This is a genomic window from Alteromonas sp. LOR, assembly GCF_000753865.1.
In the GTDB taxonomy this organism is placed as follows: Bacteria; Pseudomonadota; Gammaproteobacteria; order Enterobacterales; family Alteromonadaceae; genus Alteromonas.
In genome coordinates this window covers 115,344-173,014 of record NZ_JQFW01000050.1, presented here as the reverse complement: position 1 = coordinate 173,014, position 57,671 = coordinate 115,344, and the positions used below count along the sequence as shown (strand labels likewise).

Genomic DNA, 57,671 nt, shown 5'->3' with positions numbered 1-57,671 from the left:
AATGCCCTTTGTGAAAATGTCTGAGTTGCTCACCCGCGGATTTAAAGAAGACAGCCCGTTAAGAGGGTTAAGTCGTAGCGAGCTTCACGCTATGGCCGAGCTATCAGGGCAGGAAGGGCAACTTGCTAACCACGAAGCCTCGTTTTTGCAAAGTCTGCTTAGCCTTCACGAGCTTAAGGTGAAAGACGCAATAACCCATAGAACGGCCTTATTTTCTGTTTCTGAATCGATGACGGTAGAGGCCTTTTTCCACAAGCATTCTAATATCGAGTTCTCGCGTATTCCTGTGTATGAAGATAACGATTCTGAAAACATAACCGGCTATGTGATGCGTTCAGACTTGTTAGTTGCTCAGGCTAGAGGCAACACCGATAAACCCCTGTCTGAATACGCTAAGAATTTAATTACCATTTTAAATATTATGCCATTATCGGTGACGTTTGAGCACTTCATCGATAAGCACGTGCATATGCTGCTGGTGGTTGACGAATATGGCGGTTTAGAAGGGGTTATTACCCTTGAAGATTTGCTAGAACGTTTACTGGGAGTGGACATTGTTGATGAAAAGGATAAAACCGTCAGTATGCGCCGCTTAGCAAAAATGATGTCGCGCAGAAAAGAAACTATGATGATTAAAAATGTGCCAGATGCTTCTCTTGAAAAGGCGAAAAGCAAGCGCTGAGGTTAAGATTGCTTTAATACGCCTTAGACTGGAATTAATAGCTCTAACGCAAGGCTCCAATGAATAACGACATGGCTAGCGCTTACAAGTAGCCTTTATGCATAGCTTTCATAAATAGCCCTCTTCAATTAAGGATGATCAGATGAACACTCACTTTATTCGCTCAGCAAACCCTATAGCTGCTTCAGGTTATACTAATAAGGCGAGCTCTCGCCGTTTAATACCTTCACTGGCTGTTGCCGGTACGCTCTTTATATGCCCTGCTGTTTTACATGCGCAAGAGCTTTCCTTACCTTGTGATGAGAAAGAAGCACAAGTATTGGCAGAAAAGCGAGATAACGAAGTTAAGAGAATTACCGCATTTCAGCCTGCAAAACCAAAACGCCGAGTTGACCCTCAATATCCCATATCAGCTGCCAGACAAGGAAAAGAAGGCTGGGTAAAGATGAGTTTTATCATCGATGAGGAAGGTAATGTAAACGACCCTGTTGTAAACGATTTTGGCGGTCATAAAGATTTTAAGTTTAAAGCTTTGAGAGCGATAAAGCGTTGGAAGTTTGAGCCTGCAATGAAAGACGGCAAACCAACTCAACAGTGTGAACATGCTGTCCAATTTGACTTTATCCTGGGTGGTAAAAGCGGTGCTTCTAGAGAGTTTATTAAAGCCTATCAAGAGGTAGATACATTGTTTAAAGCAGGTAACGTAGCAGATGCTGATGCGCTACTTATGGACTTGCGTAACGAAAGTGCTCTTAATCATTATGAAAACGCATGGGCTGCCAATATGGACGCCAACATCGCTAGTGATCTCAAGGACTGGCGCAGAGAGCTTTCAAGCTTAAAGCGAGTAAAAGCCAGTAATGGAAGTACTTTTGGTAAAAACAGTGTGTTTAGCGAAGATCACATAGCTTATACATTACAGCGCAGTGTAATACTCGCTGCTGAGTTGGGATATTACGCTGACGCAGTTGACGCCTTTGAAGAGCTGCAGTCATTTGAAGAGCAACAAGAAAAAATACAAGCCGTGCAGCCAATTATCGAAACTATAGAAGAGCAAATTGCATCAAATAAGCACATTAGAATTGATATGGAAATAGATGACAGAGAGCTGCTCTTTCATACCTTAGTGAGAAATCAGTTTGCTTTTGACAGCATAAAAGGCGACTTGGGCTCGGTTGAAGTGCGTTGCCAGTCGCATCGCGAGAAGTTTACGGTTGCCGAAGACCATATCTGGACAATTCCCGAAAGCTGGGGCGAATGTAGGGTAATGGTAAAAGGTGCCGAAGGTACTTCCTTCGAGTTAATTGAAGTTGGGTCTACAGAAGTGGCTAGCCTTAACTAGCCCCTTGATAAAAGCCTCTTGTTGAAATCCCTATAACAAAAGCTATACGGCGGAAAATTGTCTAATGAGGTTATGGTAAACGTGGTGCAGTTGATCAAGCTGCTCTCGATTTGCGCTCTCGCTAGCAATAAGTGACTGTATAGCTTGGTCTAACTCAAAAAGAGTTTGGCGAATTTGCGGGTCAACCACCATACTCTGCATCCACGTAATCGCTGCCACACGTTCTCCCTGTGTAACGGGAGTGACTTTATGCAGGCTGGATGAGGGATATAAAATAGCACTCCCCGCATCACATTTAATGCTTTGCTCACCAAACCCAGTTTGAATAACAAGCTCTCCCCCCTCGTACTCATTAGCTTCACTTAAAAATACGGTCATCGACATATCGCTGCGCAGCACATCGGGTGTATTAGGAATACGCATGATGGCGGCATCGACGTGATAACCGTAATTCTGTGACTCACTGTAACGATTAAAGCAGGGAGGGAATATACGCTGAGGTAACGCAGCAGAAACCACCCTAGGGTGGTTTCCTAGCTTGGCAAGCAACACATTGGCTAACTGTTGCGTGCGTTCGTGCTGCGGATCGGCCTGACCGTTATTTTTAACTCCTGCCGCCATTCCCATAGCCGTTTCTCTACCGTCGTTAAACGGCACGTCATCCAAGGCTGAGCGAAATTGTTTCACTTCGTCAGCATTCAGTAGGTTATCAATAACGATCATAGCTCAGTAATATTCCTTCTATTAGACTTAAAACTGGTAATTCACTGTCGCAGTAACGTTTCGTCCGTCACCAAGATACATGAACGAGCCAGAGCGATATGCAGCAGTCCAGTATTCCTCATCAAGCGCATTACCAACGTTCAGTCGAAAAGTGGTTGAATCAGAATGATAGTAGTTGGCAAATAAGTTAACTACCTGATAGCTAGGTACGCGTATAGAATACTCGCCTGCATCAGCATCAAAGCCTGCCGCGGTATCAGGCTGACCGCCATACATTTCAGACTGGTAGCTATAGTCACCGCCAAACGCGAACTTTTCATTTGGCTGATAGCGCATCTGTATGTAAACACTCTTATCGGCAAAGTTACTCAGCGCAAGGCCGATGTTATCAGCATCATATGACGCGAGTACTTCTGAATCCATTATTGCTGCAGAAGCCTGCATGCTCAGTTTATCAGTAATGTCGCCACTAACTCCAAACTCCACCCCGTCAACTCTGTTCTCACCGGTATTAAGAGAGCCTAGCGTAGTGTAAGCATCTCCAACGCTTTCATGTACATCACTTTTAGTAATGCGGAAAACGGCAGCATTTGCACTTAACTTTTCATCAAACAATAACCATTTTATTCCCAGCTCAATATTCTCAACTTGCTCTGGGTCAGCTTGCGCCGCTTGTTCTGGTGTGCCGCATAAACCGCCGTAACCACAGTTTGCGCCTAAGTCTGATTCGCCGCCATTGATATTGGTTGCGGTACTGTAAGAGGCATAAACATTTCCATTTTCCGATACTTCATATACTAGCCCTAAGTGACCATTATAAAGCTCGTCTGAAAACTCGAAAAATTCAGTCGACGTCTCGTTGGTATAGTCGTAGCTATCTAAGCGAACGCCAAAGAACACGTTAAGTGCATCGGTGAGTTCGAAGGTATCCATGGCGTAAAGGGAATAGGTTTCAATATCAAAAAGAGCGTCTGCGTCGCCGCGGGTGATTTCTTTGCCCATAATACTGTTGATGTCATCGGCTAAGTTGCCATTAGCATCGGTAATACAAAAGCTGTCTGATACACCACGTCGTCCATCAGTTAAGCAATTCGTGTCGTTGTTATAATCAACGGCAAAAACACCATTGTCTACCGACTCATCGGTGTACTCAAAACCGAATACAAAACGATGCTCTGCACCAGCAAATGAGGTATCCCAAAATAAGTTGAACTGTGTGGTGACATAATCAACGTCTTGCCAACCCTGGTGATTACTTAAGGTGAGCGTAGATTCGCCTGGTGCTGTCGGGTCTGTGTCTGCGCGCGTAGAGCCACTTAAACCTGTAGTAACGTACTCGTTCTCTGTTTTACCAAAGCGGGTGGCGTTGTAAAAACGAACGTTATCACTGATATCGTATTCGGTGCGCAGCGTGAAGGTTTTTACTTCAGAATTCATGAAGTCTTCATCTTGTGCATAAACCGGAATATCGCTTAGCGGTTCACCGGCATCACGGTCGAAATAGCTGCCTAAGTCAGGCTTATCTTCTGCATTTAAATAGTAAATATCACCGGTAAACGATAAACGATCGGTAGGTTGATTAACATAAGAAAGCTGCACGCCGTCTCTGCTGCGTTCAATGCCTTCACGACCAGGCATATCTTCTGAAGAGGTCAGGGCGTTTAGTCGAATGGCGCTATCTTCGCTCAGTGTTTTGTTTAAATCAGTAGTGAAGCGTACGTGCTCATCGGTGCCAATCGCGGCATCTACGCGACCAAAATTATAGCTGGTAGACGCTTTTTTAGTAATTGAGTTTACCGCACCGCCGGATGAACCGCGGCCTGCAAAGGTCGAGCTTGGACCTTTTGTTATTTCAACACGCTCGGTAGCAAAGCTTTCGCGAGTTGTCATACCCGGATCGCGTAATCCATCAACAAACACGTCGCTTCGCGCTTCATGACCGCGAATGATGTAGCGATCGCCAAAAGCATTACCATTTTCACCAGTACCGAGGGTTACACCAGCCTGGGCAGAGAGGATATCTGCCAGGTCGGTTTTACCACTTTCTTGAATTTGGTCTTGAGTAAGAACACTGATAGTTTGCGGGGTATCGACTAAATCGGCAACACGTCGAGGATCGCCAGATTTGGCGTAACGATAAATAGACTGTTGAACGCCGTGAATACGGATAAGCTCAATGGCTTTATCGTCGGCGGCTTCACACGTTGCCGTAGTGCTGTCTTGGCACTGCTCGCTGCTTGCTTTGGCGATAGGTCCAGTATTCTGCTCTGTGGTGTCTTGAGCCAGTACTGTCGATGAGCCAAATGCCAAGGCTGCGGCGATAGTTTGCGCGCCCATGGTGAGTGTTGTGTTTTTCATTATGCATCCCTGTGTGTGTGCTAAAGGAGGCAGAAGTATAGGGAATCTCCTCACCCATGTAAACGCTAATGAGAATAATTTACATTTGGCATCGCGTTTTAGCGTCTTAACTCATTATCTCGATTTATAATTTGAGACTTACTCTACGAGGTCACAAGGTCAGCTTCTCCAGTGAATAACCGCAAAAAAATAGAGCTAAGTCGTGCACGAGTTAAATATTTATATAAGATTGCGGTACACTACGCACACAAGTTCAAAGCGTGTAAAAGTGCACTACGCACCTACCGCACAACTCAATCTCTCCTTAGCGGGTTAGCTGTAACACTCACAACATGGGTATTTCATGAAAGCGTTGGACATTAAAGGGTTAACAAAAACCTACAAAGGTGGCGTAAAGGCGCTAAAAGGCGTGGACCTTAGCGTGCAAGAGGGCGATTTTTTTGCGTTGCTTGGGCCTAACGGGGCCGGTAAATCCACCACTATTGGTATTATTAGTTCACTGGTTAATCAAACCGGTGGAACGGTGTCGGTGTTTGGTTATGACCTCACCACACAAAAAGAACAAGCCAAAGCGTGCATTGGCTTAGTGCCTCAGGAATTCAATTTCAATCAGTTTGAAACCGTACTTCAAATTGTACTCAATCAAGCGGGTTACTATGGCGTACCGCGCAGTATTGCCAAAGAGCGAGCGAAAAAATACCTCGCCAAGCTTGATCTGTGGGAAAAGCGCGACGCCCGTGCTCGTGAACTCTCAGGTGGTATGAAACGCAGATTAATGATCGCAAGAGCGCTAATGCACGAGCCAAAGCTATTGATTCTTGATGAGCCCACAGCAGGTGTAGATATCGAGATTCGCCGGGCAATGTGGTTATTCCTTGAGGAAATCAATCGCGCAGGTATTACCATTATTCTTACCACGCATTATCTTGAAGAAGCCGAAATGCTCTGTCGCAATATCGCTATTATCAACAAAGGCACCATTGTTGAGAATACGAGCATGAAGTCGTTGCTCTCGAAGCTTAACGTGGAAACTTTTGTGCTTGATGTGCAGCTGCAAGAGCAAAGCAATATGGACGCACTCACGTTGCATGGTGTTGACCATCGATGGGGAGACAACCATACGCTAGAGGTTGATGTAGAGAAGGCCGAAGGTCTTAACCCGGTATTTACTCAATTGAGTGAGCAGGGCGTTCAAGTGATGAGTATGCGCAATAAATCAAATCGGTTAGAAGAACTGTTTGTTCGCTTAGTCGAGTCAGCGAAGCAGGCGGAGTGAAGTAATGAGTAATGAAACAACACACATGAGTGAAGAGAAAAAAATTAGTTGGGTAAAACAAAACTACGTTGCGCTAACCACAATTTGGATTAAAGAGTGTACCCGATTTTTGCGTATTTGGGTGCAAACCCTTGTTCCACCTGCTATCACTATGAGCCTCTACTTTGTGATTTTCGGTAGCCTTATCGGTAACCGTATTGGTCAAATGGGTGGCTTTAGCTACATGGAGTTTATTGTGCCAGGCTTAATCATGATGTCAGTGATCACAAGCTCCTATTCCAATGTATCTTCTTCGTTTTTTAGCGCTAAATTTCAGCGCAACATTGAAGAGCTATTAGTATCGCCTGTACCAACGTCAGTTATCATTCTAGGCTATGTAGGGGGCGGCGTAGCCAGAGCTATTTTAATTGGCATTATGGTTACTCTCGTGTCGCTATTTTTTGTTGATGTAAAAATCTATAGCTTGGGCATTATCGCCCTTACAGTACTACTTACCTCTACCTTATTTGCAACGGCGGGTCTTATTAATGCGGTTTTCGCAAAGACCTTTGACGACATCAGCGTTGTTCCTACGTTTGTACTTACTCCATTAACCTATTTAGGCGGCGTATTTTATTCTCTTTCGCTGCTGCCTGAGTTTTGGCAATGGGTAAGTAAAGCTAACCCGGTTGTGTATATGGTAAATGGATTCCGCTATGGTTTCTTAGGGGTATCTGACGTAAACATCACCCTGGCGCTCAGCTTGCTGGTGGGGTTCAACGTGTTGTTATTTAGCGTTGCTTACTACTTATTGAAAACCGGTAAAGGAATTCGTAGTTAATGTCAGACGGCAACTCTCGGTCTATTACGACAAATCAAGTTGGTGTGCATGACAAGCTGGATGAATTGGTTTTAAAATATCAGTCTTCGGTTAACAAACGTCCGGTTGGCGAGCATACCCAAGCGGCCTTCGATGAGGTGTCTTTGTGGCTCGGCGGGTTTACTGGCCCTGTTATTTTGGACTCTTGCTGCGGTGTAGGGGAAAGCACGGCGACTATCGCTAAGGCCCACCCTGAGGCGCGTGTGATTGGCGTAGATAAGTCGGCTCAGCGAGTCGAAAAACACAGCCATTATCAAATTGAACAAGATAATTACTGTGTTATTCGCGCCGATGTAAACGATTTTTGGCGGTTAGTTCGTCAGTCTAATTGGCAGGTGGTAAAGCATTACCTCTTGTACCCCAACCCTTACCCAAAGAAGACCCAGGTACAAAAACGATGGCACGGTAGTGCGGCAATGGTGGATTTAATGGCCATTACCACCAACATTGAAGTGCGCAGCAACTGGTTAATTTATCTTATGGAATTTGCTCAGGCGGCAAAGCATTACGGCAGCATTTGCGACCTCAGTGAGGTAAAAGGAGCAAATGCTATGACGCCCTTTGAGCGCAAGTACAGCGGCAGCGGGCAAACGTGCTGGAAGCTCAATTGTCGAAACGAAGAAAGCTAGCGAATTAAATATGCTAGCTACCGCGCTGGCTATTCTTGCTAGCGCGAATCTCAAACTACCTAATGCTGCTGAAGACTTGCTTGAATATTGTGCTGCACGTCGGCAACGGGCGGGCTAAACACATAGCCTTGTGCATATTTAATGGGAAGGCGTTTAACATCGTTTAACAGCTGTTCGTTTTCAATGTGCTCTGCAATAACTGCAATGTGCTGGTGTTCACACAAGGCCAGCACATAGTCGACGTATTCTTTCACCGCGTCTTGCAGCTGATAATGTTTAATCAGTCCGCCCGCAATTTTTATTCCTCGTACTGGTAGGTTCATTAAAGCCCGAATATTCCCCGGACAAGAGCCCACGTTATCAATAAATACTCCTAATCCTGTGTGCATTCCTTTATCAATAAACGACCGAAGCTGCGCCTGATTGGCCAGCGCTGTAGCTGCACTTACTTCAATGCTCGCTCTTTCAGGGTTGGGATAATCGGCAAGTTGCGCAATGAGAGAGTTGATAAGCCCGTCGTTATTCAAGTCGTTGGCAGAAATATTGATGTTCCACGGAATATTCACATTGTGGAAATAACTGGCGCTTTGCAAGAACATACTGGCGGCTAAGGTTTTCACATGCTGTTCCCGTTCTATCAAGTAGAGAAACTCGCTAGGTAAAAACGTTTTGTCGTTTTGGGTTATTAAACGGGCAAGACACTCGTATCGCCATACGCCCTGACTTTCTAAGTCTACGATAGGCTGAAAATACGGAACAATGTCGTCGATTGAAAAATCTTCAGATATTTCACGTATTGGCATAAACAAGTTTCCCCGTTTTTTCGTATTTATTCATAATTAAAATATAGCAGTAAATCTGACATATGCTCCCACTTTGTGGATGGTGGTACGTTGATAGGTATGGCATAAGCATAAATGCCGCTGGTAACCACTTGGCGAAAATTGTAATCTGATGTAAAGTGCGTGCCCCTGAAAGTAATGTGGACGTGATCTGAAAGTCACGTAAAAGTTTTCAGGGTTGGCAACCATTAGACTATGCCAAAGCGATTGGTCAAAGCGAATGCGCAGCTAAAACAACTGTGTATTCGATACGAAGTATTTGAAACGAAGTATTCGATACGACATGTTCGACACAAAGTAGTCGGCGCTTGGCGTGAAGTACTCGGGAAAGAAAGCAGGCAGCAGTGCTCAAATAAAAAGAGTTAGGTCGGTATCTTATAACACCACCTATGACTTTCGTTTTATGCAAAATTCGTCAGAAGCGAAACAATAACATATAGGTTTGATGTAAGGGGTGTGTTTAGTGGGTGAAGCGCAAGTTAGTTTAGAGCACTTGTTTAGGGTCTTTACCAAACCTGAACACAAAGACTCAAAGCTGGCTCAAATTGAGCAGCATTTATCAGACAATATCTTGGACTTTTTGTCTCAACACGTTGTGACGAAAAAGACCTCATTGGAAGAAGTAGAAAAAGACTTTTCAGATTCTAAAGTACCAGAGTCTCCGGAGTTTGTTTCCACTCACGCAGAAAGCTTACTTGATAAGCTTGTGGCGCACTCTGTTAATACCTATTCCCCCACGTTTATTGGGCATATGACCTCTGCTTTGCCTTATTTTCACCTGCCGCTTTCAAAGCTTATGGTGGGGCTTAACCAGAACTTGGTTAAAATAGAGACCTCTAAAGCATTCACTCCTCTTGAGCGCCAAGTTATAGGCATGATGCATAACTTGGTATACGACCAGCCTGAAGCCTTTTACGACGCTCACCTCCACAGTGCAGCCCACTCTCTCGGTGCATTCTGTTCTGGCGGAACCATCGCCAACATTACGGCACTCTGGGTAGCAAGAAACAAGCTTTTGGGCCCGCAAAAAGGTTTTGCAGGCGTTGCCAGAGCCGGGTTGGCAGCGGCATACCGTTTTCACAATATCAACAACATGGGCATTATGTGCAGCAAGCGCGGGCACTATTCGTTGTCTAAGGCTGTTGATGTGTTGGGAATTGGTCGAGAGCAGCTTATTACTTTACCTGCGCCTCAGCAAACACTCGACCCTGAGAAAGCGTTGCGCGCTGGTCAGCGTTATCAAGAAGAGGGCAATAAGTTGCTCGCTATTGTTGGTGTTGGCGGTACCACCGAGACAGGACATGTTGACCCACTCGATGAATTAGCCGATGTTGCCAAAGAGTTAGGCTGTTGGTTCCATGTTGATGCAGCGTGGGGTGGGGCTACGTTATTTTCGCCTCGCTATCGCGACCGTTTAAAAGGCATTGAGCGTGCAGACTCGGTGACAATTGACGCCCATAAACAAATGTATGTGCCCATGGGCGCTGGAATGGCGTTATTTAAAAACCCTGAAGATGCCAATGCGGTTAGACATCACGCGCAATACATATTACGTGCTGGTTCAAAAGATTTAGGCGCCACTACCCTTGAGGGTTCTCGCAACGGTATGGCCATGATGGTCTATTCGGCGCTGCATATTTTTGGTCGTAAAGGCTACGAGCTATTGATAGACAGCAGTATTGATAAAGCCCATGATTTTGCGGGCATGATCAATAAGGCGCAAGATTTTGAATTAACGACTAGTCCAACGCTATCACTGCTTACTTATCGGGTTTGCCCAGTAGAAGTTCAGCAAGCGCTTAAAACGGCCTCCTCAGCCATGCGAAAAGCCATTAATCAGAAGATTGATGCGTTAGTAGTTGCTGTTCAAAAGCAACAGCGTGAAGCGGGTAAGTCGTTTGTGTCTCGAACGCGTCTTGAAGCGCCAGATTATCCTACGCAGTGCATTACCGTCTTTAGAGTTGTACTGGCAAATCCATTGACTAGCCACAACGATTTAGCCGCTATTTTAGCGGAGCAGCATATTATTGCGAAGGGAACGAAAGCGTGGGCATCGCTCATTGAATTTGTTCAAAACAACGACGTGCAAAGTATTGCCTAATAAGTGCTGATAACAGCAATTTTATCAGCCTCTTTACCCATGATTTAACGGCTCATAAGCCTGCCACGCATTTTGATGTATCCTCACTGACTCTTTAAGGGCAATTGCTAGCGGTTGCTCTTATAAAGCAACCTGCAAATTATCAATCAATCGAGTAGTTCCCATAAATAGCGCCACCACGATAACAAGGTGCTTATCGCCAGCGACAGGGCGTTGCAACGTATCAGCATTAACAATGCTGACATAATCGTTTTTGAAACCCTTAGCTTCAAGATTACTCACGATTGAATCGGCAATATCGCTAAATTGAGTGTTGCCTTGCTCAATTAGCGCTTTTGCTCGTGTCATTTCTTGGTAGATAAAGCTAGCGGTTGCCTTTTGTTCATGGCTTAAATAGCCATTGCGAGAACTCATGGCAAGTCCGGATGCTTCGCGCTGGGTAGGTACGCCGTGCACATTAACCGACATGGAAAGGTCGCGTACCATAGTACGAATAACTTGAAGCTGCTGAAAATCCTTTTCACCGAAAAAGGCATCGTCAGGCTGCACCATGTTAAATAGCTTACTGACCACGGTGGCTACACCGCGAAAATGGCCGGGGCGGCTTGCGCCACACAGCACATCTGATATCCCCGGCACTTCCACATAGGTTTGTGCTTTAAGGCCGCACGGGTACATATCGCTCACGCTGGGTAAAAACACCGCATCAACGCCGTCGTTGACCAGCTTGGCTTTGTCCTCTTCTATGGTTCTTGGATAGGCATCTAGGTCTTCATTTTCGCCAAACTGCATGGGGTTAACAAAGATACTCACAATAACAATATCGTTATGTGATTTAGCGCGTTTCACCAATTGAAGGTGTCCATCGTGAAGGTTTCCCATAGTAGGAACAAAACCAACCGAACGGCCTGTGCGTTTGCAATCGCTGACTACTTCGCGAAGCGATGCAATATCACTAATCACCTTCATAAAAACCTCATTATTTAAGCTGTGTTATTTGAGCCTGACTCTCAAATTGAGCGTGACTCTCAAAACTGTATCAATCTAGCGTGCTACTCGAAACTATGTTCAGTAGAGGGAAATTTGCCACGCTCAACGTCGTCAATGTACTGCGCCACGGCTTTACGCATGTCTCCAGTCTCAACGAGGTAGTTTTTAGAGAACTTAGGCATGTAGTTAGCGCTAATGCCAAACATATCGTGCATAACTAAAATTTGACCGTCGGTGTCTTTGCCAGCGCCAATACCGATAACAGGTATGGTGAGGGTCTCGCTAATTAACTTACCGAGCGATGAGGGAACGCATTCAAGCACTAGTAACTGTATACCAGCGGCTTCTAGGGCTTTAGCCTCTTGAACAAGCTTTTGTGCTTGCTCATCGCCGCGACCTTGTACTTTAAAGCCACCGAATACATGCACAGACTGCGGCGTTAAGCCTAAATGACCACACACAGGCACACCTCGAAGGTTAAGCCCCGCAATGGTGTCACACAACCAGCTTCCGCCTTCCATCTTAACCATGCTTGCGCCAGCGGCCATGAGCGTTGCCGCATTGCCGTAGGTTTGCTCAGCCGTGGCGTAAGACATAAACGGCATGTCGGCAATCACGAATGCACGTTGAGTGCCTTTTCGAACGCTTTTGGTGTGATAGGCAATATCGTCTATTGTCACTGGGAGAGTGTCATCTTCGCCTTGTAAAACCATGCCCAGTGAATCGCCAATTAAGAGAGCATCAATGCCTTGCTCATCAAACATTTTGGCAAAGCTGGCATCGTAAGCAGTTAAAGAGGTAATCTTTTCACCGGCTTGCTTCTTTTTGAGCAGGCCAGAAACAGTAACTTTCTTCATAACAAGGTCCAGATGTTTTTATCAAGAGGGGAACTATACGGATTTTGCTATTAATTGGAAGCGCGCAGGCGTCTGAGACCGTCTAGCGAACAGTTAGCTACCCAGTTTGCAATGGGCTTTCCGTCTTTCATCACCATGGTAGGGGCAATTTCAAATAGCGGCACCATAACAAATTCTCTTTCGGCCATTCCATAGTGTGGAATAATTAAGTCAGCGGTATCGATATGCTCACTGCCGTAAAGCAAAATATCTAAATCGAGGGTACGAGGGCCCCATCGATCGCCTTTTCGCTCTCTTCCACATTCAAGCTCTATGCTTTGCAATTGCTTTAATAGGCTGTGAGGTTTAAGGGTGGTTTCTATCAGGCACACGGCATTAATGTAATCGGGCTGATCTTGGGGACCCATTGGCTTACTGGCATACAGCGATGAGGTTTTCAGTAAACGAGTACCTTCAAGATTATCGATAGCGTCAAAGGCATCTGTAGCCTGCTGCTCGCTATCGCCCAAATTACTTCCTATACCAATGTACACATGCTCTTTAAGCATCAGAATCTCTCTTAACCGGACGGCGCTTGCGTTTGCGCGGCGCACCCTTACCTGCGCTATCAGCTCGTTTCAGGGCGTTAAGCATGCCTTTTTGCTTACCACTTTCAGCATGCTGGAAATGTGTCCACCACTGTGCAAGCTCTAACAAATCGCCACCTTCGGTTTGACCTCTTGCGAGTAAGAAATCATAGCCAGCTCTAAACTTAGGATGAGTAAGTAACTGAAAAGCGCGACGACCAAAGCGTTTAGGAAGGCGCTGCTGCAAGATCCAAATGTCTCGCATCACAGTGGAAAAACGCTTAGGGATCATGATGCGCTGGGTTTGCTTAGCAATGACTTCACTTGAGGCAATATTAAAGGCGTCATGGGCATTTAACCCAGATTCCAACTGCAGACGTTGAGATTGCTCTTCAACGGGGTACCATAATAAGGCGGCATACAAGAACGCGGGAGTGACCCGTTGCTCGTTGTTAATTCTCTCATCGGTATTGGCAAGTACGTGACGCACAAACTGCATTTCTTTGCTGTTTTCGTCTTTCAAAAAAGGCGCTAATTGAGGGAATAGTTGGTCGATAAGACCGTATTCGCGCATCATTAAAAACGTTTCTTCGCCCTTACCGGATAAAAACAGTTTCAGCGTTTCTTCAAAGAGGCGCGCAGGTGGAATATTTTGAAGCAAGCTCGCCAAACTTTTAATAGGCGCAGCCGTCGATGTTTCAATACGCATCGACAGCTTAACGGCAAAGCGAACGGCGCGAAGCATACGGACAGGGTCTTCGCGATAGCGAGTTTCTGGGTCGCCCATTAACGCCACTTCACGTTTTTCAATTGCAGCCAGACCGTTGGCAAAGTCTTTTACCGTGAAATCAGCGACGCTATAATACATGGCGTTAAATGTGAAATCTCGGCGCTCTGCATCTTCTTCAATAGAGCCAAACACGTTATCTCTAACAAGCTGCCCTTGCGCGTCTTGTGAGCCTGTGGCTTTATTTGTTGGAACAGCTTCGCTTTCATCCGTTTCTTGATGGTGGCCACGGAAGGTCGCTACTTCAATAATTTCTCTGCCGAACACAATATGGGCAAGGCGAAACCGGCGGCCTATTAAGCGGCAATTCCGAAACAGCCCTTTTATCTGATCAGGTGTAGCATTGGTGACCACATCAAAATCTTTTGGTTCGTAACCCATCAAAATGTCGCGAACACAGCCCCCGACTAAATAAGACTCGAAGCCTGCTCCGTTAAGGCGATACATGACTTTTAACGCATTAGCACTGATATCTTCGCGAGAAATACCATGCTCACCTCGAGTCATTACTCGGGGTTGTAATGCTTTGTCAGACGAGCTCTCTTTTGAGAATGCACGCTTAACAGATTTGAAAACACGATGAATGATGGTGGTATCTCCGCAATATATTAAGGAACGCTATAATAAGTGGATTCATGCTGAGGAACAATAATTTCGGGTGTTTTCACTACTTTTTTCCTGTTCCATAGAGAAATAGCGAATGACAGTAGTGAGTCTATTGAGTTGAAATCTTGACGTTTAACCTCGTCGAAGCCCAAAAAGTGAAGGGCGCGAACTATATTTTCTAATGCTGTAGTGTTGTCGATAGGAGTGGCATGGTTCTGTTTACTCAGCTTTCTCCCTGGCGCTATCGCGGCCACCGGTACATGGCCATATTCCAATGGCTGATAACCAAGCGATTGATGCACGCAGCGATGAAGCGGCGTTACGTCAATCAAATCGCACCCTCTTATGACATGGGTCACACCCTGAAAAACATCGTCTAGCACAACCACTAAGTTATAGGAGAACAGCTGGTCTCTGCGCTTTATTGTTATGTCTTCTACTCTCTGCTTTTCTACTTTATGGCCGGCCAATTTTTGATGAGGTGCTGATACTTCGCCCATGATCAAATCAGTGAAAGGCGCCAATTCAGTATCCAGTTTCAGCCGAATAGCAAGCTGGTCGTTGGAAGGTGTTAAACCTTTATCTCTGCAGTGGCCATTATAAGTGCCGCCCATTGCCTTAATCATTTTGCGAGTGCAGCTGCAGTAGTACGCCTGCTGATGATGTAGTAGTGCGTTCACCACCTCTTGGTAACGGGAATGCTGCTGACTTTGATACATGACTTCACCGTCCCATTGCAAACCGTGGGCTTCAAGGGAATGTAAAATAGCGGTATCAGTGCCTGCAATACAGCGCGGCTCGTCGATATCTTCCATTCGCACCAGCCATCGACCGTGACAATGTTTTGCATCAAGGTAACTGGCTAGGGCGGTAACAAGTGAGCCAAAGTGAAGCTGACCGGAAGGCGAAGGGGCAAAACGGCCTGTGTAATTTGGATTAGGATCTAAGTCGCTTTCTGAATGCTGTTTTGAAGTATTAGGCATTGTTATACGCCCTTACAAAAGCGCTTTTCACGATGGATAAATAAAAAGACAAAGGTAAAAGAATCAGAGAGTGGTAGCAAGCGCGCCGAGAAGCGAGTCTGTTTGGAGGAAAGTAAGAAATGCTAAAAAGCCTCATCAATAAATGATGAGGCTTTTTGAAAAACGATGCTGCCAAAAAATACGTTAACTTTAGTGGTAACATTAGCGTTAACGTTATTATGGGCTTAAATGTAAAAACTAGCATCAAACTAAGCGATTGCACTAACGTCTGTAACAAGACGATGATGACAAATCAGCCTTGAAGCTGTTTTTCTTTAATCTCAGCCATCGTTTTACAGTCAATGCATAAGTCGGCAGTTGGACGGGCTTCTAAACGGCGAATACCAATCTCAATACCACACTGGTCGCAGAAGCCAAAATCGTCTTCTTCAATACGCTTGAGTGTTTTTTCGATTTTCTTGATGAGTTTGCGCTCACGGTCACGGGTACGCAACTCCAAGCTAAACTCTTCTTCTTGCGCTGCACGGTCGACGGGATCAGGAAAGTTCGCTGCCTCGTCCTTCATATGCGTTACAGTACGGTCAACTTCTTCGCGAAGCTGATTACGCCATGCTCTAAGCAGAAGACGAAAGTGTTCCATTTGGGGATCGCCCATGTACTCTTCGTCTGCTTTCGGCTGATAAGGCTGTAAACCTGCCAGCGCTAATAGTCCCAAGGATTTTGTCTCTTTTCCTGTTGGCATGTGCCACATCTCCTACACTACGACATCCATTTTGTCCTGATTGGACCGATATCTATATCAGACTCGATAGCCTCAGGCAATCAATTGTGTCTATGTAATTATTATGCTGGTATCTCTTTTTACGATTAGCCAGCTTGGCTCCCATCAAACGCGTTAGTGCGTTCACCCGCCAAAACAAGGCGCAAATATGAAGCCGAAATGAAAAAAATCAACCTATTTTTTACAAAATAATAGGTAGTGATTGATTTACCTCGATTTTTTGTTCATTAATCGCGCAGGCCATTGCTAAGATATTGACACCTGCACGGGCCGCGGTTGTTACGCTTTCTGCATAACGAGGATCAATGTGCTCTGCAATTCGCACCGAGGTTATTGCAGTATGCTGTACGCAAAAGAGCAAAGTGGTTTTAATACCCTCGTCAGCTAGTCGCGCTAATTCAAGACAATGCTTCGCTCCACGCTGCGTCACTGCGTCGGGAAAGTAACCTTGGTGGCTATCGGCTAGGGTGACAGATTTCACTTCCATGTATTCAACGGTATTGTCTCTTGTCAGTGCAAAATCAAACCGGCTGTTAGCAGTTGGAGGTGTTACTTCTGCTTTCCAGTCTGAAATATCAGAAAATTCCTCAATTACCTTGTTATTCAGTGCTTCTGCCACCAACTTATTAGCATTGTGAGTATTAATACCAATAAAGTGGTCATCGAAGGTTTTAGCCACTTCCCAAGTGTACTTGAGTTTGCGTTTTGGGTTGTTGGACTCACTTAGAAAGACGGTATAACCTGGTTCTGCGCAGCCTGTCATGCCACCGGTATTCGGACAATGGGCCGTTACAACTTGGCCGTCTTCTAGTTCAACGTCGGCAAGAAAACGTTTGTACCGTTTAATGAGTGTGCCGCGTATAAGCGGTGGTGAGAAATTCATGATTCTCCTTAATTGAGAGAACAAATGTTGTTTTACGTACTGCAAGCTATTACTGGCTAAGGCTTTCGACACTCGCCTTAGCAACAGATACGGACAACAAAGCGAACAATAGTATATAAGGATTAAAACATAATGGCAGAATTTACCGTAAGTCTTTCTACTCAATCAGCTAATGCGTCGTGGGGAGATAACGCTAAGCTTTCTTTCGTAGAGTCAGGTGCTGTAATTCACTTGCCCGATGACAGCGCCAATGAGCGCACTATTCAACAAGCTGCCCGAAAGCTTGATTCTCTCAGCTTGCCAGGCGTTACGCTAGCGGGTGAATGGAGCAAAGAGCAGCAGTGGGCCTTTGCATTAAGTTTCACCAGAGCTAGAAACCCCGCGAGTATAACGTGGGCAAATAACAGCGACAAAGCGACGTTAGAGCAAGAATATGCTGCCTTATTATTCACTCGACAGCTTGTCAATGACACGCCAGAAGATTTGAGCCCTGAAACATTAGCCCAGCGCGCCGCTGATTGGCTAAAGTCATTGGGTAAAGACAAGGTTAATTACACCATGACGGTCGGCGAAGAGCTAAAAAACGAAGGTTGGGTAGGCATTTATAATGTGGGTAGAGGGAGCGAGCGTCCGCCGGCTATGCTTGTGCTTGACTACAACCCTACAGGCAACGCCGATGCACCTATAGATGCTGTATTAGTTGGTAAGGGTATTACCTTTGATAGCGGTGGTTACAGCATCAAATCAAGTGAAGGCATGCTTGATATGAAATGCGATATGGGCGGTGCCGCAACGGTAACAGGAGCACTTGGTTTAGCCATTACACAAGGGATTGAAAAGCGTATTCAACTGATATTGTGTTGCGCTGAAAACCTTATCAGTGGTCACGCTTACAAGCTAGGTGATGTACTGACATATAAAAATGGTGTGACGGTAGAAGTAGTGAATACCGATGCTGAAGGACGACTCGTACTGGCTGATGGTCTAATGGCGGCTACAGACACTGGCGCGCCGTTAATTATTGATGCTGCAACACTGACCGGAGCGGCAATGGTTGCGTTAGGTTCAGATTATCACGCTGTATTCTCGATGGATGATAATGCAAAAGAGCAGATGCTCAATGCTGCTAAAGCAGAAAACGAACGTTTTTGGGCATTACCACTAGAGCCTTTCCACGCAGACCGCTGTCCATCGGCGTTTGCTGACACTGCAAACAGTCGTCCTATGAAAGGCGGCGGTGGTGGCGGTGCGTCGAACGCGGCAGGGTTTTTATCGCGCTTTGTGAAGCCTGAGGGCTGGATCCATTTAGACTTGGCCGCAGCGTATCACGGTGGTGCGACTGCTGAAATGCCAGTTGGTGCCACGGCAAAAGGCATTCGCACTATTGCAAGAATGCTTCACGACTTTAAAGCATAGGTCGTTAATGCTTGTGCTGATAGTAAGCACAAGCGAGAAGTACACGTTTTAAATGCCAAAAAGGGAGCTGTAGATGCAGCTCCCTTCTTTATTAAATTCCGCCTAAACGCTCAGCGAGCTTTTTATAACGTTCTACATCGCCACTATCGAAAAGCGGATTACCATCGGTATCCTTTTCTTTCGCAACTAACAGGCTCTCACGCTCTAGACGTTCTACACGTACATCTTGAACACCTAAAAAAGCGGCAACTTCATTCACTGTCATTAAACTCATTGTTTCAATTCCGTATATTGTTTTTGTAATAGAAATAGCAATCGTAGCTTTTATAGTAAAAGCTCATTCCCCTGTTCGTGTTGGCAGTACAACAGCGACAGGTCTCTTACCAGCACTCAGACCTTTGTTAGCTCAGCCACACAATGAGACGAGTAGAATATCTAACGCCCACTCCAGACAGCGCTGCTTACTTGTCATATTGAGCCACCATGTTCATATATCATAGCTAGACAGCTAGCGTGGCTATATGTTGCTCAAAATAAGACGCTCAAGATGTTTCAAAATGAGTGCTGTTGGTCGAGAATAATGAATAATATAGACGAAATTTATCAAGAAAGCCGCAAAAAAGCTGTCCCAAGCAGTTTAGACGTGGACGGCAGGGCTAAATGTAGAAAATGATGGTCAACACGACCTTATTTAAATATATGAATGCGTTAAGTGTTTTTTACCTGGTGGAGTTAGTTTACCATTACGCTTTTATAGCAGCGCAAGCGATTGTTCAACGCCATCAGCGTGTTTTGACACACTTTCTACCGGAGATAAACAACAATGGATACTTGGTCCGCCGCGATTATGCTTTTTTTGATCATGGATCCGCTGGGCAATTTACCCGTGTTTATGTCGGTTCTGAAATCGATAGAGCCTAAACGTCGCCAGTTTATTTTAATAAGAGAGCTGCTGTTTGCACTATTCATCCTATTTCTATTTTTATTTAGCGGTCAGTCGGTACTTAATTTTCTCAATGTTGAACAAGAAACCGTCAGTATTGCGGGTGGTATAATTTTGTTTCTCATTGCATTAAAAATGATTTTTCCATCATCGGGAAATCCAAGTGGTCTTGCAGTGGGAGAAGAACCCTTTCTTGTGCCTCTTGCTATTCCAATGATTGCAGGGCCATCTACGCTGGCCGCATTAATATTATTGGCGAATCAATCTCCCGATCGAATGACTGATTGGTCTATTGCGCTTGCGGCGTCATGGTCAATTAGCGCGGTGATCCTTATGTTTTCCAATGTATTTCATAAAATACTCGGTGAACGCGGTTTAGTTGCTATGGAGCGATTAATGGGTATGATCCTAGTCATGATTGCCATTCAGATGCTACTTGATGGCGTTACCAAATACTTTATCCACGCCGCTGGAGCACTTTAATGGCAAAGCAAAAACTAAATACATTCGCTCGTGTAAGAGCGTTAGAAGGTCACAAGGCCATTGCGTTTGCGGCAGCACTGCTTGAACGGATGCTGCCAAACTACGCTTTATTTTGCGAAGTTACAGAATCTGGCGATGCACCAGCGCTTAGAAACTGCCTTAATTTGGTTTGGGAAACCCTAAAGTCACCAAAGAGTAAATTCAATATGGCGGTTCAGCTTGAAAAAGTGGAAGTGGCTACGCCTGATACAGAATCTCACGACAACTATGGCGTTTATCCTGCTATCGATGCGGCTATTGGCCTTGCTTCCTTGCTTAACCTCGTCGCTGGCGACGACCCTCAGGGCGCAGTAGTCATTAGCAAGCTTTCTCAAGGCAGCGTTGAGGCGTACTTGCTTGCCACGGGCGAAGCCGATGACGACTCAGTGAAAGACCACCCATTAATGGCGTTTGAAGTAGAAGTGCAAAACGAGCTGCTTGACTATATTGAGCAAGCGAAATCGCCAGCGAAAGCGGCCGACGATATGCGAGCCCTTGCGCTTGAGGCTGGTATGTCAAATATTGGTCTTGATTTAAGTTAGGCGTATTCTAAGACGGGCGGGCTTGTCTCGCCTACTTCAACAAGCATGTACACCAATGAGCCAGTTCGCTTTTCTTTTACCACATGCCAGTGACTAGGAAGTGGCAATGATTCAAGCTCGGTTTCGTGCTCGATGTAAATCATGCTGCCTTCACAAACAAGGTTTGCGTTCACTATTTCACTGACGACGGGTGCTACCAAATGTTGATAAAATGGCGGGTCGATAAACACGATGTCGTACTGTGTGCCGGTTAACTGTTTAACCACTTTTAGGGCATCACCTTGATGTACTTTAGCTACGTTAGAATCATTAACGTTAAGCGTTTGTAGGTTTTTACTTAATTGCTCGCTGGCTTGCCTGTCTAACTCAATAAAGTCACACCGACTCGCATAGCGAGACAAGGCTTCTAAGCCTAAACCCCCAGAACCCGCGAAAACATCTAAACATTTGGCATCGTCAACGTAGGCCATTAGCCAATTAAACAAGGTTTCTTTGTTTCTGTCAGTAGTGGGTCTCAACCCTTCAGCATCGAGCACGGGAAGTCGTTTTCCACGCCATTGACCGCTAATAATGCGGATAAGCCCTCGCTTTTTTTTGTCTAATTTTGCTGGCTGGCGTTTTTTTGTAGAAGATATGCCCCTTGACGGGTGAGAAACTCGCTTCATAGTGACTGACAGTGGTATCATGCTTTTATATATTAGACGGCAAGTGTAGCCGAATTTGTTCAGAATTTATAAGGATTTGTCCTAACAATGTCGAAACTCTTTGGCTGGTTCAGCAAGAACAAAAAAGCAGAGAAACAAAAAGAGCAGCAAGCAAAAGAGCAGGCTGCACAGGAAGCGGCGAACCCTGTTGCCGACAAAAAAGAGGTAGAGAGCTCCGCGTTAGAGAGCACCGAAGTCAATGCGGCGAAGGTTGAAACAGCCGAGACAGAAAAAGTCGAGGCTGTTGGTGAAACTGCGCTAGACGATAAGTCGTCAGAAAAACCTGCTGAGACAGTATCTACCCAGACAACGGCAAATGTAGAGCAGCAAGAGGCTGCCTCTCAAATTACGCCTACTGTCACTGACGGGAACGAAGCGATTCACAATACGGTTGTTGACGCTGTTGAAAGTGAAGAAAAGCAGCCTTTAGATTTCTCATCTGATGAAGCAGGCGCGTCTGCTTCAACGTCTTTTGATGAAGCAGCAACGCCGCTAGACGATGCCTCAGCAGCCAGTGTTGAAGCAGAAGTGCTTGCAGAAGAAAAAGCTTTGCAAAAAGCTGACGTTTCAATAGTTGATACTTCATCTTCTGAGGCACAAACTTCTGATTCGCTAGCCTCTGATTCTCTTACCTCTGAAGCCGTGGCCGATACTGCAGCAAAAATTACCGCTGACGGCTCTTCTACTAACAGTACTGAGGCCACTGCTGAAGCGAATACTCCAGTTAGCGCAGAAGAAGAGACGATTGACGGCGAGCTTGGCGAAGCTGAATTAGAGCCTCAAGTGAAAGAGACGCCGCAAGCTAAAGATGCGCCGCAAGCCAAGGAAAAGAAATCCTTATTTGCTCGCCTAAAAGAAAGCCTATCGCGCACCAAAGAAAACCTTGGTAGTGGCATTGTTAGCTTATTTAAAGGCAAAGCCATTGATGATGAGCTTTACGAAGACTTAGAAACACAGTTGCTCGTTGCCGATGTGGGTATGGATACGACGCAGAAAATCATCAAACACCTTACCGACAGTGCTTCTCGTAAAGATCTTAAAGACGCTGAAGCCTTGTTAGATATTTTAAAGCAGCAAATGTCAGGCATGTTGGCGAATGTGAATGTACCGCTAAGCGACGCGTTACAAAAGCACAATTCTGACGAAGGGCCGTTTGTTATTCTTATGGTTGGCGTTAACGGCGTCGGTAAAACCACCACTATCGGAAAGCTGGCCAAGCAGTTTCAGCAGCAGGGCAAAAAAGTCATGTTAGCAGCGGGAGATACGTTCCGCGCCGCCGCAGTAGAGCAGCTTCAAGTATGGGGCGAGCGCAACAGCATTCCAGTTATTGCTCAGCACACCGGTGCAGACAGTGCTTCAGTGCTTTACGATGCATTGGAAGCGGCCAAATCTCGCGGGACGGACATACTGATTGCCGATACGGCAGGACGCTTACAAAATAAAGACAACCTGATGGAAGAGCTCAAAAAAGTGGTTAGGGTAATGAAAAAGCTTAACCCTAATGCACCCCATGAGGTTATGTTAACGCTAGATGCTGGAACAGGGCAAAACGCGATTAGCCAAGCCAAGCTATTTAACGAAGCGGTGGGCTTAACCGGAATAACGTTAACGAAGTTAGATGGCACTGCAAAAGGCGGCGTTATCTTTTCAGTTGCAGATCAGTTCGGTATTCCTATACGGTACATTGGTGTGGGCGAGAGTATTGACGACCTGCGCCAGTTCGATGGCGAAGAGTTTATTGACGCCCTGTTTAGCGAGTTAGATACACCAGCAAGCTAGTTGATTCAGGTTGTAGGGTTTTAAAATGATAAAGTTTGAGCAGGTAAGCAAAACCTATCCCGGTGGTCAGCGGGCATTAAGCAAGGTGAACTTTCACATTGCGCCTGGCGAGATGGCCTTTTTAACTGGGCATTCAGGTGCAGGTAAAAGTACCTTGCTCAAACTCATTAGTATTATGGAACGTCCTACTGTGGGCCGCGTTTTAATTAACGGCCACGATCTGAATAAAATAACCCGACGAGACATTGCGTTTATACGTCGCGATATCGGCATGATATTTCAAAGCCACCAGCTGTTAATGGACAAAACCGTTGCTGATAACGTTGCTTTGCCTCTCGTTATAGAAGGTTATACGCACAAAGAAATTCGCAAGCGGGTTGATGCTGCGCTGGAGATGGTTGGACTACGGGATAAAAGCCGCAGTTTGCCTATAACCCTTTCTGGCGGAGAGCAGCAGCGTGTAGGTATCGCCAGAGCCGTGGTTAACAAACCACCGTTACTGCTGGCCGATGAGCCTACCGGTAATTTAGACCCTAAACTGTCCATGGAAATTATTCGTTTGTTTGAAGATTTTAACCAAGCGGGTGTTTCAGTGCTCATCGCTACCCATGATTTAGGACTCATAGCACGCATGCGCTATCGCACGCTCACGTTGAAAAACGGGCAAATGATTACTGACGGGCTTACCGATAGCGACTTCTCCGGCAGCCACAGCGAGGGTGACCGACGATGAGTATTCTTTTTAAAGGGCGAGCAAAAGGCGCGTCTTCTTCAAAAGTGTCAGTGCTGCAAGCCTTCGTCATGTTCTTCGTGAGTCATGTTAGACAAGCACTATCGAGTTTAGGTGAGCTTTGGCGTCAGCCACTCGCGTCGTTAATGACCATTGGTGTGCTCGGGCTAAGTATTACCTTACCAAGTACCTTGTACATCATGGTTAAGAATACAGAGAAAATTACAGCGGGGTGGGAGCAAGCATCGGAAATATCCTTATTCCTCACACCCAATATAAGTGCTAACCGTTCTCAGCAGTTGGTGACACGGCTGAATACCTGGCAAGAAATTGAAAGTGTGGTTTATATTCCCGCTGATGATGCGCTCAAGGAGTTTCAGCATTTATCGGGGCTAGGTGATGCTATTGCGTACTTGGAGAAAAACCCCTTACCTGATGTGGTACTCGTTACTCCTACCGATAAAAACGCGTCGCCAAGTGCCGCTCGTGCACTGCTAGATAGATTAAGGCAGCAACGAGAGGTCGATATTGGCAAGTTGGACATTGAATGGCTAGAGCGGCTTTACGCTGTTATTGCGATAGCGAGCGACTTGGTGATGCTGATTGGCGTGCTGCTCTTCATTGCGGTTGTGCTGATTATCGGCAACACCATTCGTCTGAATATTCTCAATAAATACGATGAAATAGTGGTGATGAAGCTGGTGGGGGCAACAGACGCCTTTATTCATCGTCCCTTTTTGTATACGGGTTTTTGGTATGGGCTTTTAGGCGGGCTGATGGCGTGGTTTGCCGTTATTATTATTTTGTGGTGGATGGACAGCAGTATTACCACCTTTGCCGCAATGTACCAAAAAGAGTTTAATATTACTGGGCTTACCGGCAGTGCATTACTCACTATGCTAGGGCTTTCAGTATTGCTTGGTCTACTGGGTTCGCTTATTTCTGTTCAGCGTCACGTTCGTCAAATAGAGCCCAAATAGGGTGCTAGCAGAACGTCAATAGAGCTCAAATAGAAGCTAGATAAAACCACAGCTCGCGTTACTTTAGCCTTCGGCTCTTGCCGTTGGAAAGTGAGCTGAAATAGCGCTTCTAATGCCGTTGCCCCACACGATAGCCTGATTGTACAGTACGTGAAGCTGTTTCTGGTCGATGTCGAGCAACTTGGCCTGCTTTATCACTGTCATCCAGATTGCGCTTTCGAAGCCGCGCACAAGGGCTGAATAGTTGTTCAGCTCCCTGTTTTTCCCCAATAAAGCGTCGTTAACATCATCAGACAGCGGAAGCTGTTTAACGATATCGGTCATCGATTGATCGAGCAGCCCTTCAAGCAGTGAAAATAACCCAACCAAAAATGCGATAGGAGGATTGTTTTTAAAGCCTCGTCGCTCAGCCAATAAGTCAAAGAACTTCGCTCTCACCAACGACATGTGAATGATCTCAAGGGGTTTATCGTCGGCAATATTCGTCAGGCTTAGCAGTGCAATAAACTTCTTAATCTCTACCTCGCCCATATAATTTAGTGCGTGTTTAAGGGAGGTGATTTTATAGCGTTTATTGATGGCAGGGTTGTTAATAAATTTAAGAAGCAAAAAGCTTAACGTAGCATCACGCTCAATAATTTGTGTGGTACGGGCAATGTCAAAATTCACTTTGCCACTTTCAGCCATCAAATCAACAATATTCATTTTAGAAGCGGGCAGCTGTTTAAGAATTCGCGCTTCTGGCTGAGAGAAAAAGTAACCCTGGAAGAAATCAAACCCAAGGTCGATACAGGATGCGAAACTGTCTTGGGTATCTACCTGCTCGGCAACGAGCTTTTTGTTCTCTTCACGATAGCGTGGGATGTGTTTTTCAACGTTTTCAAAACGGGCTTTAGATACATCTACTTTTACAATATCGATAAGTGGAAAAATATCATGTTCAGACCCAATCATCATTGGATCGTCGATGGCAAGCTTAAATCCCATTTGCTTGATATGCTGACACGCTTCAAATAAACCATTGCTCGTATCAGCTGGGTTAGCAAGCTCAACAACCACAGACTCGGGGTTTAAGTTTGTGGGAAAACGCGACACAAGGGTGTCGGTTGAAAACGTAATAAACGATGTTTTTTCACCGCTAATGTCATCAAGCCCGAGAGGGTGAAAATTATCAGCGATAAATTTAGACTTTTCTTCTTGGTGTTCTGGGTAAGCGCCGCCTTTTCCATCTCTGAAAAGTAGCTCGTAGGCAAATACACTTTTTTCTTTATCTAGAATTGGCTGACGAGCTATAAACGCGAACATATGTGATCCCTGATAAGGCGCTAAATAATTTTGTGCTACTAGGCGTATTGCCTCAGCTAACGTATAACCGCTTTTTACTATTTTTTAGTCTATTAGGAAGAGATTATCGACCTTAAACCTAAACTCTTAACTTATTATAGTGGCTCTGAGCGCTCAAATAACCCGCAGGTAGAGGATGAGAACTGGCGATAAGATTATGATAATGAGCCTTTTCGCACAATACTAATACTGTTAATTTAATGACTACCAGTTTATCAAAGAGTCATTCTCTTTCAGCGCACCACTTTTTTCGCATACTGCTCTTTTGACAATCTAGGCTTTTGATGAGTAAGCCTTTTTGACTAATCAGCTTTTTGACGAACTAGTCTTTATCAAGCGCGGCATTGTGAATATGCTTCGCCCATTTTATGGCTTCGTTGTAATAGCTATGAAGTAGGGCCTGATTAACTTTGTATTTGGCGGCAAATTGCTTAATGCCTGCCCATCGCGCCGTCTCAAAATGCTGAGACAAGGTAAGGCACTCCCTGAGTAAATTGGGTTTGCCGCAAAGCGCATCTTTTACATCGTCGTCAATCGGTACTTTATTAACTAAGTCCTCAATACGCTGTTCCATCATGGCGTCGAGCAGTGAGAGCAAACCAGCTAAAAAACCAGTATGGGAATTCTTATCTTTGCTTACGGCAAGGTAGGCTAGTTCGCAAAATTTCGCCCTAACTAAAGCCATCTGCATGAGTTCGGTGGGCTGACCTTCGCTTAGGTTTGCTAAGGCTAGCAACGAGAGAAACTTCTTAACTTCCACTTCGCCCATGAAATTTAATGCGTGCTTGAGCGAATTAATTGTGTGGCGTTTATTAACCATTGGATTGTTAATAAACCGCAGCAGTAAATACGTTAACGACGGGTCTCTTTCCATGATGGTTTTAACTTTTTCAAGGTCAAGAGACGCCTCACTACTTAGCGCCAGTAGCTCTAACATTGTAAGGTTGTTTGGGCCTAACTTGCGATGCCTTACAATTTCAGGGCGTGCAAGAAAATAGCCTTGAAAGTAGTCGAACCCCATTTCCTTAAACTTATGGAACTCCTCGTAGGTTTCAATCTTTTCTGCCACTAACTTCATTTTGTTCGCTTTAAAGCGTTCTACCAGTGCAGGAATTTTGTCGTGGGCTATCTCTGTGATATCAATCTTAACGACGCTAGTAAAGGGCATAAAAGCTTCCCATTTACCATGCATATCGTAATCATCAAGGGCAATGGGGTAGCCTAGCCCGCGAATGTGTTTGCACGCGGCTACAAGGGCATCATCTACATTGACCGTTTCTACAATTTCTATAACCACTTTGTTGGCGTCTAGTGAGGTAGGGAAACGGAACATGAGCGTATCGCGATGAAAGTTAATAAACGCTTTTTTGTCCCCAGCTATTTCTTCAATACCAAGACTAAGGTGTGTAGACGTGAGTATTTTAGACGTTGCTTCGTCGGGAGGAATGTCTGGAAAGCAATTATCTTCACCTACGCGAAAGAGCAGTTCGTAAGCGTAAACTTCCCTATCTACGTTAAATATTGGCTGTCTGGCGACGTATGCAAACATAATTATCCTTGAGCAATCTTTCTAGGCAATGAGGTTATTGTTGTTTTTAATGCCTGTTACTGCATATAAATGCGCGAGATGACAATACAGTTCACACAATATCACAGTATATAACAACAAGATTACATGCTGGGTTAAACGTGTACAACGTTTTACTCTACTATCTATTGTTTTTGCTCTTATCCTTACTCCTATGTGGGCTCTTATTTTTAAGCTTGTTGTTTGCTTTCATTATCGACGTTTATTGTGACCTTTTGCGTTTACTATTATCGCTAAGCCGCAATTAAGTGAGACCAAAAGTGAACGATCTATACGGAATTGCGGTATACTTAGGTAATGTTAAAGACCTATTATTGTAGCGCGGTTTTAGTGTTGAAATTGACGTATACATATTGAAAATGTCGATAAAGATATTTTATCATTGGTATTTGATGGTATGTTGTTAGGGATTTGAACTTTTTTTTGATCTACAGGTCTTGATACTGTAACAGTTGTCCCCATACCAACATATCGTTTGGGCTTCTTTTCTTTTATTTAGGTCTCTCGCAGTTCACATTACATAAGTAATGAAGAACGGTGATTAATGAGGTGAACAATGAGCAACAATTTGCAATCAATGGCGTTATCAGTGCCACACAGCGGTAGCATCGAAGGCTACATGCAGGCTGTAGGTCGCATTGATATGCTTACTGCCGACCAAGAGCGTCAGTTAGCGGTACGCCTTCGCGAAGATGAAGATTTAGAGGCAGCGCGTCAATTAGTGATGTCGCACCTTCGCTTTGTTGTGCATATTGCAAAATCTTATTCAGGTTATGGATTACCGCAAGCTGATCTTATTCAAGAAGGCAATATTGGTCTAATGAAGGCGGTTAAGCGATTCGACCCTTCGGTGGGTGTACGCTTAGTTTCTTTTGCCGTTCATTGGATAAAAGCCGAAATACATGAGTTTGTATTGAAAAATTGGCGCATCGTTAAAGTAGCGACAACAAAAGCTCAGCGTAAACTTTTCTTCAACCTGCGCAAAGCGAAAAAGCGCCTAGGTTGGTTTACCCACGCAGAAGTGCAAACCGTAGCAAACGAACTTGGTGTAAGTACCAAGGAAGTGCTGCAAATGGAAGCACGCATGAGCAGCCAAGATCAGGCATTTGATTTGTCGGCCGACGAAGACGAAACCGGCAACTTTGCGCCTGTTCAGTTTTTGGAAGACAAAACTGCTGATGTTGAAACTGACGTTATTAATAACGATTGGGATACCGCAGCAAGCAAACGTTTATATTCAGCGATTAAAACGCTGGATGAGCGCAGCCAAGATATTATCGAAACACGCTGGTTGGCTGATAACAAAATTACGCTGCAAGATTTAGCGAACAAGTACGAAGTCTCTGCAGAACGTGTTCGTCAGATTGAAAAGAACGCGATGAAAAAACTGCAAGCAGCAATGGTTGCAGCCTAACGAATTTAGGGTTGGCTGATTGAGCCGACGTAAATTAGAAAAAAGCGCCTTACTTCATCAGTAGGCGCTTTTTTTATGTCTTTTATTTTATTGCCTTACTCTTTGTTGCGTCACCTTCATGTAGAACCACTGCACCTGCGGTAACACGCCGCGATTACGAACATTTTAAGTCTCGCTGAGTGGGTAACTATCTATCCGGACTGGTATTATCAGATGCCTCAGGCGGAAGCACCCAAAATACTCCCTCAAATTCTGCTACTGCGGTATCATTATCAAGAATAGCTACGCTGAGTTCGAAACGGGCTTTTTTATTTTTTTGCAGCGGTGCAAATTTGCCAGACAGTGTTTCGATATTGCAGATGGCTCTTGGCTTCATTGTGATTGGCTTGTGGTAATGAATATCTCCATCGCCCAATACAATATCACCACTTAAACCACGCTCTTTTAGCTGCAGGTATATGAGTCCCCAGCCAGTGAGTGTGGCCAATGAAAAAATACTTCCCGCGAACATGGTGCCGTGAATATTAATGTTTTTGTTTAATGAGGCCCTGGTTTCCAGCGTTCGTCCTGTGTACTGATACAATTTAATACCCATGTGTTCAGTAATAGGGATAGTTTCCGACCAGGTTTCCTGAAGTGCTTTACACCATTTAGGGTGAAGTACCAGCGTATTATTTTCAGTGAATTTTTTCACCATCTGCTGGCGCTTCAGCATGCCCAGCTCGTTGGGTGCTTCACGCTCAACCACGAATCCACAAGAGGCGAAGAAGTCGATGGAGATCTCGCGGCTGTTTGTCACTGCACGCACTGCACCAAGGTCTTTAGCCACATTTTCTAGCGCAACCATTACCATTTGGCCTAAGCCTTTACGCATATGGTCGTTGTGAACGGCAATATGCCTTATTTGCGCTTCTTCTGCGGTATTTAAATGCACTCGGCCGCAGGCAACAATTTCGTTCTTTCTATTGGTGATAATACGATGTTCTGCAACTTGTTCGTATTCATCTTTCTCTGAGCCAGGGGGGAAATTCCACGGTTGACGCAAATGCTCCCAACGAAAATGAAAATAGGCTTCAAATTCTGCATCACTTTTCGGTGTTACAACCTTGTACACAATAAACTGGCCTTTTTTAAAGTCGACTTGGTATTTAAACGTAACCGCGCTATGGGTACAAGTTTAATTATGTAAGCAAATAAAGGCTGCCCTAGCCGTCATGGCTTATACATGAAATTGAAAGGTAACCGGACCATCATTAATAAGGCCCACCTTCATGTCGGCGCCAAATTCCCCGGTTTGAACACGCATTCCTTTTTGTTTAAGCGCGCCAACAAAGCGTGAGTAAATATCTTCGCCATGGGCAGGTGATGCGCCACGAGAGAAACCAGGTCGATTGCCTTTTTGTGTATCTGCTACCAAGGTAAACTGAGACACAACCAGTATTTCACCCTCCACCTGCTCAATATTCAGGTTCATTTTCCCATCGCTATCGCTGAACATGCGGTAGCGGCATAGCTTATTTGCGAGTTTTTCAATTTCAGCGTCGCCATCGTCCTTTTCTACGCCCAGAAGTACAAGCATTCCATGGCCGATTTCACCAATAACGTTGTTGTCTACGGTAACGTTTGCTTCAGATACGCGTTGAATTAGTCCTATCACTGGGTCTGCTCCTTGAGAAATCGTGACATGTCTCGTGTTGCCCTGCAAAGCGCATAGCCAATACTAGGCTCTGAGGTACTGTGACCTGCATCCGGTACTATTTGCAGTTGGCTTTGCCGCCACGCTTTATGTAAGGTCTCAGCAGCTTCCGTTTTACATATCATGTCGTAGCGACCGTGGATAATCGTGCCCGGGATATGCGCTATTTTATCAATATTGTCGATAATGTAGTTTTCAGGAATGAAGCATTTGTTGGACAAAAAGTGACACTCTAATGTTGCTAAGCACGTAACGAGGTGCATGGGGTAGTGGCAATGGGCGTCACCGACTCCTGGCGGCAAGCTTAATCTAGATAAACGTTCTTCCCACTGATACCAGCGTCGCAACGCAGCATGTTTGAGTACATCGTTGTTTGACTTCAATACTGCGCTGTAATATTCGCATACTGCATTTGCGCTCAATGGCGGGGGGATGTCTTTTGTGAACTTGCGATAATGCTCGGGGAAAAGCTGGGCTGCGCATCCGTGTGGAGATAAAAACCATTCCCTGTCCTGTTGGCGTGCAAGAAAAACACCGCGTAAAATTAAGCCAGATACATGGGCGGTATACTTTAGAGCGTATAGAAGCGCGAGTGTTGACCCCCAAGAGCCGCCAAACAATAAAAATTCTGGAATAGAAAGGTGACTGCGTAGGGTGTCTATATCGTCTACGTTTAGCCACGTATCGTTATTATTGGTATCTGCTAAGGGAGTGGATCGCCCGCAACCGCGCTGTTCATAGCCAATAATGCGGTATTTGTTGCTGTCAAAAAAGCTTTTATAATTAGGGGGGAGTCCAGCGCCAGGCCCACCATGAATAAAGAGGACGGGTATTCCATCTGGATTACCGCTTTGCTCAAAATACAGGGAGTGCCCGTTTCCTACATCAATAAATCCGTCGTCATAGCGGGTTACATCCGGATAAAGTCGTTTCATTATATTTCTACGCGTTGTGCGAGTGCCTGTTTTAGTTTAATTTATTATTATGCATGCTGTCGCGTGCCGACACACTTTGCTGTGTTTTACAAGATGCGCAGTGTTTAACAAGATGCGCAGTGCTCAACAAGATGTGCAGTGCTTACCACGCTTTAACCGCCTAAATGATAAGGGGGTTATTACCGCGCAGGTGTTACACTAGCTAATCATATTATAGTCATAAATGCGAGGATGTTTATATGGCAGGTCAAGGATCGGGTGGTAATGTCATTGCCGCTATCTGTAATTTTTTTATTCCCGGGTTGGGACATTTGGTCCAAGGCCGAATTTTAGCTGCGTTGTTTTTCTTTATTACCGTGGGTGTGTCTTATGCGCTAGCGGCAACAGTCGTGCTTGCTATCATATTTTGGCCCTTAGGCGCATTACTGCATTTAATCAGTATTATCAGCGCAGCACGCTATAGAGGTGGAGTAACCGTATGAGATTACTAGCAACCGTGTTTGTCGCGGCACTGACTCTTACAGGCTGTCAGTCTGCGTACTATGCAGCTTGGGAGAAAGTGGGTGTAGAAAAGCGAGACATTCTTGTTGATCGTGTCGACAATGCAAAAGAATCTCAAGAAGACGCGCAGGAGCAATTTAGCTCTGCACTAGAAGCGTTTAGTGCTGCCGTAGCATTTGATGGTGGTGAATTAGAAGACGTTTACGACAATCTAAATGGCCAGTATCAAGACAGTGTCGCCGCTGCAGAAGAAGTAACAGCGCGCATTGATAAGGTAGAAAGCGTAGCAGAAGCCCTGTTTGATGAGTGGCAAGAAGAGCTAGAAAAATATCAAAGTGGTTCTTTAAAGCGAGATAGTGCTGCAAAGCTTCGTGAAACTCAGCGTCGTTATTCGTCGTTGATGAGTGCTATGCGCAAAGCCGAAAGTAAAATGCCGCCCGTGCTAGATGCGCTTCAAGATAATGTGCTTTATTTAAAGCATAATCTAAACGCCAGCGCTATTGGTGCCCTTCAAGGCGAGCTTTCAACCATTGAAGACAATGTTGCTCAACTGCTTAGCCAGATGAACTCTGCCATAGCGGAATCAGATGCATTTATAGCGTCTATGAAAAACTAGGGGTAACGCCCCTAGCGTGAAAACTTAATGTCGTGATAAGAATGTATCATGACTAAGAGGTATCATAATTAGAAGGGGAGCCAATTGGCTCCCCTTATTATTTATGTCTGGTCTGTGGGCTCGTCATCTTCAGGCACATACTTTTCTTTATCGACGACGTTTTGATTTTCAAAGGCTTCGCCTAGGCTACAGGTGAATTCTGCGCCAAATAAGACGATTATCCATGACAGATACACCCACAGGAACAAAATAGGCACTACGGCTAGCGCGCCGTAAATTAGTTCATAGGATGGAAAGTTAGTCACATACAATGCAAAGCCCGACTTGGTTAGCTCAAAGGCAACCGTGGCAATAAAGGCTCCACAGGCCGCATGGCGGGCGTAAACCTGTTTATTGGGCACCATGGTATACAAAATAGTAAATGCGAGCATGGCCGCGCCACTAGGCACTAGGCTCAGCAGTAATGTGCCAAGCCCTGGGGTGTATTCTTCGGTAAATGCGGCTAGGCCTGTAAGGTAGGTACTAACGATAACGCTAGAGCCTATCAAAATAGGGCCCAATGTTATCACCATCCAATATATGGCAAAGGTAAAGACAATGGGTCTTTCGCTCTTTGTTCGCCAGATTCTATTGAGGGTTTTATCTACATTTGAGATAAGCATCAGCGCCACAAAAAGCAGCGATAGAATGCCAATAGCACTCATTTCTGAGGCGTTACCCACAAAGTCTGTCATGTACTGATGAACAACGTCGCTGGCGGTGGGTACGAAATTGCTAAAGATAAAATGCTCTATTTTGCTGCGCACCGATGCGAAAGCAGGAAAAGCCGACATAATGGTAAACGTCACCATAATAAACGGCACTAGCGATAGCAGTGTCACGTAGGCAAGGTGGCCTGCAGATATCGTTACATTGTCTTCTTTGCAGCGATTGATGAATATAGTAAAGAGATCTTTTGCTTGCGGCTTTATATTCTCATAAATGGCTTTAACCCGCTCTACGTACACACTTGCTCTCCTGACAGCTATATCAACGTTTCAGCACGAACACTGAGTCAGCACCAACGTTTAGAGACGTTGCTGCCGTGGTTCTTGCTGTGATTCTGTAATTTGATGGTAACTGCCAGCGGCGCTATGAGTAAAGGTTTATTCTAGAGCAGGTCGATGCATTGTCTCTGCATTTTGCCTGCATTTTGTCTGTGGCTTAAGGGGCGGCAACTATTTGCTGTCGCCACGCACCCCAAGCATATGGCAAATCGCGTAGCTTAACTCACTGCGATTTAGGGTGTAAAAGTGGAAATGCTTTACTCCCTCTTTTGCTAATACCTTAACTTGGTCCATCGCAATGTTGGCACCAATCAGGTTACGGGTAGCTTGATCATCAGCGTCTAAACCATCAAACATTTTATGTAGCCAGCCGGGCACGTGAACATTGGTAAATCCAGCAAACTTCACAAGGGTTTGATAGTTTGTCACTGGAAGAATACCTGGCACTAAGTCTAAATCAACGCCGGCAGCAGCGGCCCGGTCTCTAAATCGCAGGAATACACTAGTATCAAAGAAAAACTGTGAAATGGCCTCGGTAGCACCGGCTTCTGCTTTGCGCTTCAAATTCAGCAGATCAAACTGCGCATTACGAGCTTCAGGATGTTTTTCAGGGTAGGCAGCAACTGATATATCAAAATCAGCAACCTCTTTCAGTAAGGCCACTAAATCCGATGCATACATTTCAGTGTTATCCATGCCCGGCGGTAAATCACCACGTAAAGCAACAATGCGGCGTATTCCTGAATCCCAGTAGTCTTGCGCAATTTGCCTTAATTCGTCTTTACTGGCGTCAACGCAAGTAAGATGAGGAACTGCGGCGACGCCTGTTTGCTGCTGAATGCGCTTGACCACATCGTGAGTTCTGTCTCGTTCGCCACTATTTGCTCCATATGTCACCGACATGTAGCTTGGCTTCAGTGGTGCTAAACGCTCAACTGATTTCCATAGAGTTTGCTCCATGGCTTCCGTTTTAGGGGGGAAAAACTCAAAGGAGACGTCAATATCACGCAGTTCCGATAGGGACTGGTTGAGCGCATCAATGCCTTGTGCATAAGAAACCATGTATTTTTTCTCTCTACTAGCGATATGGATAGACGTTTAGACGTCTAAATTAAAGAATATATGTCTAGACGTCAAGAGGTTTACACTGCTCAATTGACCTTTTCGTGAACTCGTTTAGAATTTCACTCCATAACATAAATAAAATAAGACCGAGTTAGTACTATGGCAGAATGGAATGGTAAATATATACACCCCTACGCAGAGCACGGTAAGAAAAGCGAACAGGTAAAAAAAGTCACTGTTTCAATACCGATCAATGTGCTGAAAGCGTTAACTGACGAACGCACCCGTCGCCAAATTAATAACCTGCGACACGCAACTAACTCAGAATTGCTGTGTGAGGCATTTCTTCATGCCTTTACAGGTCAGCCTTTACCGAACGATGATGATTTACGTAAAGACAACGGCAACAGAGTGCCTGCAGAAGCAAGAAGAATTATGGAAGAGATGGGCATTGATCCCAGCTTCGAAAATGAGCCTACCGAAGAATAGGGTTGAGCGAATGCACCTAAGTATGACAGTGTGACGCTGTCATACTTGGGTGCTCAATTTAATAAAGCCGCTTTAATAAAAGCGCTTTAATAAAATCAGTTTAATAAGGCCGACTTATCAAAACGTAGCGTCTGTGTTTTACACTCGCTCATACGCCTTTTTATTAAGCCTGTTTCTCAAGCGTAATGGCTAAGACTGAACGTCTTAAATGCCAGCTACCCCAGAGTCTATGGCAGCTTTTGATACTGCACTAGCAATGCGTTCGCACAAGCGGGGGTCCATGGGTTTAGGGATAATGTAGTCCTTTGAGAAACTAAGACTTTTGCTATTGCTCGCGGCAAGCACCTCAGCAGGTACTTCTTCTTTTGTTATGGCGCGCAGTGCCTCAACGGCAGCTACTTTCATTTCATCGTTTATAGCGCTTGCTCGTACGTCTAATGCGCCGCGGAAGATAAACGGGAAGCAAAGTACATTGTTTACCTGATTTGGGTAATCTGAGCGACCGGTTGCCATAATGAGATCATCTCGTACCGCATGAGCGAGGTCTGGCCTGATTTCAGGGTCTGGGTTAGAGCAAGCGAACACGATAGGGTTATCGGCCATAAGCGCCAATGTTTCCGGAGGAAGAAGGTCTGGGCCAGACACGCCCACAAATATATCAGCACCGTCCATGACGTCTTCTAGGGTTCGCTTGTCGGTGTTGTTAGCAAATAACGATTTATGTTCTGTTAAGTCTTCGCGACGAGTGTGTATCACTCCTTTTCTGTCGAGCATGTAAATACGCTCGCGCTGTGCACCGCATTTTATTAGCAACTCCATACAGGCCACGGCAGCGGCTCCCGCTCCTAGACAGACAATTTTGGCATTTTCGATATTTTTGCCCTGAATTTCTAGCGCGTTAAGCATTCCGGCTGCGGTGACAATTGCGGTGCCGTGTTGGTCATCGTGAAAGACGGGGATTTTACAGCGCTTAATAAGCTCTTGCTCTATTTCAAAGCACTCTGGCGCTTTGATATCTTCAAGATTGATACCGCCGAACGTATCAGCAATATTCGCTACCGTATTGATAAACTCTTCGGTAGTTCTGTGCTTCACTTCAATATCAATAGCGTCGATACCAGCAAAACGCTTAAACAGCAGCGCTTTACCTTCCATTACCGGTTTTGAGGCTAGTGGACCCAGATTACCTAAGCCTAAAATAGCAGTACCATTACTGATAACCGCCACCAAATTGCCTTTAGCCGTATACTTGTATGCGTTGTCTGGATCTTCAGCTATTTCTCTTACTGGCTCGGCAACGCCTGGGCTGTAAGCAAGCGCTAAATCATCAACGCTGTCTGCGGGTGTCGATAGCTCAACGCTTATTTTTCCTGGCGTAGGCTTGGCGTGATAATCGAGAGCGCGTTGTCTAAAATCTGACATGTGAAATAGATTCCTTGAGTGTAGGGTTCATGGATATTGCTATATGTTTAAAGGGTAGCGCCTACTGGCCATTTTTTTAAAGGCTAGCTGCATCAAATCCGGACTGTTATCCGTGTTATTTATCTGTGTTATTCTTGCTTGAGCGCACGTGGTAACACTAACACAGGCCATGGTGGTCTACATATCTGATCAGAGTTACTAGGGCGTGCTCTATTGTGCTACTTAATTACGCTAATGGGTCATAATTAATGTAGGTGAGAGAAACTCGTTAGACCAGTAAAAGCAGACTATGTTTGTCATTCATACATATTATGTTTATTTTTTATCTCATATTTCTTCTGTATTTGTACGGTCTTTCAAATAATGAGTCAAAATTAAAATAGCGAGTCAACAAGACCGGCGAAAAGGCGCTTGGCATAGAGCGACCTGGCATTGAATTACCTGACAGTAAGCTACCTGATTGAGAGCCTTCTGATACAGAGAAAACTGTTGAAGAGTTATATACATAGAAACTAGGTATTTAGACGCTAGCTCTTTAAAAGCGACGTTTCAAATAGCTATCCAGTAAAGAGAAAAGCCCTAGCAAATATAAATTCTAATGCTTAAGCTTCGGGCTAGCGGCTTTAATGAATAAAAATGGTGAATGCGAAAATATGACAGAACGTCGATTAATCAGCGAGCTTACTGAGGTTTGCGAGGGCCTAAAAAAACAAGACAATGGCTTTGTTTGGCTCACTCATTTAGGGCACTGGCGCAACCCAGAGATTGTGGCCGTGTTTGACACCGAAATAAATCGCAACCGCGCGCTTGAACAAAACTGGGAGGCGACATTTATAACGCAGGTAGAGATAGCGCTGGAAGGAATTAAGTCTAAGCCTGTATCTGTGCGTTTTGATAGTGAGGAGGCGTGCGCAAAACAAAGCCAGGGAAATTGGGATACGCATTTCGCTAAAAACGTCACTCATTAGGTCTTCATATCTGAGATCTATCAACGCACTGCCAGCGCTCTCTTGTGCTCGCGCACAATTCAATGTTTTCTAGTGCTCGCGCACTGTGATACCTGTTCTCTTTGTCGCTCAATGGCGGTTCTATCTTCTGTTTATGCAGAAGCCCATGGAGCTGGTCATTCAAAAGCTATCTAAAAAGCAGGCAATAAAAAAGCGCCCTAAGGCGCTTTTCCAACTCAATACTTAAAAAAGTACGAAGTTTATTTCTTGCTAAGTGCACCAAAACGCTTCTTGAAGCGATCAACACGACCACCAGTATCAACGTTACGTTGTTTACCAGTGTAGAATGGGTGGCAAGAAGAACATACGTCTAGGTTGATGTCTTTACCCATTGTAGAGCGGATTTTCATTACGTTTCCGCAAGAGCATGTTGCTGTCATTTCAGCGTATTCTGGGTGGATACCTTGTTTCATGGGATTACCTCACAATAAGGCCGTATCGCTATTCAGCCCGAAGCCAAACACCATACGTAACTTAATATTCAAATGATGAGCGGTTCTTAGAACAACCCATCGCAAAAGAGCGGCGGATAATAAAGGAAGCTGCGCCAGCGATCAAGCGCTTTATGAGTTTAAAATATCCGTACTCTTTGTTGTGTCACCTTGATATAGAGCCACTGCACCTGCGCTAACACGCCGCGATTACGAACATTTTAAATCTCGCTGAGTGGGTAACTATCTATGCGGACTGGTATTGTGTAACCAAAGCAAAAAATAGGGTCAAAAAATAGGGTTAGTAAGGTAATCTAAAACTATTTGAGATGGTTTTATGGCAGCGATGAAATCTGTGTTTAAATATCCCATATCTTAACTCTCACGCTAATCGTGAGTATTCATTCTTGTTAACTGTGCTCGTTATATTAGCTCGTCGTATAAGCTCGTCATATTAACGGTTAGCTATCGGGCCTAATAAACAACGAAGACAGTAGCTTTAGAGGTGCGTTCTACCATGGCTTATATTTGTGTTGCGGTGCCAGTGCCTCTGCGACAGTTGTTTACTTATACTTATCATTGCGATTTAGCCGCAGGCGTGAGAGTGCGCGTGCCCTTTGGCCCAAGAAAGCTGGTGGGTATTGTTGTTGACGAGCCAAACAAAGACGCTCCTGAGATAGAGAATGCCGATAAGTTAAAGGCCATAGAGACGGTACTTGATGAAGCTCCCGTCATAGATGCAGTGCTTTTGAAAATGGCACAGTGGCTGTGGCAATATTATCATCATGCACCCGGTGAAGTGCTTCACACCATGCTTCCTGTTTTATTGAGAAAGGGTGAAACAGCGCAAGTATTGCCAGAAGAAAGAATACGGCTGACTGAAACGGGGGAACACACTTCATCTGATGAACTAACACGGGCACCAAAACAAAAAGCATTTTTTGAGGCGCTACAAAAATCCAGTTTGTCAGCGCAGCAAAGTCGAAAGTTATTTGGTGCGCCAGCGGTTAAATCCCTTATAGATAAGTCACTTGCCGAAGTGGTTGATGTAGTGCCTGAAGTGCGAGAGCAAGAATGGCTATCGACCATAACCATTGATGAAAAGCCCATTCCCGATACCGAGCAGTCTGTTGCCATTGCAGCGCTTAATCAGCAGCAGGGTAAATTTGCCGTCAGTTTGCTTGAAGGCGTGACGGGAAGCGGAAAAACCGAGGTCTACTTACAGGCCATCGAGCCTTTATTACAAGCCGGTAAACAAATACTTATACTTGTCCCCGAAATTGGATTGACTCCACAAACCGTGTCTCGCTTTGAGAAGCGTTTCAGTATCGATGTTGGGGTATTGCACTCCCAGCTTTCTGATAAAGCTCGGCTGCGGGTATGGCAGCGGGCAAAATCTGGTGAGTTAGGCATCGTCATCGGAACCCGTTCAGCAATTTTTACTCCTCTTGCTAACCCAGGGATGATCATTGTAGATGAAGAGCATGATGAGTCGTTTAAGCAGCAAGATGGGCTTCGCTATCACGCCCGCGACTTGGCGGCGATGAGAGCGAAACAACACAGTATTCCTTTACTTTTAGGTAGTGCAACCCCCGCTTTAGAAAGCCTTAATAACGCTTTAGGTAGGCGGTACGCCCATTTACACCTTACCCGCCGAGCAGGTGGTGCACAGAATACCCACCAGCATCTTCTAGATGCGCGAGATCAACCTCTGCATTACGGTATATCACAAGCGCTGTTAACCATCATGCGCCAGCATATTAATGCGGGAAACCAAGTGCTGGTATTTGTGAATCGTCGCGGATATGCGCCTGCGTTATTGTGCCACCACTGTGGTGAAACGGTAACCTGCAAGCGATGTGACAGACCTTACACCGTGCATAAGTCGCAAAATCGGTTGCAGTGTCACCACTGCGCCGGCACCAGGGCAATGCCAAGGCAATGTGAAGCTTGTCACAGCGCGTCCCTCGTTACCGCAGGTACCGGCACAGAGCAAGTGGAAGACGGGCTAGCCTCTTTGTTTCCAGATGTTAAGCAGGTGCGTATTGATAGCGATACGGTGCGAGGAAAGGATAAACTTCATCAAACCTTAGATGCCATTAATCGCCAGGAGTATCAATTACTTGTTGGCACTCAGATATTGTCGAAAGGGCATCACTTTCCTCACGTTACGCTTGTGGCCGTGCTTGATTGCGATGGTGCCTTGTTTAGCGCCGATTTTAGAGCGCCTGAAAAGTTAGCACAGCTAGTCACTCAGCTTGCAGGGCGTGCAGGAAGAGCCAGCAAGCCCGGCGAAATGTGGTTACAAACTCACAACCCCCACCATCCGCTGTTACAAGATTTAGTGAATAACGGCTATGGCCATTTTGCCCGCCATGCATTAATGGAGCGAAAGGCGGCAGGGCTACCTCCTTATATCAGTCAATTTGTGGTGCGCTGTGAAGCTGCTGACAGTGCGTTGGCGTTTGCCTTTTTAAGTGGAAGCCGCAGTGTGTTTGCGGCGAGCAACAATGACATAGAAATGAGTGGCCCTTTTCCATCGTTAATAGAAAAACGACAGGGGCGCTTTCGGTTTATGTTGATATGCAGCCACAACAAGCGGGCTCCACTTCATAGCGTATTACGCCAGTCACTGCCGTTTTTGCAGGCACTGCCTCAGGCGACAAAAGTGCGATGGTCGGTGGATATTGACCCAACAGATTTCAGTTAGCTTGTTAGCGAGCAATACGTTAAAATTCGCATTACAGTACATATCATCACAGTACATATCATCAAAGTACATAGCATTAAATGCCAAATTTGGTGTTTTAGCGACAACATGTAGGAATATTGCCAACTATGGCTCAACGCGATTACGTCTCCCGTGGACGCTCACAAAAAAATAAAAAAACGCCCAAGAAAGCGCCAGGCAATGCCAATAGTCGTGCCAATAGCCATGCGAGCAGCCGACAGTCGAGTGCGCCAAGCTTACATACGCTTCCGGTTTTTAGGATTGCGATAATTATTGCCCTTGTCCTCGGCTTTGGTGTGTTTTTATGGTCAATTAAAGATAACGTTGAAGATGATGTGGATACCCAAGCTGCCCGTCCTGTCGCACCAACAGAAGAAGCCTTACCCAAGTTACCTGAAGAAGAGTGGGAGTACATTAAAACCCTGCCTGGCTATGAGGTAGAGGTGGATGTGCAGGCTCAAGAAAAGTCTGATAAGCGCTATCTTATGCAGTGCGCGTCGTTTAGAACCCGTGCCCAAGCGGAAGAAATGAAAGCGAAAATCGCATTTCAAGGTTTAGAGGCGCTCATCCGTCAAAGTACGGGAAGTAACGGAGACTGGTTCCGCGTTATTTTAGGTCCGTTTGAGTCTAAACGAGATGCAGAAAAAGCGAAGCACAGCCTTCGCAAAGTCAACATTGCCACCTGTCAAATTTGGTATTGGAACTTATAATAGATAAATCAGGTAAGCGTACAAACCCTCCAGCCCCTTGAAATTATAAACCGTCCCCCCACTTAAGGTTTATAGAATTGATAAGTTGCTGCCGCTCAGGTTCTATCTAAGCGGCATCAACTCCCAGCCAAAACGGGGAATTAACGTGACAACGATTGTATCTGTACGACGTGGAAATCAAGTGGTAATGGCCGGTGATGGTCAGGTATCACTAGGAAATACTGTGATGAAAGGCAATGCTCGTAAAGTGCGCCGCTTGTATCACGACAAAATATTAGCTGGGTTCGCTGGTGGTACCGCCGATGCATTTACCCTGTTTGAACGTTTTGAATCTAAGTTAGAGGCACATCAGGGCCATTTAACAAAAGCGGCCGTTGAGCTGGCCAAAGATTGGCGAACCGACAGGGCGCTTCGAAAGCTTGAAGCACTGCTCGCAGTGGCCGATGAGACCGCATCGTTTATTATCACTGGTAACGGCGACGTCGTTCAGCCAGAAAACGATCTTATTGCGATAGGCTCTGGTGGCAACTTCGCCCAAGCTGCGGCAACGGCGATGTTAGAAAATACCGAATTAAGTGCTAAAGACATCGCTGAAAAGTCATTGACCATTGCGGGCGATATTTGCGTATTCACTAACCATAGTCAGACGGTAGATGTTCTAGACTACTAAGTTAATAGCGTACTAATTTATCAGCATAGTAGTGCACTAGACTGGCAGTAACGAAGCTGTTGCTACTTTTTAACTGCGCGAACCGATACGTCGGTGTTTTCATAGCGCGCGGACCGAGCATGTTTTATAAAAGGGTTTATTCATGTCTGAAATGACACCAAGAGAAATTGTCCACGAGTTAGATCGTCATATTATCGGTCAACAAGATGCCAAGCGTGCTGTATCTATTGCGCTTCGCAACCGCTGGCGCAGAATGCAGCTAGAGCCTGAGCTGCGTCAAGAAGTGACACCTAAAAATATTCTTATGATTGGGCCAACGGGCGTGGGTAAAACCGAAATCGCTCGCCGTCTGGCCAAACTTGCCAACGCACCTTTTATTAAGGTAGAGGCGACAAAGTTCACCGAAGTGGGTTATGTGGGTAAGGAAGTCGAAACCATTATTCGCGACCTTGCCGATATCGCCGTGAAGATGACGAAAGAAAATGAAATGAAGAAAGTGAAATTCCGCGCTGAAGAAGCTGCTGAAGATCGCATTCTCGACGCGTTGTTACCACCGCCAGAAGACGCATGGGGTAACAAGGAAGAAGTAGAAGACCGCGGCACACGTCAGGCATTTCGTAAAAAGCTTCGTCAGGGTGAGCTAGATGACAAAGAGATAGAAATTGACGTTGCGCTTCCACAGGTAGGTGTAGAGATAATGGCGCCTCCTGGTATGGAAGAAATGACAAACCAGCTTCAAGGTATGTTCCAAAACCTGTCTGGTTCGCAAAAGAAAAAGAAAAAGCTGAAAATTAAAGACGCGTTTAAATTGCTGATTGAAGAAGAGGCGGCGCGCTTAGTTAATCAAGAAGACTTAAAGGAAAAAGCCATTGAGTCGGTAGAGCAGCACGGTATTGTGTTCGTTGATGAAATTGACAAAATTTGTAAGCGCGAAGGCAATAATTCTGGCGACGTGTCGCGAGAAGGTGTACAGCGCGACTTGCTGCCTCTCGTTGAAGGTTCCACGGTATCAACCAAGCACGGTATGGTAAAAACGGACCACATCTTGTTTATTACCTCTGGTGCATTCCAAATGAGTAAGCCCTCGGATCTTATTCCTGAGCTTCAAGGCCGTTTGCCCATTCGCGTTGAATTATCGGCACTGAAAGTGGGTGACTTCAAACGGATTCTTACCGAGCCAAGCGCGTCGCTTACTCAGCAGTATATTGCATTAATGAAAACTGAGGGGGTAACTGTAACCTTCGACGATTCAGGAATTCAGCGTATTGCAGAAGCGGCGTGGCAGGTCAATGAACGTACCGAGAACATAGGCGCTCGTCGTCTTCATACCGTGCTAGAGCGTTTAATGGAAGATATCTCCTATGATGCATCGGAGAAAAGCGGCGAATCATTTGTGATTGATGCCGATTACGTTAATAGCCACCTAGAAACATTGGTAGATAACGAAGACCTTTCACGCTTTATTTTGTAATTAAAGCAAAAGCCTGCCAATAGGCCTAACGAGAAACTTAACAAAACCCAGCTGCTAACAGCTGGGTTTTTATTGGGTCTTTGACTATTATAGACTAAACACATGCCTGCGGACGGGTATAAGCTACAGCAATGTCACAACCTACATAGTTAACAAGTTTAACAGCCTACCCGTGATGTCTAAGCCAGTGTCGCGCTCTACTTTTAGGTAAAAAGGGCTCGGGTTCGCTTCTAAGAAAAAGTAAGTATCTTTGTTGGTCTTGCGCCAATCAATAGCGCACCAATACATGCCAAGTGCCTTGCATATTCTTACCGCTAAGCGTTTGATGTGTTGGGGTATCACTGTAATTACCGGCGTTGCACCATCGTCGTTTCTGTAATCCAACTCATCTGAGTCGATGCGCACACTAAGTACTTCATTACCTAATACGTAGCTTCTAATATTTGTACCGCTGATATATTTTTGAAAAGTAACCGGACGCTGCGATAGCAAGGTTGTCAGCAACGGTCGAAGATGTTCTGTTTTATTAACAAACTGAGCTACTTTGCCGCCCCGTACCGGTTTATAAACGACCTCCTGCAAATTACTGCAAAATTGCGCAGCAGCCTCAGGCGCATTGCCCACGAAAGAGTAGGGGATATTCGCTCCTTGCTGCGACGCAATACTCAACTGCATGGGTTTGCATTGATGCGAGCGAACGGCGTCTATAGAGTTTACCCATCTGGTGCCATGGTATGTAAACCAGCATAAAAGTGTGCTCGACAACTCTTGTTCAATCCACATGGCTTGTGCAGATGTTTGTTGCAGGTTTTTAGGTGCTGAGGAAGAACCTGGGTCTGCTGTCATGGTCTTTGTAGGAATGTACTGGTGCCAGTACACCGCCTTTATCTCTGAAAACATCACCCTTTGTTTGGGTATAAGCCGAGGCGATGCAAAATGCAGATAGCCTTCGTTGCAATCGGGGTCAAAACTAATGGTCCACTGGCTGCCAAAATAGGCAGTATTAGCAATGAAATAGGGTGTGTTTTGTTGGGTAAGCGCGCTCGCCAAATGAATGAGCTGCGGGTCGTTCTCGTCGCCAATAAGTCCAATGTACATGCGATTTCCTTTTTGCATGAAAATGTAAAAGCGCTGAAAAATATCACGTGCATCACGCCCTTTTTTGCGTCGATACCTGCGTAAACTCATGCATTCAAGAGCGGCATTTAAGTGGAACATCTAAGTGCAGCTTCTAAGTGAAGCATTTAACTGCAGCAATCAAGTGTTGCAAATGGCTGCACAATTCAGCGCATTGGTTACTGCCTAGCTGCGCTTACAACAACTTGAACGCAGTTAGGCAGGTATTACGTAGGGTTAGGCAAGTATATCCGGTAAGGTACCGCCGCCTTCACCAATAGCCATGGTGATATAAACCGGCTCCTTATAAATCGGCAGACTGGGTAAACTAAAGGTGGGTGGTTTTACACCTTCACCTTGATATGTCCGGCCGCCTGATACAACAAATAGTTGCTCTTCTGCTAGTGTTACGGCTTGTTGTTGGTCTTTCATTGGTTACGCTCCTTGTATTAGCGTGGTTTAAAATGAGGTCGTCGCGCTAGTGCGAGACAACTTCGCGGTAAAGGGTTCTGAAGCAGCCAGCGATAAGTGCAGTCCGACTGGTGATATTGAGCTTTTTATAAATATTGGCGCAGTGAAATTTCACCGTTCGCTCACTGATAAACAGCTGATCTGCAATCAGCTTGTTCGAGCATCCCCCCATTATTTTGTGAACAACCTGAAGCTCTCGTTTTGACAAACATTTTATAGGGATAAGTGTGCCGCTTGACGTAATGCCCTGGGCCTCAACCTGCATTCGCTCAGATTCGGTCATTAGGACGTTGCTTTCTCTTACTTCATGTATTTTCATCGGTGTTCTCCATGGGATTTTCTATAGGCTTTGTTTCTTCAGTTGAGGGTGGTAAAAGCTGTAAACTGGTATGTGTTAATCGGTAAACGGTATCTGCAATGGCGATCGATTGAGGGCGATGTGCAACCATAATACGAGTGATATTCAGCGCGCTAAGATGGCGATTAATGCTTTCCTCGTTTGCCATATCGAGATGGCTACTTGCTTCATCTAAAAATAAAATGTCTGGGCATTGGTAAAGGGCTCGAGCTAGCAATAGGCGCTGTTTTTGTCCGCCGCTTAAACTACTCCCCATATCTCCCACCAATGAGTGATATTGCATAGGCATCGACGCTATTTCATCGTGAATACAGGCTAGCTGAGCGGCATGAATAATCTGCTCTAAACAGGGCGTTTCTGAAAAGCAGCTGATGTTATCGGCAATGCTGCCATTTAAAAGGGTGTCCTCTTGTAACACAGAGGCTATCTTGCACCTTTCATGCTGCGTATTGTGATGCTGGTGGCTAACACTACCTCCAGAGGGTGCGTATAGCCCCATAAGGCATTTGATAAGCGTGCTTTTTCCGCTGCCACTGTCTCCGGTAATGGCAATAATGTCGCCGCGGTGCACCGCTAAATTAATGTGTTTGAAAACAGGCTCACTTGCTTCGCTGTACTGAAAACTCAGGTTTTTCGTCAGTAGCGCCGTGCTGCGACTCTTTGTGCTAGTCGGACTGTCTAAAGTAATGCTCGCGCTTCTCGATGTTTCAGCTTGCGCTGTTTCTATACAGCTGGCTTTAATACCACTGGCTTTGGAGTTATCGAGTGCTTCACGTTTTTGAGGTTGGTGGCTCTGAGGATAAAGCTCTGCCGAAGCCCCAAGGGAGTGAGTGGCGGGTTTAGTTAGCACAATATCGCCCAAGCGAGTAAAGTGAACGCTCAGCATCTTAAATTCAATAATGCTATTGATGGCGCCATCTACGGCGCTGGTAAAGCGAACTTTGTAGGCAATAAAAGCCAATAGCATTCCAATGCTCATGGTGCTGTCAATCACAAGCAGAGCGCCGGCATAAATAACCGCAAGATTCTCAAGGCCAAACATGGTTTTGTTCACTGCGTCATTGCCAATGTTCAGCTTGCCCAGACTAATATCTTTATTTAACGTGGCAACAAGCTTGTTTTGCCAATGACTGTGGCGCTGCACTTCTTGGTTATATACCCGAATGGGTAAAATACCGCGCATACTTTCAATGAAGTGACTTTGCTCCGTTGCCGCTAAGCCAATTCTTTCTGTTGTTAACCGTTTCATAAACGAAAGCACGGCGAGGCGACAGGCCACATACAGCGCCATTACTCCAACAACTAACGCGGTAAGCTGTATGGAATACACCGCCATGACCACCAGTGTGATAACGGCTAATAAACCATCGAGCAGAGCGGTAACAACCCCAGTAGTTAGAAACTCTCTTATCTGTCCTAGTGAGCTGAATCGAGAGACAACATCTCCCACATGGCGTTTGGCAAAATAGTCTAAAGGTAGTGAAAGAAGGTGCTTAAAAACGGATGCGGAAAGCTGTAGCTGCAAGCGCATAGACACAGATAATACGAGTAGTTTGCGCAATACATAAGTGAATATCTCAATAAGTAGCAACAAGGCAAAGCCAAGGGCTAGCGCATTGAGAAGCGCATCATTACTGTAAACCAGCACATCGTCTACTACGGTTTGCATATAGTACGGGCTGGCCAGTACAAAAAGCTGCAGTAAAATGGACAGCGCAATAAGCGTAACGAGATTGCGCTTGAAACCAATAGCGTTGACGAAAAAGTCTTTGAGTGTGAGCGTAGGCGCGGTACTCACTGGCGCAAAGCTGTCAGTAGGAGAGACTTCAAGGGCTATGCCCGTTATTGACTTAGAGGCCTCGCTGAGCGTCAAAGTACGCTTTCCCTGTGCGGGGTCGTTGATAGTGACTCTGTTATTATCAACGTGGGTTAACACAACGAAATGTTTCATCTCCCAGTGCAAAATGGCGGGGCAAGTTAACTGGCGCAAATGGTCTATTTCGATTTTTAGCGCACGGCACTGCAGGCCAACATGTTGACCAATACTCATTACATCAAGTAGTGTGCACCCGCGCATCGATACTGACATGGATTGACGAAGATGGTTGAGGTCTCGTTTGTCACCGTAAAACTGTGCAATCATATTCATGCAGGCCAACCCACATTCTGCCGCTTCACTTTGCAAAATAAGCGGTACTCTGGTTTTTTGGAAAAACGAGATATTGAGTGGTGTCCTTGCTTGCGTGAACATGCTCATAGCCTCCCTGAAAGGCTATAAAGCGGCTCTAACAACCACTCTATGAGCGTGCGCTGACTTAGCTCAATATCGGCAGAAAATGTCATTCCTGCTTTTAATTGAATATGTTCACCATAGGCCACAAGCGTTTCGTTAATAAGCTCGGCAGTCACCAAATAAGCAGGCTCGTTTGCAATGACCGGGGCGTCGTTTAATTCGCCAGGTAAGATTAAGGTTTTCGAGATGCGAAGAATATGACCCGACTGCATACCAAACTTTTGATAGGGAAACGCATCGTAACGAATGTTGAGTGCTTGTCCTTCGTCGATAAATCCAGCTGAGTGAACGGGAATTAACATATGGGCCTGCATGGAAGAAGATTTAGGCACTAAAGTGAGCAATAGATTATGACTTTTTATATCGTAGCCGGATTTGATATGCAGGCCCGATACAATCCCTCCTTGAGGCGCATAAATAGTTTCTTCATTAGTGTTGTGATGAGCCACTATCTGTTGATTCAAATCGCTGAGCGCATTTTGATAATTCGCTAGTTCATTTTTCTGCTGCATGGGCAGAGATGCTCGCTCCTGAGTCAGCGATGAAATCTTATTGTTCGCAGTATTTTGGTTTTGAAGGGCACGCTTTAGCTGCTCTTCGCTGGCGAGCTTTCTTAAATTTTGTTCTTGATAAGCAATGTGACTAACGTGCCCATCGTGATAAAGGGATTGAGTGTTCTCAAAGTGAGTCAGCGTAACGTCGTACTGTGAGCGTGTTATTCTCGTGATGTCTTGAAGTTCTACTCGCTCATTTTTTGCATGGGTAATCGACACATCGAGCTTATGCAAGGCATTGCTATGAAGGGTGTGTAAGCGCTCGATAATTTCTTGTGTTCTTTTTTGCTTTTCTTCTAATTCCCTTAGAAGCCTTTCGCTTACCGGAGCCCCGAACGCATTTTTATTGCTGTAACTCACCCTTAAAAGCGGTGCACCGCGCTTAACATACTGACCTTCTTTAACGAAGATATCTGCTACCTGTCCTCCGCGTGGGTCGGCGTAGAGTTTGTATACACCACCATGGGGCTCTAACCACCCCTGAACAGAGGCCTTTCTGGCGTAGCTGCTTTGCATCAGAAAAACAATAACCACCATTAACCAAATGACTAATACTGCGGCAATAACCATGAAAGCTGGTTTTGGTGTCATCAATAAACGACCGGTAATGGCCGTCGATTGATGAGCAATTGCTTCCTTTCGGAATAATCCCTTTCTCATTACTGCTCCTTTTTCCCTACGCTGAGGTGTATCAAACAGGGCCTATTCCGTGTGATTAGCTAACCGAATATGCCTTGGTAAAAAAGGTATCTGGCTGTCTCTTCCTTGCAGACGGTTTATCCCTGGCATCCCATTCCATGACGCCTCCCTTATTGCTGCCAGATACCTTCTAGTCATCGTTGTTGCGACGACACATAAACTTTAGGTGATTGATTAGTGGTGTGTAATTTAGCGAAAGCCCAGGGCTATGAAGGTCAATAAAAATGGGTGTTTGGCTCATTTTTGAAAAGCGTGGCGCAAAAATAGATAAGAAAATTTGTAAAAAGCAGCAAAGATTGACCTACATTAAATAACAAGTAGTCATAGATCTGTATAAAGAATGTGCTATAAAAACATCAGGGATCTGCAGTAACCTAAGCATTGGCTTAGAAAGTGTCCTAATAAGATGAAAAAGAAAAAATAGAAAACAAATGCCAATGAAATAAATAAGAAATAGAAAACGTATACGCTAATAAGGAAGTCTCATGTTTGTGCCCAGCATATTATTAAAACAACTCTACACACGCGCCAGCCTCTCAAAAACAAGCACGGGGTTATCGTTCTCGCTTAAAAACAGATTAAAAGACGCAACCATTGAAAAGCTGCATTGGGTTTCTTTGGATGGAGAGAAAATTCCAGAAGATAAAATTTCACTTCAACTTACTCACGATACGTTTTTACCTGCAGCTGAACTTAATCAATCTGACGGTAGGCCCTTCGCGCTTAGACAAACCATCACGCTACATTTAGATATCGAAAAAGACGCGTGCCCGGAAAAGCGAAAGCTTGGGATCTGCTTTTCTGCATCTCCGTTTGGAAAGTTGAAGTTTGAGGTAGAGGACAATATTACGTTAGCTGGGCAACGCAGCGCACATATACCGCGAGATGATTTAGACGATTATGGCGAGTCTATTATTAAAACTCGTCAGCAATACTTTGAAAGCGCCACCGGTAATAAGGTCAATCATGTAGGGAAGTATTCTATCGACCCCAATGATTTGAAAGGCAACATCGAACACTTTATTGGCGTAGCTCAGGTGCCAATTGGTATTGCAGGCCCTGTAAAAATAAATGGCGAGCACGCAAAAGGTGAGTTTGTTGTGCCTTTAGCAACCACAGAAGGTACCTTGGTGGCATCGTATAATCGAGGTATGAAGTTGTTAAACATGAGCGGCGGCGTAACTGCTACCGTTGTTGACGATGCCATGCAGCGGGCGCCTGTGTTTATATTTGAAAATGCCCGAGGTGCAAGAGACTTTGTGAAATGGGTACAGGAAAATATTGAAAAAATACGTGAAGAAGCTGAGGCCACGTCCAGTATTGCTCAGCTGACTTATATCGACCACTTTCTGTCTAATAAATTTGCCTTCCTTCGCTTTAACTACCGTACGGGCGATGCAGCCGGCCAAAACATGGTGGGTAGAGCCACATTTGCTGCCTGCGGGTGGATACTGGACCACTATGAAGGTATTGAGAATTTCTATTTGGAATCGAATTTCGCTACCGATAAAAAAGCGTCACAAATTAATATTATGCGTACCCGCGGTAAGCGCGTAACTGCAGAGGCCACCATTAAGCGTGAGCATTTGCTAGAGGTGATGCGGGTTGACCCTAAACAAATTGATTATCATGGACGAGTGGCGGGTGTAGGCTCATTCTTATCTGGCGTAAACAATACTGGCCTGCATTCACCAAACGGTATCACTGCAATGTTCATCGCCACGGGGCAAGACGTGGCAAACGTGTCCGAGTCATCAGCGGCAATTATGTACTCAGAATTAACCGAGGAAGGAGACTTGTATGTCTCTATTACCATACCGTCGTTAATCGTGGCTACCTATGGGGGCGGTACCGGTATTGGTACCCAAAGAGAGTGTTTAGAGCTGCTTGATTGCTATGGCCGCGACCGCGTGTATAAATTCGCTGAAATCATTGCATCGGTAGTACTGGCTGGAGAGATATCGTTGGCCTCAGCCATAAGCTCGTCTGACTGGGTGTCTTCTCACGAGCAGTATGGACGTAATAGATAACTACAGTCCTTATAGAAAACGTGCGGTTGTGGCATGCTTTAAAGCACTATTAAGGCATGCTTAAAGCCCGCTTACTCATTAGATGAGAGAGTCGCGTTTAACAAACGCGATTCTCTTCACCCTTACTCACGTTTTAGTATTTACTTGCACAGCGAATACTGCCCAGATCAAACCCGCTTAGCGATCATATTCCGATAAAATGGCGGCATACATCGCTACCGCATCCCACAAATTCTGCAACCGAAGGTTTTCATTGCGACCATGCTGGTTATTATCATGGTTAGCGATGGGCAGAATAATAATGGGCATATCAAGCGCCTGCTCAAATAAATATATGGGTAAACTGCCGCCGAGAGTTGGCGTTAGGATTGTTGGCTGTTCGTCCATACTATTCATGATAGCTGCTAATTTTTTTGCTTGTGGACTATCTATTTTTGAGCGAAAGGCAGGGTAGGCACCAGCGCGCCAATCTAACATCACCACCTTATTGTTTTCCCGGCGTAATGTAACGCTAGGCGGTTCATGCACAATGGTGTAACCCTGATTTTTGATGTGTGCTTCCATTTTCTTGCGCAAGAATGCTGGCGTTTGGTCTGCAGCTAATCGCATGTTAATAGATGCCGTGGCTTCTGACTGTATTATATTGCGCGCCTGATTACCTACGCCACCGGCTTGCAGTCCTTTAACGATAATGGCTGGATTAAGCACGCCTTCCTCTACTCGTACTGTTTTACCCAAGCTTTCAGCAATGGCTAAGTCGTATTTAAGCTGCTCATCCACTGCAGGAATGTTGGCGATTGCCTGTCGCTCCACTTCACTGATAGGACGCACTTCATCGTTATAGCCATCGATTAAAATAGTGCCCTGTTCGTCGGTCATTGAGGTGAGCAGGCGCATTAATCCATCGGTAGGGTTTGGAGAGAAATTACCGTAATGGCCGCTATGCAGTGGGCTTAATGCACCATAAGTGGTGATATCTACGGTCATGCTGCCGCGCATACCAAATACTAACTGCTTATTTCTGCTTGGGTGCATTGGACCGTCGCAAAATAGCATGAGGTCGGCAGTCATCTTGTCGCCATGTTCTTGTAAAATAGTCTCTAATGTTGGACTGCCCACTTCTTCTTCACCGTCTAAAATAAGTTTTATATTTACGCTAGGCGCTACGTTGTGGGCTTCCATAGCGTCTAGTGCTGCCATTAGCGCAATAACTGGGGCTTTGTCATCGCCAGCTGAGCGAGCCGCCAGTCGCCATTCTGGGTTTAGTGGCGATTTGCCGTCCCAATCAACGGGTTTACCACCACGTTCAATGGGCTTATCAATCAACGTAGGTATAAAAGGCGGTGTGGCCCAGTTCGCAGGTTCCACTGGCTGTCCATCAAAATGGGCGTAAATGAGGATAGTCTTGGTCGCTCCCGGCACGCTTTTTTCTGCCAAAATATAAGGTGCACGACCAGCCGATACGACTTCAGAGGTAAACCCTCTTTGCGCAATATAGTTGGTTATCCACTTGGCGTTAACCAGCATGTCCTGTGTGTTAGCACTCACATTGGGAAGGGTTAAAAGAGACGTAAAATCTTGCAATATTTGTTGTTGGTTTTCTTGAGTGTAATTTTTGATTTCACTGAGAGTCTTCATTCGAGAACTATCAGCGATTGATGGCAAAGTGAATAACAAAAAAACCAATAGTAAGGAGTATTTAAGGCCGCGCATACATTACCTATAAATGGCAAACGAGTGGTTTAAAAGTAAGGCATTAGCTTGGCATAAGCAATTTTCTTTAACGTGGATGAGGAAGGCTTAAAGTAAAAAAAGCCGACCCTTCCTTAGGTCGGCTATTACTTAACTAACCATTACTGCTTAGCAGCAATGTCTTGTTAGCTTATAGGCTTACTGTCACAGGAGCAGAGCAGGCCGATGTTTCGTCACATACCATGTAAGTGTAATTACCAGGCTGCATACCTCTACTTCTATCGCGATAACGACCCGTGTTGCTTACTTCTTCAAGTAATTCACCGTTGCGATATACCATAACGGTGTCTGCTGTTGAGCCGCTATAAGATAGGTCAACGCGAAGCGAACCGAAGCGGGATAGCATTGCACGATCCACTTCTGCAACAATAGTGCTATTGGAAACTGCTACGGTTTCTGTCGCTACGTCAGTTTGACCTTCTGAGTCAGTTACCGTTAGCGTTACATCATAAGCACCTGTACCAGCATACACGTGGTTAGGGTTTTCTTCTGTTGATGTAGCGCCATCACCAAAGTCCCAGCTGTAGCTAACAATATCATCGTTCACGTCACTACTATTGTTGGTGAAGCTTACAGATAAACCAGACGCATCGAAGGTGAATGCCGAGTTAGGTGGTGTTGGACCAACTTCGCCTATACCGCTAACCACTAAGCTCCACGTATTGACTGTACCGTTGTCACCATTAAAGGTATCAAGCACATTCAGCGTCCAGTCACCTGTTGCTACTTCGCCATTGAATGCATCAGAGCTATAGGTCTCAACAATATCGTCTGTACCACCACCTTGGTTTTGGCGCAGTACGGTCGTGGTGCCTTGTGGTGAGGTAAGAGATAATACCAAGTCGCCACTGTAGGTGTGCGTAATATCCACCGAGGCCTGCATGCCAAATATGGTTAATTCATCTGGAATGTTGATAACAAGGTCAACACCAACGTCTTCTGGATCTTCCTCGTTAGGCAACGTTGGAACTGGCTCTTCTAAATACTCGTAAGGGAAATCGTTTAGGCCTTGCGGATAAACATATAAGTTTGCCGACTTCGACTTTTCGATATCGCCACTTACGCCATTAACGGTAAAGCTGTATTGACCCCATGCAGTGTCTTCAGAAGTGTTAACCACAAGTGAGACTGTATCGCCAGGCATGGCAGTGTTTGCGCTAAGAGAGGCAATATCGCTAGCCTCGGCTAATGATAGCTGTACTTCCTCATCATAGCCTGCGATAGAGCCAACTTCCACAGAGAAGGTATAGCTTTCACCTGCTTCCATTTCAGCTGAGCCAGGCGTAATGCCAAGCTTAAAGCCTGGTGTAGGGTCGGCCTCTTCAAGGGCGTTTAACACATTTAAACGGTTGCCTGAAACCGTGCGGCCATCTGCCCACAAGCTTGTCTCACCCGTTGCCATTAGCAACTCTTTCATTTCTGAGGGAGTCAGTTCTGGGTTCAAAGACCAAACTAAGGCAGCTGCACCTGCAACATGAGGTGTCGCCATGGATGTGCCAGAATAGGCCGCATAACCATTACCCGGTATGGTCGATAGTATTGATGAACCCGGTGCGGCAATGTCTACCGTTTCAATACCATATGAATAACCACTATCTCCGTCGGTGCGAGTAATACTTGCAACAGCCATCAAGCTATTAGTGGTAGTAACGTAGTTAGATGGGTAGTTATCTACATTATCGTTGTTCGAACCAGAGTTACCGGCTGCAGCAACAAAAAGAATTCCCGCTTGGCCTGCCACTTCAATTGCCGTCTCTAATGCTTCACTGTAGCCACCGCCACCCCAACTGTTGTTGGTCGCTTTAACATTAATACCGCGGTTTTCTTTTAGGTCGGTAAAGTAGTCAATACATTCAATCGCGCCCGCTGTCGAGCCAGAGCCATCTGCGCCTAAAAATTTACATGCGGCAATTGAAACGTCGTGGTTAACACCCACAACACCAACGCCATTGCCACCAACTGCACCTATGGTACCGGCAACGTGAGTACCATGGGAGTCATCATCCATTGGGTCGGTATCACCATTTACCGAGTCAATACCGTACACATCGTCGATATACCCATTGCCATCGTCGTCAATACCGTTGTCGGGGATTTCTCCAGGGTTCATCCACGCATTGTCAGCAAGATCTTCATGGTTGTAGTCAAGACCTGTATCTATTACGCCTATCACAACGCTACTGTCGCCCGTTGTGATATCCCATGCTTCAGGTGCATCGATATCAACATCAAAGGTACCACCGGCTTGTCCAGTATTATTCAGACCCCATAGGTCTCCATAAGACGGGTCGTTGGGAAGAAGCGCTTTTCGATATAAGTAGTTTGGCTCTGCAATTTTAATCGATGGATTTTTCTTCAAAATTTCAATGGCGTCTTTTACAGACTTTCCGCGTAGCTCCAATTTTGCAATGCGGCCACTTAATAGGTTTGAAAACCGATCGTCAATTTCATCTCTATTTGCATCACTAATGCGGGCACCCACCGATGAACGGGCACGCATTTTCTGGGCTTTGCTTACATTTTCTTTATAAACCACGATAACACTGTCATCGAAAATTTCGGCTTTTGAGGCATGTGCATGACTAGACGCCATTAGCGGAAGTAGGGCTAATGACAATGCTGAGAGGCCTGTTTTTAAAGGCGTTTTTTTCATAACTAGATTCCATAATTAGCTTAATACTGTAATCACGAAATCTTCTCGTTCGGTCTGGTATAACTAACGGTTAAAAGATATAGCGCAAATTTAAAAAGCTGCCACCTTTATCGTAAAAATTATATGAAAATACGACTTAACCACTAGGGAAAAACGCGAGTAAAGTAAAAAACTAGTACTTAATTACTAAGTGATAGACATTCTTTCTTATCGTTTGTTAAAAGAAAATGGGGAAATCGTTTACCGTACCCAATCACATAAAAAGCTAGTGGTCTTACCAATATTTATGACTGCTGTTTTAATCAAGATAAACTAGCACTATGGTACTAGGTTTAACCTCTAAGTCGTTGATTAAACGTTTTTTGCCTGTTTTCAATCTGTAATAAATACAACTTATTGGTTATAGATTATCAAAGCCTTAAAGAGTGTTATAGAGAAGTCACCTTTGTTGTTAATCAAGGAAGCAGTCGTTCTCATGGACAAGAAGTTAAAGGTTAAAAAGGGCCAAGTTGCTAAAAGTGTGGAGGCATTCAAAGCCGCTTCATTGGCAGTTATCACAGGGTGTAGCCTTCTAACTTTGCATCTTCCTGCTCATGCACAACAGTCCGACTTATCAACAAGTTCCGACATGGTGGAATCTTCTCTTTCAATAAGTCTGAATGCTCAAGCTATTACGATAGATGATGAAACGGTCTTCATCGCTGTCAGTCAGTTTGGGCTAAATAACATAACTAACATCATCCAGAGCGGCAACGGCGCAAACCTATCTAATGTTGTTCAAAACGGCAGCAATAATGAGGCAATCATCACCCAATTAGGTGAGGGAAATGTTGTCAATTTATTGCAGCAAAACAACAATAATTATTTCGAAATTATTCAAGATGGATTTGACAATGTTGCCAATGTAAATCAGTTAGGTGAACAGTCTTTCACTGTTTATCAAATAGGGAATGAAATGGTAGTTAACATCACCCAATACATAGAATGATGTGATTACCATGGGGAGACAAACGTGAAAATGAAAAGAACAAAAATAGCGAGTGCTTTACTTTTAGTTGCAGCGAGCGGATGGGCTTCAGCTCAGGAAGTTCCGGATTCAAAAGCGGTAGACTTCAAGGCTAATGCAGACTTTGTTGCAGCAGCAGAAGGCAATGCAATTACGCTAACTCAAACCGCGCCACAGGGAAATGAAGTAGGCAACGAATCGATCTTAAGTCAAGAGGGCGATCTTAACGCCATCGTTGTTGACGTAACGGGCGATGCCAACGAAGTACTCGCATCGCAAATGCAGTCGGGAAATACGCTTTTCGCAAGCATCACTGGTAACGGCAACTTCCTTGAGTCTGAACAAGACAGTTTAGACAGCACTGCAGAGTTTTTAATAGAAGGGGATGATAACGTAGCATCCCTCGTGCAATTGGGTGATGGCGGTCCGTTTGGCTTTATTTTTAGTCGTTCAATAAACAGCATATCGGGGAGTGGTAATACCCTCTCAATCTATCAAGGCGACGGTGGCAACTTTGCAGATAATGCTATTTTTGGAAACGACAATGCAGTGTTTGTAGATCAGAGTGGCGATTGGCACGAATCTTACGTTCGAGAGTTAAGTGGTGATGCCAACGAAATCGACGTTGTTCAAGATGGTTTCTACAACACTTCAGATTTAACCGTTATTGGTTCAGATAATGACATTGAAATAGACCAGGACGGCGACGAGAACGTGATTGG

At 45.1% G+C, this 57,671-nt stretch carries 52 protein-coding genes (2 of these 52 cut by a window edge); 24 read left to right on the top strand and 28 right to left on the bottom strand.

Translation table 11 applies throughout. The features are described 5' to 3' along the window. Together JV36_RS0115445 and JV36_RS0115440 are read left to right on the top strand one after the other, a co-directional pair. Window positions 1-682, top strand: the 3' portion of a protein-coding gene (locus tag JV36_RS0115445) for a CNNM domain-containing protein (protein ID WP_032094977.1). The gene continues 401 nt to the left of window position 1, outside the view; 682 of the gene's 1,083 nt are visible here — the last part of the coding sequence; the start codon falls outside the window, past its left edge; the stop codon is at window positions 680-682. Between the two features lie 142 nt (window positions 683-824). Next, window positions 825-2,024 carry an energy transducer TonB gene (locus JV36_RS0115440; protein ID WP_052010063.1) on the top strand — a complete coding sequence of 400 codons (1,200 nt, stop codon included), beginning with the start codon at window positions 825-827 and terminating at the stop codon, window positions 2,022-2,024. Window positions 2,025-2,066: 42 nt separating this feature from the next. Here JV36_RS0115440 and JV36_RS0115435 read toward each other — a convergent pair whose 3' ends face one another. Next, complete coding sequence (locus JV36_RS0115435; RefSeq protein WP_032094976.1) at window positions 2,067-2,747, bottom strand: Fe2+-dependent dioxygenase; 681 nt, start codon at window positions 2,745-2,747, stop codon at window positions 2,067-2,069. A gap of 27 nt (window positions 2,748-2,774) precedes the next feature. Then, on the bottom strand, window positions 2,775-5,105 hold the full coding sequence (locus tag JV36_RS0115430; RefSeq protein WP_032094975.1) for a TonB-dependent receptor: 2,331 nt from the start codon (window positions 5,103-5,105) through the stop codon (window positions 2,775-2,777). A gap of 343 nt (window positions 5,106-5,448) precedes the next feature. Between JV36_RS0115430 and JV36_RS0115425 the strand changes: the two genes are divergently transcribed. From JV36_RS0115425 to trmB, 3 genes are read left to right on the top strand one after another with little or no spacing between them, the layout of a single operon-like run. Continuing rightward, on the top strand, window positions 5,449-6,381 hold the full coding sequence (locus JV36_RS0115425; RefSeq protein WP_032094974.1) for an ABC transporter ATP-binding protein: 933 nt from the start codon (window positions 5,449-5,451) through the stop codon (window positions 6,379-6,381). A gap of 4 nt (window positions 6,382-6,385) precedes the next feature. Next, a complete protein-coding gene (locus JV36_RS0115420; protein ID WP_200883166.1) occupies window positions 6,386-7,201 on the top strand; it encodes an ABC transporter permease in 816 nt (271 codons plus the stop codon). Further along, complete coding sequence (gene trmB / locus JV36_RS0115415; RefSeq protein WP_032094973.1) at window positions 7,201-7,869, top strand: tRNA (guanine(46)-N(7))-methyltransferase TrmB; 669 nt, start codon at window positions 7,201-7,203, stop codon at window positions 7,867-7,869. Before JV36_RS0115420 ends, trmB begins: the two co-directional genes overlap by 1 nt. A 59-nt stretch (window positions 7,870-7,928) precedes the next feature. Here the strand turns inward: trmB and JV36_RS0115410 are convergent, their stop codons facing one another. Continuing rightward, window positions 7,929-8,672 carry an EAL domain-containing protein gene (locus tag JV36_RS0115410; RefSeq protein WP_032094972.1) on the bottom strand — a complete coding sequence of 248 codons (744 nt, stop codon included), beginning with the start codon at window positions 8,670-8,672 and terminating at the stop codon, window positions 7,929-7,931. 502 nt (window positions 8,673-9,174) lie between these two features. Between JV36_RS0115410 and panP the strand changes: the two genes are divergently transcribed. Beyond that, window positions 9,175-10,812 (top strand): pyridoxal-dependent aspartate 1-decarboxylase PanP, encoded by a 1,638-nt coding sequence (gene panP / locus JV36_RS0115405; protein ID WP_032094971.1) that lies wholly within the window; start codon window positions 9,175-9,177, stop codon window positions 10,810-10,812. Window positions 10,813-10,932: 120 nt separating this feature from the next. Here the strand turns inward: panP and panC are convergent, their stop codons facing one another. From panC to sfsA, 7 genes are all read right to left on the bottom strand, one after another. Next, window positions 10,933-11,781, bottom strand: a complete 849-nt coding sequence (gene panC / locus JV36_RS0115400; RefSeq protein ID WP_032094970.1) for a pantoate--beta-alanine ligase — start codon at window positions 11,779-11,781, stop codon at window positions 10,933-10,935. 83 nt (window positions 11,782-11,864) lie between these two features. Beyond that, window positions 11,865-12,659 carry a 3-methyl-2-oxobutanoate hydroxymethyltransferase gene (panB, locus tag JV36_RS0115395; RefSeq protein ID WP_032094969.1) on the bottom strand — a complete coding sequence of 265 codons (795 nt, stop codon included), beginning with the start codon at window positions 12,657-12,659 and terminating at the stop codon, window positions 11,865-11,867. A 50-nt stretch (window positions 12,660-12,709) separates the two neighbouring features. After that, a complete protein-coding gene (gene folK / locus JV36_RS0115390; protein ID WP_032094968.1) occupies window positions 12,710-13,207 on the bottom strand; it encodes a 2-amino-4-hydroxy-6-hydroxymethyldihydropteridine diphosphokinase in 498 nt (165 codons plus the stop codon). Next, entirely contained in the window at window positions 13,200-14,519 is a 1,320-nt protein-coding gene (gene pcnB, locus JV36_RS0115385; protein WP_032094967.1) for a polynucleotide adenylyltransferase PcnB, read from the bottom strand. Before pcnB ends, folK begins: the two co-directional genes overlap by 8 nt. A gap of 101 nt (window positions 14,520-14,620) precedes the next feature. Beyond that, entirely contained in the window at window positions 14,621-15,601 is a 981-nt protein-coding gene (gene gluQRS, locus JV36_RS0115380; RefSeq protein WP_052010062.1) for a tRNA glutamyl-Q(34) synthetase GluQRS, read from the bottom strand. 292 nt (window positions 15,602-15,893) lie between these two features. Continuing rightward, on the bottom strand, window positions 15,894-16,343 hold the full coding sequence (dksA, locus tag JV36_RS0115375; protein ID WP_032094966.1) for an RNA polymerase-binding protein DksA: 450 nt from the start codon (window positions 16,341-16,343) through the stop codon (window positions 15,894-15,896). 220 nt (window positions 16,344-16,563) lie between these two features. Beyond that, window positions 16,564-17,265, bottom strand: coding sequence for a DNA/RNA nuclease SfsA (gene sfsA, locus JV36_RS0115370; RefSeq protein WP_032094965.1), 702 nt, complete (start codon window positions 17,263-17,265; stop codon window positions 16,564-16,566). 132 nt (window positions 17,266-17,397) lie between these two features. On the opposite strand from sfsA, the gene pepB reads away from it, so the two are divergent. Then, a complete protein-coding gene (pepB, locus tag JV36_RS0115365) occupies window positions 17,398-18,681 on the top strand; it encodes an aminopeptidase PepB (protein WP_032094964.1) in 1,284 nt (427 codons plus the stop codon). 91 nt (window positions 18,682-18,772) lie between these two features. On the opposite strand, the gene JV36_RS0115360 is transcribed toward pepB, so the two are convergent. Further along, window positions 18,773-18,955 (bottom strand): hypothetical protein, encoded by a 183-nt coding sequence (locus tag JV36_RS0115360; RefSeq protein ID WP_032094963.1) that lies wholly within the window; start codon window positions 18,953-18,955, stop codon window positions 18,773-18,775. Window positions 18,956-19,504: 549 nt separating this feature from the next. On the opposite strand from JV36_RS0115360, the gene JV36_RS0115355 reads away from it, so the two are divergent. After that, the gene (locus JV36_RS0115355; RefSeq protein ID WP_032094962.1) at window positions 19,505-20,107 is read left to right on the top strand and encodes a YhgN family NAAT transporter; all 603 of its coding nucleotides are present in this window, start codon (window positions 19,505-19,507) and stop codon (window positions 20,105-20,107) included. Further along, entirely contained in the window at window positions 20,107-20,688 is a 582-nt protein-coding gene (locus tag JV36_RS0115350; protein ID WP_032094961.1) for a YjaG family protein, read from the top strand. Before JV36_RS0115355 ends, JV36_RS0115350 begins: the two co-directional genes overlap by 1 nt. On the opposite strand, the gene rsmD is transcribed toward JV36_RS0115350, so the two are convergent. Next, complete coding sequence (gene rsmD, locus JV36_RS0115345) at window positions 20,685-21,374, bottom strand: 16S rRNA (guanine(966)-N(2))-methyltransferase RsmD (RefSeq protein WP_081926646.1); 690 nt, start codon at window positions 21,372-21,374, stop codon at window positions 20,685-20,687. The genes JV36_RS0115350 and rsmD overlap by 4 nt on opposite strands. 66 nt (window positions 21,375-21,440) lie before the next feature. Here rsmD and ftsY point away from each other — a divergent pair, with 66 nt between their 5' ends. Genes ftsY through ftsX form a run of 3 tightly spaced genes read left to right on the top strand, consistent with a single transcriptional unit; the run spans window position 21,441 to window position 24,881 of the window. Continuing rightward, the gene (gene ftsY, locus JV36_RS0115340; protein ID WP_032094960.1) at window positions 21,441-23,171 is read left to right on the top strand and encodes a signal recognition particle-docking protein FtsY; all 1,731 of its coding nucleotides are present in this window, start codon (window positions 21,441-21,443) and stop codon (window positions 23,169-23,171) included. A 25-nt stretch (window positions 23,172-23,196) separates the two neighbouring features. Continuing rightward, window positions 23,197-23,904, top strand: a complete 708-nt coding sequence (gene ftsE, locus JV36_RS0115335; RefSeq protein WP_032094959.1) for a cell division ATP-binding protein FtsE — start codon at window positions 23,197-23,199, stop codon at window positions 23,902-23,904. Then, entirely contained in the window at window positions 23,901-24,881 is a 981-nt protein-coding gene (gene ftsX / locus JV36_RS0115330) for a permease-like cell division protein FtsX (protein ID WP_032094958.1), read from the top strand. Before ftsE ends, ftsX begins: the two co-directional genes overlap by 4 nt. Before the next feature lie 63 nt (window positions 24,882-24,944). Here the strand turns inward: ftsX and JV36_RS0115325 are convergent, their stop codons facing one another. Together JV36_RS0115325 and JV36_RS0115320 are read right to left on the bottom strand one after the other, a co-directional pair. Beyond that, window positions 24,945-26,186, bottom strand: coding sequence for an EAL and HDOD domain-containing protein (locus tag JV36_RS0115325; RefSeq protein ID WP_032094957.1), 1,242 nt, complete (start codon window positions 26,184-26,186; stop codon window positions 24,945-24,947). A gap of 361 nt (window positions 26,187-26,547) precedes the next feature. Beyond that, a complete protein-coding gene (locus JV36_RS0115320) occupies window positions 26,548-27,774 on the bottom strand; it encodes an EAL and HDOD domain-containing protein (RefSeq protein WP_032094956.1) in 1,227 nt (408 codons plus the stop codon). Between the two features lie 595 nt (window positions 27,775-28,369). Between JV36_RS0115320 and rpoH the strand changes: the two genes are divergently transcribed. Beyond that, window positions 28,370-29,227: an RNA polymerase sigma factor RpoH gene (gene rpoH / locus JV36_RS0115315; RefSeq protein ID WP_032094955.1), complete on the top strand. Its 858-nt coding sequence runs from the start codon at window positions 28,370-28,372 to the stop codon at window positions 29,225-29,227. Between the two features lie 187 nt (window positions 29,228-29,414). Here the strand turns inward: rpoH and JV36_RS0115310 are convergent, their stop codons facing one another. From JV36_RS0115310 to pip, 3 genes are all read right to left on the bottom strand, one after another. Further along, on the bottom strand, window positions 29,415-30,341 hold the full coding sequence (locus tag JV36_RS0115310) for a bifunctional GNAT family N-acetyltransferase/hotdog fold thioesterase (protein WP_032094954.1): 927 nt from the start codon (window positions 30,339-30,341) through the stop codon (window positions 29,415-29,417). 105 nt (window positions 30,342-30,446) lie between these two features. Beyond that, window positions 30,447-30,884, bottom strand: coding sequence for a D-aminoacyl-tRNA deacylase (gene dtd / locus JV36_RS0115305; RefSeq protein WP_032094953.1), 438 nt, complete (start codon window positions 30,882-30,884; stop codon window positions 30,447-30,449). After that, entirely contained in the window at window positions 30,881-31,858 is a 978-nt protein-coding gene (gene pip / locus JV36_RS0115300; protein WP_032094952.1) for a prolyl aminopeptidase, read from the bottom strand. The genes dtd and pip overlap by 4 nt, the downstream gene beginning before the upstream one ends. A gap of 239 nt (window positions 31,859-32,097) precedes the next feature. Here pip and JV36_RS0115295 point away from each other — a divergent pair, with 239 nt between their 5' ends. Together JV36_RS0115295 and JV36_RS0115290 are read left to right on the top strand one after the other, a co-directional pair. After that, the gene (locus JV36_RS0115295; protein WP_032094951.1) at window positions 32,098-32,340 is read left to right on the top strand and encodes a hypothetical protein; all 243 of its coding nucleotides are present in this window, start codon (window positions 32,098-32,100) and stop codon (window positions 32,338-32,340) included. After that, entirely contained in the window at window positions 32,337-32,975 is a 639-nt protein-coding gene (locus JV36_RS0115290) for a DUF2959 domain-containing protein (protein WP_032094950.1), read from the top strand. Before JV36_RS0115295 ends, JV36_RS0115290 begins: the two co-directional genes overlap by 4 nt. Before the next feature lie 101 nt (window positions 32,976-33,076). On the opposite strand, the gene JV36_RS0115285 is transcribed toward JV36_RS0115290, so the two are convergent. Both JV36_RS0115285 and metF read right to left on the bottom strand, forming a co-directional pair. Further along, a complete protein-coding gene (locus JV36_RS0115285; protein WP_052010061.1) occupies window positions 33,077-33,982 on the bottom strand; it encodes a virulence factor BrkB family protein in 906 nt (301 codons plus the stop codon). A gap of 210 nt (window positions 33,983-34,192) precedes the next feature. Beyond that, window positions 34,193-35,083: a methylenetetrahydrofolate reductase gene (gene metF, locus JV36_RS0115280; protein ID WP_032094949.1), complete on the bottom strand. Its 891-nt coding sequence runs from the start codon at window positions 35,081-35,083 to the stop codon at window positions 34,193-34,195. Between the two features lie 162 nt (window positions 35,084-35,245). Between metF and metJ the strand changes: the two genes are divergently transcribed. After that, window positions 35,246-35,575, top strand: a complete 330-nt coding sequence (metJ, locus tag JV36_RS0115275; protein ID WP_032094948.1) for a met regulon transcriptional regulator MetJ — start codon at window positions 35,246-35,248, stop codon at window positions 35,573-35,575. A 204-nt stretch (window positions 35,576-35,779) separates the two neighbouring features. Here metJ and JV36_RS0115270 read toward each other — a convergent pair whose 3' ends face one another. Next, window positions 35,780-36,997: a malic enzyme-like NAD(P)-binding protein gene (locus JV36_RS0115270; protein WP_032094947.1), complete on the bottom strand. Its 1,218-nt coding sequence runs from the start codon at window positions 36,995-36,997 to the stop codon at window positions 35,780-35,782. A gap of 653 nt (window positions 36,998-37,650) precedes the next feature. Between JV36_RS0115270 and JV36_RS0115265 the strand changes: the two genes are divergently transcribed. After that, window positions 37,651-37,965 carry a hypothetical protein gene (locus JV36_RS0115265; RefSeq protein WP_032094998.1) on the top strand — a complete coding sequence of 105 codons (315 nt, stop codon included), beginning with the start codon at window positions 37,651-37,653 and terminating at the stop codon, window positions 37,963-37,965. Between the two features lie 239 nt (window positions 37,966-38,204). On the opposite strand, the gene rpmE is transcribed toward JV36_RS0115265, so the two are convergent. Further along, window positions 38,205-38,417: a 50S ribosomal protein L31 gene (rpmE, locus tag JV36_RS0115260; RefSeq protein WP_032094946.1), complete on the bottom strand. Its 213-nt coding sequence runs from the start codon at window positions 38,415-38,417 to the stop codon at window positions 38,205-38,207. A gap of 535 nt (window positions 38,418-38,952) precedes the next feature. Between rpmE and priA the strand changes: the two genes are divergently transcribed. The 4 genes from priA to hslU all read left to right on the top strand — a co-directional run bounded on the left by priA (window position 38,953) and on the right by hslU (window position 44,017). Then, entirely contained in the window at window positions 38,953-41,145 is a 2,193-nt protein-coding gene (gene priA, locus JV36_RS0115255; protein ID WP_032094945.1) for a primosomal protein N', read from the top strand. A gap of 128 nt (window positions 41,146-41,273) precedes the next feature. Continuing rightward, on the top strand, window positions 41,274-41,876 hold the full coding sequence (locus tag JV36_RS0115250; RefSeq protein WP_032094944.1) for an SPOR domain-containing protein: 603 nt from the start codon (window positions 41,274-41,276) through the stop codon (window positions 41,874-41,876). Between the two features lie 145 nt (window positions 41,877-42,021). Beyond that, the gene (gene hslV, locus JV36_RS0115245) at window positions 42,022-42,546 is read left to right on the top strand and encodes an ATP-dependent protease subunit HslV (RefSeq protein ID WP_032094943.1); all 525 of its coding nucleotides are present in this window, start codon (window positions 42,022-42,024) and stop codon (window positions 42,544-42,546) included. Between the two features lie 142 nt (window positions 42,547-42,688). Further along, entirely contained in the window at window positions 42,689-44,017 is a 1,329-nt protein-coding gene (gene hslU, locus JV36_RS0115240) for an HslU--HslV peptidase ATPase subunit (RefSeq protein WP_032094942.1), read from the top strand. 141 nt (window positions 44,018-44,158) lie between these two features. Here the strand turns inward: hslU and JV36_RS0115235 are convergent, their stop codons facing one another. The 5 genes from JV36_RS0115235 to JV36_RS0115215 form a co-directional block, all read right to left on the bottom strand. Beyond that, a complete protein-coding gene (locus JV36_RS0115235) occupies window positions 44,159-45,115 on the bottom strand; it encodes an ATP-grasp domain-containing protein (protein ID WP_032094997.1) in 957 nt (318 codons plus the stop codon). Window positions 45,116-45,370: 255 nt separating this feature from the next. After that, window positions 45,371-45,565 carry a hypothetical protein gene (locus JV36_RS0115230; RefSeq protein WP_032094941.1) on the bottom strand — a complete coding sequence of 65 codons (195 nt, stop codon included), beginning with the start codon at window positions 45,563-45,565 and terminating at the stop codon, window positions 45,371-45,373. Window positions 45,566-45,611: 46 nt separating this feature from the next. After that, window positions 45,612-45,923: a helix-turn-helix domain-containing protein gene (locus JV36_RS0115225; RefSeq protein ID WP_032094940.1), complete on the bottom strand. Its 312-nt coding sequence runs from the start codon at window positions 45,921-45,923 to the stop codon at window positions 45,612-45,614. Continuing rightward, window positions 45,910-48,219 (bottom strand): peptidase domain-containing ABC transporter, encoded by a 2,310-nt coding sequence (locus tag JV36_RS0115220; protein WP_052010060.1) that lies wholly within the window; start codon window positions 48,217-48,219, stop codon window positions 45,910-45,912. The genes JV36_RS0115225 and JV36_RS0115220 overlap by 14 nt, the downstream gene beginning before the upstream one ends. After that, on the bottom strand, window positions 48,216-49,469 hold the full coding sequence (locus tag JV36_RS0115215; RefSeq protein ID WP_032094939.1) for an HlyD family secretion protein: 1,254 nt from the start codon (window positions 49,467-49,469) through the stop codon (window positions 48,216-48,218). The genes JV36_RS0115220 and JV36_RS0115215 overlap by 4 nt, the downstream gene beginning before the upstream one ends. Before the next feature lie 524 nt (window positions 49,470-49,993). Between JV36_RS0115215 and JV36_RS0115210 the strand changes: the two genes are divergently transcribed. After that, window positions 49,994-51,538: a hydroxymethylglutaryl-CoA reductase gene (locus JV36_RS0115210; RefSeq protein ID WP_032094938.1), complete on the top strand. Its 1,545-nt coding sequence runs from the start codon at window positions 49,994-49,996 to the stop codon at window positions 51,536-51,538. 177 nt (window positions 51,539-51,715) lie between these two features. On the opposite strand, the gene JV36_RS0115205 is transcribed toward JV36_RS0115210, so the two are convergent. Both JV36_RS0115205 and JV36_RS0115200 read right to left on the bottom strand, forming a co-directional pair. Then, window positions 51,716-53,176 carry a M20/M25/M40 family metallo-hydrolase gene (locus tag JV36_RS0115205; protein WP_200883165.1) on the bottom strand — a complete coding sequence of 487 codons (1,461 nt, stop codon included), beginning with the start codon at window positions 53,174-53,176 and terminating at the stop codon, window positions 51,716-51,718. Window positions 53,177-53,420: 244 nt separating this feature from the next. Next, complete coding sequence (locus JV36_RS0115200; protein WP_032094936.1) at window positions 53,421-55,943, bottom strand: S8 family serine peptidase; 2,523 nt, start codon at window positions 55,941-55,943, stop codon at window positions 53,421-53,423. 475 nt (window positions 55,944-56,418) lie between these two features. Here JV36_RS0115200 and JV36_RS0115195 point away from each other — a divergent pair, with 475 nt between their 5' ends. Both JV36_RS0115195 and JV36_RS0115190 read left to right on the top strand, forming a co-directional pair. Further along, window positions 56,419-56,931 carry a minor curlin subunit CsgB gene (locus JV36_RS0115195; protein ID WP_032094935.1) on the top strand — a complete coding sequence of 171 codons (513 nt, stop codon included), beginning with the start codon at window positions 56,419-56,421 and terminating at the stop codon, window positions 56,929-56,931. Between the two features lie 30 nt (window positions 56,932-56,961). Continuing rightward, window positions 56,962-57,671: the beginning of a curlin gene (locus JV36_RS0115190; RefSeq protein ID WP_032094995.1), read on the top strand. 736 nt of this gene lie beyond the right edge of the window; only the first 710 of its 1,446 coding nucleotides appear in the window; it begins with the start codon at window positions 56,962-56,964; the stop codon falls past the right edge of the window.

Bases quoted from the DNA above. Each gene is read 5' to 3' on its own strand.
- JV36_RS0115440 (WP_052010063.1), top strand. From the start codon at position 825: ATGAACACTCACTTTATTCGCTCAGCAAACCCTATAGCTGCTTCAGGT.
- JV36_RS0115435 (WP_032094976.1), bottom strand. From the start codon at position 2,747: ATGATCGTTATTGATAACCTACTGAATGCTGACGAAGTGAAACAATTT.
- JV36_RS0115430 (WP_032094975.1), bottom strand. From the start codon at position 5,105: ATGAAAAACACAACACTCACCATGGGCGCGCAAACTATCGCCGCAGCC.
- JV36_RS0115425 (WP_032094974.1), top strand. From the start codon at position 5,449: ATGAAAGCGTTGGACATTAAAGGGTTAACAAAAACCTACAAAGGTGGC.
- JV36_RS0115420 (WP_200883166.1), top strand. From the start codon at position 6,386: ATGAGTAATGAAACAACACACATGAGTGAAGAGAAAAAAATTAGTTGG.
- trmB (WP_032094973.1), top strand. From the start codon at position 7,201: ATGTCAGACGGCAACTCTCGGTCTATTACGACAAATCAAGTTGGTGTG.
- JV36_RS0115410 (WP_032094972.1), bottom strand. From the start codon at position 8,672: ATGCCAATACGTGAAATATCTGAAGATTTTTCAATCGACGACATTGTT.
- panC (WP_032094970.1), bottom strand. From the start codon at position 11,781: ATGAAGGTGATTAGTGATATTGCATCGCTTCGCGAAGTAGTCAGCGAT.
- panB (WP_032094969.1), bottom strand. From the start codon at position 12,659: ATGAAGAAAGTTACTGTTTCTGGCCTGCTCAAAAAGAAGCAAGCCGGT.
- folK (WP_032094968.1), bottom strand. From the start codon at position 13,207: ATGCTTAAAGAGCATGTGTACATTGGTATAGGAAGTAATTTGGGCGAT.
- pcnB (WP_032094967.1), bottom strand. From the start codon at position 14,519: ATGACTCGAGGTGAGCATGGTATTTCTCGCGAAGATATCAGTGCTAAT.
- gluQRS (WP_052010062.1), bottom strand. From the start codon at position 15,601: ATGCCTAATACTTCAAAACAGCATTCAGAAAGCGACTTAGATCCTAAT.
- dksA (WP_032094966.1), bottom strand. From the start codon at position 16,343: ATGCCAACAGGAAAAGAGACAAAATCCTTGGGACTATTAGCGCTGGCA.
- sfsA (WP_032094965.1), bottom strand. From the start codon at position 17,265: ATGAATTTCTCACCACCGCTTATACGCGGCACACTCATTAAACGGTAC.
- pepB (WP_032094964.1), top strand. From the start codon at position 17,398: ATGGCAGAATTTACCGTAAGTCTTTCTACTCAATCAGCTAATGCGTCG.
- JV36_RS0115360 (WP_032094963.1), bottom strand. From the start codon at position 18,955: ATGAGTTTAATGACAGTGAATGAAGTTGCCGCTTTTTTAGGTGTTCAA.
- JV36_RS0115355 (WP_032094962.1), top strand. From the start codon at position 19,505: ATGGATACTTGGTCCGCCGCGATTATGCTTTTTTTGATCATGGATCCG.
- JV36_RS0115350 (WP_032094961.1), top strand. From the start codon at position 20,107: ATGGCAAAGCAAAAACTAAATACATTCGCTCGTGTAAGAGCGTTAGAA.
- rsmD (WP_081926646.1), bottom strand. From the start codon at position 21,374: ATGATACCACTGTCAGTCACTATGAAGCGAGTTTCTCACCCGTCAAGG.
- ftsY (WP_032094960.1), top strand. From the start codon at position 21,441: ATGTCGAAACTCTTTGGCTGGTTCAGCAAGAACAAAAAAGCAGAGAAA.
- ftsE (WP_032094959.1), top strand. From the start codon at position 23,197: ATGATAAAGTTTGAGCAGGTAAGCAAAACCTATCCCGGTGGTCAGCGG.
- ftsX (WP_032094958.1), top strand. From the start codon at position 23,901: ATGAGTATTCTTTTTAAAGGGCGAGCAAAAGGCGCGTCTTCTTCAAAA.
- JV36_RS0115325 (WP_032094957.1), bottom strand. From the start codon at position 26,186: ATGTTCGCGTTTATAGCTCGTCAGCCAATTCTAGATAAAGAAAAAAGT.
- JV36_RS0115320 (WP_032094956.1), bottom strand. From the start codon at position 27,774: ATGTTTGCATACGTCGCCAGACAGCCAATATTTAACGTAGATAGGGAA.
- rpoH (WP_032094955.1), top strand. From the start codon at position 28,370: ATGAGCAACAATTTGCAATCAATGGCGTTATCAGTGCCACACAGCGGT.
- pip (WP_032094952.1), bottom strand. From the start codon at position 31,858: ATGAAACGACTTTATCCGGATGTAACCCGCTATGACGACGGATTTATT.
- JV36_RS0115295 (WP_032094951.1), top strand. From the start codon at position 32,098: ATGGCAGGTCAAGGATCGGGTGGTAATGTCATTGCCGCTATCTGTAAT.
- JV36_RS0115290 (WP_032094950.1), top strand. From the start codon at position 32,337: ATGAGATTACTAGCAACCGTGTTTGTCGCGGCACTGACTCTTACAGGC.
- metF (WP_032094949.1), bottom strand. From the start codon at position 35,083: ATGGTTTCTTATGCACAAGGCATTGATGCGCTCAACCAGTCCCTATCG.
- metJ (WP_032094948.1), top strand. From the start codon at position 35,246: ATGGCAGAATGGAATGGTAAATATATACACCCCTACGCAGAGCACGGT.
- JV36_RS0115270 (WP_032094947.1), bottom strand. From the start codon at position 36,997: ATGTCAGATTTTAGACAACGCGCTCTCGATTATCACGCCAAGCCTACG.
- JV36_RS0115265 (WP_032094998.1), top strand. From the start codon at position 37,651: ATGACAGAACGTCGATTAATCAGCGAGCTTACTGAGGTTTGCGAGGGC.
- rpmE (WP_032094946.1), bottom strand. From the start codon at position 38,417: ATGAAACAAGGTATCCACCCAGAATACGCTGAAATGACAGCAACATGC.
- priA (WP_032094945.1), top strand. From the start codon at position 38,953: ATGGCTTATATTTGTGTTGCGGTGCCAGTGCCTCTGCGACAGTTGTTT.
- JV36_RS0115250 (WP_032094944.1), top strand. From the start codon at position 41,274: ATGGCTCAACGCGATTACGTCTCCCGTGGACGCTCACAAAAAAATAAA.
- hslU (WP_032094942.1), top strand. From the start codon at position 42,689: ATGTCTGAAATGACACCAAGAGAAATTGTCCACGAGTTAGATCGTCAT.
- JV36_RS0115235 (WP_032094997.1), bottom strand. From the start codon at position 45,115: ATGTACATTGGACTTATTGGCGACGAGAACGACCCGCAGCTCATTCAT.
- JV36_RS0115230 (WP_032094941.1), bottom strand. From the start codon at position 45,565: ATGAAAGACCAACAACAAGCCGTAACACTAGCAGAAGAGCAACTATTT.
- JV36_RS0115225 (WP_032094940.1), bottom strand. From the start codon at position 45,923: ATGAAAATACATGAAGTAAGAGAAAGCAACGTCCTAATGACCGAATCT.
- JV36_RS0115220 (WP_052010060.1), bottom strand. From the start codon at position 48,219: ATGAGCATGTTCACGCAAGCAAGGACACCACTCAATATCTCGTTTTTC.
- JV36_RS0115215 (WP_032094939.1), bottom strand. From the start codon at position 49,469: ATGAGAAAGGGATTATTCCGAAAGGAAGCAATTGCTCATCAATCGACG.
- JV36_RS0115210 (WP_032094938.1), top strand. From the start codon at position 49,994: ATGTTTGTGCCCAGCATATTATTAAAACAACTCTACACACGCGCCAGC.
- JV36_RS0115205 (WP_200883165.1), bottom strand. From the start codon at position 53,176: ATGAAGACTCTCAGTGAAATCAAAAATTACACTCAAGAAAACCAACAA.
- JV36_RS0115200 (WP_032094936.1), bottom strand. From the start codon at position 55,943: ATGAAAAAAACGCCTTTAAAAACAGGCCTCTCAGCATTGTCATTAGCC.
- JV36_RS0115195 (WP_032094935.1), top strand. From the start codon at position 56,419: ATGGACAAGAAGTTAAAGGTTAAAAAGGGCCAAGTTGCTAAAAGTGTG.